This is a genomic window from Soonwooa sp. (assembly GCF_030151385.1).
Classification (GTDB): Bacteria; Bacteroidota; Bacteroidia; order Flavobacteriales; family Weeksellaceae; genus Soonwooa.
The window spans coordinates 1-56,012 of sequence record NZ_JASLDS010000034.1 but is presented as its reverse complement, the minus strand read 5'-3'; the positions used below and the strand labels follow the sequence as shown (position 1 = coordinate 56,012).

The window sequence follows — 56,012 nt, the reverse complement described above, 5'->3', positions numbered from 1 at the left end:
TAACGCACTACACGCACTGGTTTCAACCATTAACAGGGACAACTGCAGAAAAGCACGATTCATTCTTTACGCCAATTGAAGGTGACAGAGCTATCGAACGTTTCAACGGCGGAATGTTGATTCAGCAAGAACCAGACGCTTCTTCTTTCCCAAATGGTGGAATTAGAAATACGTTTGAAGCAAGAGGATATACAGCTTGGGATCCAACTTCGCCAGCATTTATCATGGGAACAACACTTTGTATCCCATCGATTTTTATCTCTTACACAGGCGAAACTTTAGATTATAAAACACCTTTACTACGTGCTTTAAACGCAGTTGACGAAGCTGCTACAGACGTTTGTAAAGCTTATTTCGATAAAAATGTCACAAAAGTAACACCAACTTTAGGCTGGGAGCAGGAATATTTCTTGGTAGATTCTGCCTTATATATTTCTCGTCCAGACTTGGTGTTAACGGGCAAAACATTGCTTGGACACTCACCAGCAAAAGGACAGCAATTAGATGATCATTATTTCGGATCAATTCCTACAAGAGTCATGAACTTTATGAAAGAATTGGAAATCGAATGTATGAAGTTGGGAATTCCAGTTACAACACGCCACAACGAGGTTGCGCCGAATCAGTTCGAATTGGCGCCGATGTTTGAAGAATGTAACGTTGCAGTTGACCACAACTCTTTGCTGATGGACATTATGGCGAGAATTGCACACAAACACCATTTCCATATTTTATTCCATGAAAAACCCTTCGCAGGTGTTAACGGAAGTGGAAAGCACAACAACTGGAGTTTGGCGACAGATACAGGTGAAAACCTTTTAAGCCCAGGGAAAAATCCAAAGAAAAACCTACAGTTCTTGACATTCTTTGTGAATTCATTGAAAGCTGTTCATGATTATGCAGATTTATTGAGAGCAAGTATTGCTTCAGCAAGTAACGATCACCGTTTGGGCGCTAACGAAGCGCCGCCAGCAATAATCTCTGCGTTTATCGGAAGTCAACTATTTAGCGTTTTGGAAGAACTTGAAAAAGTAACCGACGGGAAATTATCTCCAGAAGAAAAAACAGAATTAAAACTGAACGTTGTTGGTAAAATCCCTGAAATCCTTTTGGATAACACAGACCGAAACAGAACTTCGCCTTTTGCCTTTACAGGTAATAAGTTTGAAATTCGTGCGGTTGGGTCTTCTGCAAACTGTGCGGAAGTCATGACGGTGATGAATGCCATTGCTGCAAAGCAACTTCGCGTTTTCAAAAAAGAAGTTGACACACTAATCGAAGGTGGACTTAAGAAAGACGAAGCGATTTTCAATGTGTTGAGAGAATATATCAAGCAGTCGAAAACAATCTTGTTCGAAGGAGATGGTTATTCTGACGATTGGGCAAAAGAAGCTAAAAAGAGAGGTCTTAATAATCACAAAACAACACCAGAAGCGCTTAAACAAGAGTTAAATACTAAATTCTCTGACCTTTTTGAAGAGTTGGGAATTTACTCACACAGAGAATTCGAAGCAAGAAACGAAATCAAATTCGAGAAATATTCAACCGTTATCGACATCGAGGCGCGCGTTTTAGCGGATATCGCAAGAAACCACATTATTCCTGCGGCGCTTAACTACCAAAACAGATTGATCGAAAACGTAAAAGGTCTTAAAGAAATCTTTGGTGACAAGGAATTCAAAGTTCTTGGAAAAGAGCAAATCAGCTTGATTACTCAGATTTCTGAAAACGTTTCGAAAATGAAATTAGGCGTTGACGAACTTCTTAAAGAAAAAGAAGCTGCGAAAAACATCAAAGACAGCCACAAACAAGCGGAAGCTTATTGTCACAAGGTAAAACCTGTTTTTGACACCATTCGCGAAGGTTCCGACGCTTTGGAGATGATGGTTGACGACGAGCTTTGGCCGATGACCAAATACAGAGAACTATTGTTCACAAGATAAAACGAAAAGGCCTACGATTGTAGGTCTTTTTATTTGAAGCTTTTTGACCACGGCGATTGCTTTAGGAACAATTGATTTCATCGAAAAGCTTTTTATTATTTTTTTGGAGCTTTTTCCCGCTATCCACTGTATCTTTTGTCGTGTCGCTCGGACGACTCCGCTACGCTCCGTCGCCTAGCTCCACCACAAAAGGATGCCGTTCCTATCGGGGCTAGTGACTACTAACTGGTTATTGTTGATGTGTGGCTAGTATTTCGGACAAACAAACGTTTCGAGAAGTACATTAGAACTGCTTGGTTTTTGATAAGTATTCATTCAAAAAAAATTATACCTTATATATATGTATAACATCGAAATAAAGAAAACAGACTCTACAAATCCAGATTTCCAAAGTTTAGTAAAACTTTTGGATGCTGACTTAGCCATCCGAGATGGTGACGATCACGACTTCTATCATCAGTTTAACGGAATTGATTCCTTAAAGCATTGTTTGGTTTTATACAAAGACAACCAAGCAGTCGCTTGTGGTGCAATAAAATCTTACGATGATAAAACAGCCGAAGTAAAAAGAATGTTTGTGTTGGACTCTGAACGTGGCCAAGGTTTCGCTTCGCGACTTTTAAAAGAATTGGAAGTTTGGGCTTGGGATTTAGGTTACGACAAATTAATATTAGAAACAGGAATCAACCAACCAGAAGCTATTTCGCTGTATAAAAAGCTTGGTTATAGCATTATAGAAAACTATGGACAGTATAAAGATTTAGAAACGAGTATTTGTTTTGAGAAAACCTATATTGTTAAATAGATGATTTCTAACTAAAATATAGATGTTAATGATAATTGTTAAAATATCTTAAACAAAATAAAATCGCAAAGCCCCTAAAATGGTGCTTTGCGATTTGTTTTTACTTAACATTCTTATTAAAAATGTTAAAATGTGTTAAAACGAGCCTCTGATATTTCCATATGAAAAGCTCTTTTATCGGTATTCTTTAAATTTGCCTTGCATTTGAACAAAAAGAAACCTGTTTAACACGTTTAAATAAATATATATGAAGAAAAGAGTTCTGTTTTATTTAGTAGCGATCATTACGACATTCTCCCTACAATCATGTGTATCAAACTACGTTGTATCACAACCAAATACATACAAAACCGATGCCAAACTAACACCAGTTGTTGTTAAAGCTGAAACTTCTGATAACATCCAAGCTAAAAGAATGTTGGCATCTCTTAATAACGCTTCTAACTCGATCAAAGCATCGATGATTGCAGAAGCAATTAAGCACGAAAAAACAATCGACAACATATTAGACGAAGCAAGTACTTATCTAGGAACACCTTACAGATACGGTGGTACTACAAGAAGTGGAATCGATTGTTCAGCATTTGTACTTTCAGTTTTCGGAGCTGCTGCAGGTGTTAGCCTTCCAAGAGTTGCTGCAGCACAATCTCAAGAAGGTGATTCTGTTGACAGATCAGAACTTAAAAAAGGAGATTTGGTTTTCTTCTCTCATGGTAGAGGACGTATCTCTCACGTAGGTATTGTTGAAGAAGTAACTGCTGATGGTGAAATTAAGTTTATCCATTCGGCGACGTCGAGAGGAGTGATGGTCTCGTCACTTAATGATAAGTATTGGGGACCGAAGTTCCGTTTTGCAAAAAGAATCCTAAATGAAAACAGTTTAGCGCTTAACAAAGCTCAATTGAATTAAGATTAAAATAATTATACTAAAAATCCCTCCAAATTTATTTGGAGGGATTTTTTATTGAAGTAAGTTTTGTACTTTCTGTTTGGTTTCCTGTGATTCTAGTTGACTAATGACATTGAGTAGTTCTGGATACTGTTGCATATCTTGCCAATTTTTAGAAAGATCAACAATATTTTTGATGCCTTGCTCTAGGCTTTGGATAAAATGTTTTTTACGCTGTATTAGACCTCGTAAACCGTAGGCTCCCAAAACTTGTAAGTATCGCATCATAATTATCGGTTTAATGGACTTTTTGAGCGTTTCTTGCTCATTTTCGTCTGAGAACATAGAAATGTAGTAGCTAAGCATTTCTTGTTTTAGATCTTCAGAGAAATTGGCCTTGGCTTGATAAAGAAAAGAAACAACGTCGTACATCAAAGGACCAAACATCGCGCCTTGATAATCGATGAAGAAAATATCATCGTTATCATCCACCATAATATTCCTAGCTTGGAAATCTCGAATCATCAAAGCTTTGGGTTCTAAATTTGAAACTATTTTGGTTATATCCTGAAATTCTTTTAAAAGTTTTGATTTGTGATATGGAATCTCAAGAATGTCGATTAAGAAATTTTTGAAGTAGTATAAATCGTGTGTTATAGCTAACTCGTCATAAGCTTCATAATCGAATGTTTTTGTATAATCGATTTTATTGATGCTTTTTTGTTGTAAATCAAATAGTTGCTCTAGTGTTTTCTTTATAAGCGATTCAATTCTAGATGTATCAGTTTCTGTTGCGATAATTTCTGAAAGCGTGTTTTGGCCGAGATATTCTTGGATGTAAACTTGACGGTTTTCAGAAATTTTAAAAATCTTAGGTGTGTTAAGATTTAACTCCGAAAAAATCTTAGTGAAGTAAAAAAAAACTTCATTTTCTCGAATATTATCGTTGTCTGTTATCACATATTTTTTCTCATTGCAAGATGCGATGTAATTTTTGCGAGAAGAGCCACTTTGAGGCAAAGCCTTTATTTCGACGTTTTCGGATTGACAAAATGCGCTAAAGAATTCTTTGATGTTTGATTCCATAGCTACAAATTTAATATTTTAAGCTTTAAGAATGCCTAGATTAAGGAAAGATGCAAATAAATGTGTAGTTTTGTTTTATGCTAAAAGATTTGAAACCAGTTTTAAAAATTCTCCTTCGTTTTGTCGGGATATATTTGGTTTTAATTTTATTGTATCAGTTATACCTCAATAAGTTCGATAATTTTATTGTTGATCCTTTTTCGCGTTTGGTTGGAGAACAAGCCAATTGGCTTCAGAATTCTTGTGGATTTCAGTCAAATTTACAAGATGGTATTGGTGATGAAGGGATTCGATTTATTGTCCGAGGTAATTATTTGTCCAGAATGGTAGAGGGTTGCAATGCCGTATCTGTGATGATTCTTTTTGTAGCTTTTATTCTAGCATTTTACAAAGGTTTTAAAACAATTCTTTTTGTTCTTGGCGGCTTGGTGGTTTTGCATATTATGAATTTTGTGAGAATTGCTTGCCTCAATATGGTTCTAGCAGATTTCCCACAATATGGAAAAATGTTCCATGACTATATTTTTCCAGCAATTATCTACGGAACGGTGATTATCTTGTGGATTGTTTGGATTAAATTTTTTGCTTTAAAAGAAGATCATGAAACCAATTAATGTTCTTTTAATCATCCTAAGTGTTGCAGGATTAATTACTGTTCGCTTCTTAGAAGATAAGATTTTCTATGATCCTTTTTTGGCTTATTTTAAAGATGAAATAAAAGTTGGAGATTTTCCAAAGTTTGATGATACAAAGCTTATTTTGGGTTATTTGCTGAGGTTTATTCTTAATTTAGTTTTTTCAACAATAATTATTCAGAATTTATTTAGAAATAAAACATGGACAAAACAAGCCGTTGTTTTGATGCTTTTGGTTTTTGCAATTGTCTTTCCAATCTATCTTTGGTGCATTTACACAGATTTTAAGATAGGAAATTTGTTCGCTTTTTACATTCGAAGATTTGTGATTCAACCGATGACTTTACTGCTGATTGTACCGATATTTTATTACCGAAAACACTTGCAATCGAAGACAGCTTAGTTGTTAATGTCGTGTTTGTCCGGTTGTGTGATGCTGTTCGCAGTCCAAGTAACTCTTTTTTGAAATTCTTTTTCCCGTGCTGGACAATTTGCTAGTTGGCAGATTTCGCAAGATTTTGGTTTGCAATCGTCCATGTGAAAATTGAATTCTATTTGGCGCTTCACATTTTTTGCTAGAACCAAAATTACTTTTTCCATTTCTTGATGTGCTTCTCTTAACGAATAATAATAAGGAAATGTAATGTGAGCATCGATGTGAAGATTTGCACCAAACTGCTGGATTTTCATATTATGAACATCAATCCAATCGTCTTCTCTATGTTTTTCTAAAACTTCTGCGATGTTTTCGACCAAGTCAAGATCTTGCTCATCCATAATTCCGCTTAGAGATTTGCGTACGATTTTGTAGCCAACAAAAATAATGTAGGCACCAAAAGCTAAGGCAACGACAGCATCTAACCAATATATTTTGGTAAAATAAATGATGATTAAACTGACAACAACGCCACCTGTGGTAACAGTGTCCATCATCAAATGCTTGCCCGAACTTTGCAGAACAAGCGATTTTTCCTTTAAACCTTTTTGAAGAGAAATATAGCCCATTATGTAGTTGATAACTGCCGTCATAGCAACGATAAGCATTCCCCAATCCAATTTGGCTGGGACATTATTACTTAGAAGAGAATTGGCTGCTTGTACGATGATAACGATACCAGCGAAGATGATTAAAGTTCCTTCGACGCCTGAGGTTATAAACTCGACTTTTCCGTGCCCATAAGGATGATCCTCATCTTTAGGTTTTGCAGCTACATAAAGGGCGTAAAGTCCCATGAAAGCGGCAATGATGTTGACGATACTTTCCATCGCGTCAGAAAACACAGCATCAGAATTGGTAAGACGCCAAGCGACGAGTTTGCCGATAAAAAGGATAATTCCGACTATCGCGATATTGCGTTGAAATCTAAAATTTTTTTTGCTGATATTTTGACCAGTAGGACTCATAAGTTTGAAAAAGGAATTGACTATTGTTTGGTTAATCTAATAATAAAAAAATGCTCACTTTCGGGTGAGCATTTGGTTTATACTAATTTCTTATCTAGAAGATATTCAGCGATTTGTACTGCGTTGGTTGCAGCGCCTTTTCGGAGGTTATCTGCAACAATCCAACAGTTGAGTGTTTTTGGTTGTGAAATATCTCTTCGGATTCTTCCAACAAAAACATCGTCTTTTCCCTCAGCCATTAATGGCATTGGATATTGGTTATTTTTAACATCATCCAAAACAACAATTCCTGGTGTTTCGGAAAGGACTTTTTTAACTTCATCAAGATCAAATTCGTTTTCGAATTCGATATTAACACTTTCAGAATGTCCACCTTGTACTGGTACTCTAACAGCAGTCGCCGTCAAATTAAAGCTGTCGTCGCCCATAATTTTTTTAGGCTCTTTCATTAATTTGATTTCCTCTTTGGTGTAATCGTCATCTGCAAATACGTCGCAGTGTGGCAACGCATTTTTGAAAATTTGATAAGGATAAACTTTGTCTACGTCTTTACCTTCAATCTCGGCATTCAATTGATCAACAGCAGCTTTTCCAGTTCCTGTAACCGATTGATAGGTCGAAACTACAACGCGTTTGATGTCGTATTTTTTATTTAATGGATCAAGCACCATAACCAACTGAATAGTAGAGCAATTCGGGTTTGCAATAATTTTGTCTTCTTTTGTCAAAACACTTGCATTGATTTCTGGAACCACCAATTTCTTTGTTGGATCCATTCTCCAAGCAGAAGAATTGTCAATTACAAAAATGCCCGCTTCTGCAAATTTTGGTGCCCATTCTAGTGAAGTGCCACCACCAGCTGAGAAGATTGCGATTTCCGGTTTCTTGTCAATAGCAGTTTGCATGGATACTACTTCATACTCTGTTCCTTTGTATTTGACCTTGCTGCCAATAGATCTTTCTGAAGCTACTGGAATTAGCTCGGTTACAGGGAAGTTTCTTTCCTCAAGAACTTTCAACATCACTTGTCCTACCATTCCGGTAGCGCCAACTACTGCTATTTTCATTGAATTAAATAAAGGTTTTAAAGATTATTTATTAAATGATTACAAAATTAGAAGTGTAAAATTAATAACTCATAATTTGTAATTCAAAATTATTTTAAGCTCCGAATACTCTAGTCCAAGGGAAAGCGAATGCAAATAGAGCAATGGCTAAAATTCCCATGATAACTACTTTTAGGTTGATTGTTTCGGCAGTTTTAACTTTTTTGTTGATAATCGTCATTAAGATTACGCATATAATCATAGAGAATGGATGTTCAACAAATGTTTCTCTGTTCCCATCTTTCATTAATTCTCCTGCAGCAAGGACAGCTTTCAGTCCAGGTGATGTGAATAGAATAACTATTCCAACTAACAATTGAATGTGGAAGAAAATCATGGTAAACAAAGTTGTTTTCTTTAGGAAATTGTTGACTTTGCCACTGTAACCAAACATGGTCATTAATAAGGCTACTAAGAATAAGGCAACTAACAAAAGCTCTAAATAAGCGAATCCTTTGTGTGCATGTAATAAAATGTTGTAAAATCCCATAGTCTTCTATTTTATGTTAACAAAGATAACAAAAATCCCGACCATTGGTCGGGATTTGAGATGTATTAATATTAAATTTCTTAGAATCTATAAGAAACTGTAGCAGACCATGTTCTTCCGAATCCGAAATATACTTGGTTAGCTGTTGCAACACCTTTGTACATATAGCCAAGTTGCTCGTATGTAAGACCTTGCGTGTTTTTAGTTCCGTCTCTTAGATTAGATGGTTTGTCATCCGCGAAGATACTTGTTTTACCATCTGCGATGTAATAAGTATCAAATAGGTTGTAAACGTTTCCTGTTAAAGTTAACTTGTTTCCATTCAACAAATTGAAAGTATAAGAGATACCCGCATCAAACAAGTTGTAGCTAGGAAGCTTTAAAGCTCCTTTAGTGTCTTTGGAAGATGCTTTAGTTACATCAAATACACCATAATATTTATCATAGTAGTTCCAAGAACCAAAAATGTTAAACGCTTTAACAGGAGTTACAGTTAATCCTAATGAAGCTGTAGTTTGTGCAGCATCAGAAACTTTAATTTTATCTAAATATAACGTTTTTGTAGCATCACCTCCTTGTGGCGTGAATGGTTGGTTATTTTCATCAAATGTACTTCCTGTAGCATTTCCTTTGTAATGCCAGTCTCCCATTGAGAACATACCAGTCACTTCGATAAAGTTAACAGGCTTGTAGCTAAGCTCCAATTCTGCTCCCATGTGTATCTCTGTAACACCATCAATGTTAGCATATACTCTTGTATCTGCACCATTTTGATCTTTCATCGTTAAGTTGATTAGACGTGTGAAACGATCTTTCCATTGTGTATAATAAAAGTTAGCGTTTGCTCTAAATTTAGAGTTTCTGAAACCATAACCTAATTCAGCAGAAGAGATTTTTTCGTTATTTAGTCTCGGGTTGATAACCTGTTGGGAACTTGGATATACTGCGTAGTTGTTAGGTTGCTTAGAGTAGAAACCGATGTTAGCAAATACGTTGTGGTTTTCGTTGATGTTGTAGTTAACACCTGCTTTAGCATTGTAACCCCAAATGTTTTTAAAACCAGTTTTAGTATTTACAACTTGTCCTTGTTGTACTGTCACACCATCGATAATCCAGTTGTCAATTCTTTGCATTCCTTGGTTAGATGCTGATCCTTGTACAAATGCAGAAAGGTTGTCGTTAGAGTATTCTAATTGACCAAATGCACCTAGCCACATAACTTCACCATTGTAGTTTCTACTTGCAATTTGAGACTCATCTTTAATAGCTTTCTCAAATGGATTGGCAGAATTTTGAGGTTTGTAAGATTGAGTTACTGTATAGTAAGGTTGAATATTTAGGTTGTTGGTTTCTCTATATTGAGAATTACCCCAGAAATCTGAAATTACACCTGGGTGATAACCGTAGTAGTATCTACCATCAACACCAACTGAGAAGTTCCAGTTATTGTTGATTTTGTGTTGGAAGTTAGACAAGATACCATACCAGTCATGTGAGTTAACGTGTGTTCTTCTAACGATACCATTGTTTCTGTCAGCGATACCTGGCGTTTTGTTAACAGCACCAAAATCTGCTACTGCTCTACCTTGGTTCCATGCATAGATATCATCAAATCTTATTAAACCATCAGCGGTTTTTGGTAAGTTGTTGATACTTGTTTTGTTAATTGTTCCCAAAGTACCAGTTCCGCCACCACGTCCCCAAGATGCGTAGACAACAGTTGACAATTTAGATTGCTCGTCCATTTTCCAATCCCAGTTAAGAGACATTACTGGCTTACTGTAGTAGTTAACAGTTTGAGACATTTCTTTACCATTTAGATAACCCCAGTTTGAGTTGTATTTTCTATTTGGTTTGTCAGCTGTACCACCGTACTTTATTAAGTTGTCAATTGTACTTTGGTAGTTTTGGTTATGCCATTGTGGCGCTCCAGTAAAAGTAAATTGGAAATCGTGCTTAGCGTTTGGTTGGAAACCTAAAGCAAAATAATAGTTGTAAGCTTCGAAGTCAGAACCATCGATGTAAGTTGCACCTGCTGTTCTAGACATTAAGAATGATGAAGACCATCCTTTTGCTGATTTTCCAGTGTTGTAAGAGAACATTGTTTTTAAATAACCATCGTTACCTAAACCAACTGTTACGTTTCCTTCTCTTTTTTTATCAGCAGCTCTCGTTAATACGTTGATTGTACCACCAACTGAAGCGATTGCTAATTTTGAAGATCCAAGACCTCTCTGTACCTGCATCGCAGAAGTCACATCAGATAGTCCTGCCCAGTTTGACCAATATACTGTACCACCTTCCATGTCGTTAACTGGTACACCATTAATCATTACTGCGATGTTGTTAGTATCAAATCCACGGATGTTAATACGACCATCACCAAAACCTCCACCACCTTTTGAGGTATATACAGATGGTGTTGATTTTAAAATTTCTGGAAATTCTTGGTTTCCTAGACGCTCAACGATTTGACCCTCTTTAATTGTAGATACAGCTACAGGCGTTTTTCTGTCTTTTGCGATATCTGCTACACTGGTGATAACAACTTCTTCAATGTCATTAGACCTAAGTGTGTCGCTCGGCTTTTGCTGAGCAAAATAGATGCTCGCAGTTGATAGTGTTAAAACGATTGATAAAGATCGTCTTCCAAAATTGCTTTTCATTTGTCTCAATTACTAATTTATTTGACACTGCAAATTTCAGAAATAAAAATTAACTAGGCTTTAACAAAGAATTAACATTTGTCATTTTAATTAAAACTTAACACTCCGTTAATGTTGCGTTAAGTTTTAATTAAAATTGACTGATTATTAAGGCTTTAGTCTTTGATCGCTTTTAAGCTTAAATCAATGTTTTTTGCGGAATGCGTTAAAGCACCCGCCGAAATGTAAGTTACTCCAGTCGAGGCGATTTCCTTTAATTGATCTCTGGTAATACCTCCAGAAGCTTCACTTTCGCAAGCGCCTCCAATCATGTCCACAGCATCTTTCATGGTTTTTACATCCATATTGTCAAGCATAATTCTGTCAACTTTAGCATCGATAGCTTCGGCAACCTCTATTAGATTTCGAGTTTCTACCTCAATTTTCAGATCTAAATTATTTTCTTGAAGATATGATTTAGCCATATTAACAGCATTGGTAATACTTCCATTATAGTCGATGTGGTTGTCTTTTAACATAATCATGTCATACAAACCATATCTGTGGTTGGTACCGCCACCAATTGCCACCGCCCATTTTTCGCAAATTCTAAAATTAGGCGTCGTTTTGCGAGTATCCAAAAGTTTAGTCTTTGTTCCAACCAATCTTTGATCCCATTCGTGGGTTAAAGTTGCGATGCCGCTCATACGTTGCATGCAGTTGAGAACCAGTCGTTCAGCAGAAAGAATAGATTGCGCTTTTCCACTTACGATGAAAGCGATGTCTCCAACTTTCGCCTGTTTCCCATCTTTTATAAAAACTTCAGTTTTAAGATTTTTATCAATGTATTTAAAAATATCTAAAGCCATTTCGACACCTGCCAAAATACAATCTTCTTTTACCAAAAGTTTTGCTTTTTGCTCCAAATCTTTGGGAATTGTAGATAGTGTAGAATAATCACCGGTGTTAATATCTTCTTCTATGGCAGCCTTTATAAAAGTTTGAACTGCTTTGTCGGTTACGTATGCTGGTTTTTTCATTTTAAATAATTGAAATTGTATCGTTTAATTTATTTGTCCTAAAGTAAAACTTAAATAGATTTATGCGAAATCTTTATTATAGAATGCACCCTTGTTTTGTTTCATTTCTAAAGATTGATCGATGATAAGTCCCGAAACGCTTACTAGGTTTCTAAGCTCCGAAAGTTGTGGTGAAAGAATAGAATAGTTGTACAATTCGCCAACTGCTTCAGAAATATCTTGATGCTTTTTCTTTGCGATTTTTAGACGTTCATTGCTTCTAACAATACTTACAAGATCGCTCATCATTTCCTGAAGTTGCTTTCTAAGGTAAGTTACCAAAACCATTTCGTCCATTATTTTCATGCCTTCCTCATTCCATTCGGGGATGGCTTTTAGGTCATCAAAGTTGAAATTATTTTCCTCAAGCAAAGTCATCGATTTTAAAGCAGCGTTGTGTCCAAATACCAAACCTTCTAGTAAAGAATTGGATGCTAATCTATTAGCGCCGTGAAGTCCAGAGTTGGTGCATTCGCCAACCGCAAAAAGATTTTTGATAGACGATTGTCCATCTTTATCGATGTTAATTCCGCCCATTAAATAGTGCGCAGCAGGAACAACGGGAATCAATTGTTTGAAAGGGTCAATACCTTCGCTTAGACATTTGTTGTAGATGTTTGGGAAATGTTTCATGAACTTTTCCTTGTCCATCTCGCGACAATCAAGACCAACATATTCGTCACCAGAGGTTTTCATTTCGTTGTCGATAGCACGTGCTACGATGTCACGAGAAGCCAATTCTTCGCGCGGATCGTACTTCTGCATAAAAGGTTTTCCGTTCTTCGTGCGAAGTTTTGCACCATCGCCTCGTACCGCCTCCGAAATCAAAAATAACATTCCATCAAGTTTAGAATACAGCGCTGTTGGATGGAATTGATAATATTGCATATTGCTAACCATCCCGTGAGCTCTTGCAACAAAGGCAATTCCATCGCCTGTCGCAATAATTGGGTTGGTCGTATTTTTATAAACGTGCCCCGCACCACCAGTTGCCACCAAAGTTATTTTTGCTGTGATTTTCTTGATTTGCTTTTGCTTTTCGTCCAAGATGTAAGCACCATAACAGTGGATGTTGTTGGTGTCCAACTCTTTTCCCGGAACGTGATGTTGCGTCAACAAGTCAATCACATAATGATAAGGTAGGATTTCGATATTTGGAGAATTGCGAGCCGTTTCCAAAAGCGCACGTTCGATTTCGAAACCAGTGATGTCTTTGTGATGGACGATTCTATTTTCGGTGTGACCGCCTTCGCGACCAAGAGCGAATTTTCCATTTTCTTGGTCAAATTTTGCGCCCCATTCTACGATTTCGTTAAAACGTTTTGGCGCTTCTTCCACCACCATTTTTACAACATCGGGATTGTTTTCGCCGTCGCCAGCACGTATGGTGTCGTCAATATGCTTTTGGAAGTTATCGTTCTGAAAATCAGTAACTACCGCAAGTCCTCCTTGTGCATACTTGGTGTTGCTTTCGTCCTCGTCAGCTTTGGTGACAATCATTATTTTGGTGTCTGGCAACTTTTCCGAAATTTTGATGGCATAGGACAATCCAGAAATGCCCGACCCAATTACTAAAACATCCGTTTTTATCATAATGTTGTGATTGTTTTAAATAAATTTAATGAATTTTTCCTCTGGTTTTCTAACTTTTTTAAAATGCTGAAATTCATCATCGTCCGCTCTTTTTCCCAAAGTCAAAACCACAGCAACGCGTTCTTCTTCGGTATTCAGTTCCAAAAGTTCTGACAGAACTTCGTGGCGAAAACCTTCCATCGGACATGTATCAACGCCTTCTTCTGCTGCAGCGACAATCATAGTTCCTAGAAGTATATAGGCTTGTTTTTCAGACCAATGTCTCAATGTATCTGAATCATGACTTGAAACGTATAAATCAATATTTTTTCTAAAAGCTGCTAAAATTTCCAAATCAATTCCGCGCTCATTTGCGATATGCGAAAAATATGCATCGACATATTGCGCATCGATGTTAGTCTTTGCAACAATCGCTACAACATGCGAACAAGTGCTGACTTGTGATTTGTTGTAAAACGCAGGTAGAATCTTTTCCTTTTGCGCATCAGATTCCACAACAATCAATTTATAAGGTTGAAGCCCTTGCGAACTCACCGACAAGCGTCCAGCTTCCAAAATATTGTGAAGAGCTTTCGCGTCGATTTTTTCACCGCTAAATTTCTTTACAGAATAGCGCCAAGACAATGCTTCTAGATAATTCATTTAACAAAGATAATCAACCAACTTCAAAATTAATTCTAAAGTTTTGTTAATTAGGAGCAATTCCAGCTTTCACTAGTCGCTATCTTGTATTTTCCAAAACTTTTGCCCACGCAAAATACAAGATGAGCTCCAACATGCCGTTCAATCTGGGCTAGGAGATTGGGTTTCCAAAGAAAATTAGATTTTTAAAAGGTAATTTTGAAAGTCGTCAGATGTAAATTTCGAATTACTAAAATAGCCTTGCGGTAAAAATTTTGAGATTGAGAATTCAAAATAGTTCCAAATTTAGGTTGATTTTAGATATGTATTTTACATTCCAGAGGAATGAACTAATAATAGAAAATATTCCCATTTGGTGTCGAGCTCCGTAGGAGCGACCTGTATGATTAGCAGGGCGCTCCTACGGAGCTTAGATTATCTTGTTTCGAATTCTACTAACAGAATGCTCCGATGGAGCAAATATTGTATTTTGAAAGTATATTTTTAAAATTTAAAAAACGCGGATTATTAGCTTTTTAAATGTTTAGTGTTTGTTTCTTAAAGGAAGAAAATTTTGTGAGGTTTAACATTAAGTCTATGGGAAAAGTCAACGAGATTTTGGAAAAGTTTGTTGGGAAGTATAATAAAAGACGTTTTGCTTATTTTTAAACATAGCATTTCGAAATGCTGTAGGCGGTATAAAACAAGATTTTATAAGGAAAATTTAGAACAATCCGCCTTTGTTTTGATTTTCAAAAAAATCGTCGGTTTGTAGGTTGGCACCTTGTGAAGCTTTAACAGCGAGCTGGTCTACCAATTCGTTTTCAGGATGCCCAGCGTGACCTTTTATCCAATGGAACTTCGGCGAATGTGTTTTAAGAAAAGGAATTAAAGCTTGCCAAAGGTCAGGGTTTTTAACATTTTTCCAACCACGTTTTACCCAGCCAGCAATCCAGTTTTGATTAATTGCGTCAGATACATATTTACTATCGGTAAAGATGTGGATGTCATGACCTTCATCTTTTATTTTGGAAAGCGCCACAACAACGGCCATCAATTCCATGCGGTTATTGGTTGTTAATCGGAAGCCTGCCGAAAAATGTTTTTGATATTGTTTCTCAGGAACGCGCATCAGAATTCCGAATCCGCCTTTTCCGGGATTGCCACTACATGCTCCGTCAGTAAAAATTTCGATTTTCAAACTCTAAATTTTAGAAAGGCATTTCATCATCATCGTCATCGTTCATGGCAGAGCCAGATACTTGTCCACTAGATGGCGTTGCAGGCCCAAAAACAGAATTAGGGTCACCAGTTACTGTAATTTTTGCAAAATCTGGAGCTTCAAAAGCGCCACCGCCACCAAATCCACCGCTAGCTGGTGCTGGTGCACCGCCGCCGAAGCTGTTAAAATAAGCGGAATTTCCTAAAGTTTCCAAATCGGCAAACTTACCAATATGTTTATGGAATGCCAATCTAACATCGGCAGTTGCACCGTTACGGTGTTTTGCGATGATAATCTCGGCTTGGTTTTCGGTTTGTGTTTCTGCACCTTCTTCGTCATTATCCCAAACAGCGATTTTGTAATACTCGGGACGGAAAATAAAAGATACGATATCGGCATCCTGCTCAATCGCTCCTGATTCCCTAAGATCCGAAAGCATGGGACGTTTGCCAGGACGCGTTTCCACAGTTCTTGATAACTGCGAAAGTGCAATTACTGGGACGTTAAGTTCTTTTGCAATCGCTTTTAAAGATCGGGAAATCATTGCAATTTCTTGTTCACGGTTTCCGCCACCTTTTCCAGAACTTGCGGTCATCAACTGAAGATAATCGACCATGATAATCCTAACGCCATGTTGCATTACCAAACGTCGACATTTTGCACGGAAGTCAAAAATCGAAAGCGATGGCGTTTCATCAATAAAAAGAGGTGCATTTTCCAAAGCCGAAACATTGGTAAAAAGACTGCTCCATTCTTGATCGGACAAAGTTCCTTTTCTTAAGTTTTCTGATGAAATACCTGTTTCTGAAGCGATCATCCTTGTGATCAACTGTACAGACGCCATCTCCAGAGAGAAAAGCGCAAGTGGAATATTATTATCAACAGTGATATTTCTCGCCATGGAAAGGATAAAAGCGGTTTTACCCATCGCAGGACGTGCTGCAATAATGATAAGGTCGGAGTTTTGCCAACCTCCCGTTTCTTTGTCCAAGGCTGTAAATCCTGATGGTACACCAGAAAGACCTTCTTTATCTTTAAGCGATTTAATCTTATCAATCGCTTCTTTTACCAAAGAGTTTGCGGTGTCGAATCCTTTTTTAATTGTTCCGTTGGTAATTTCGAAAAAGGATTGTTCTGCTTTATCAAGAAGTTCGAATACATCTGTCGATTCTTTGTAAGAGCTATCGATAACGTTAGCCGAAACATTAATCAAAGAACGAAGAATGTATTTTTCCAAAATTACACGAACGTGATACTCGATGTGTGCAGACGAGCTGACACCCAAAGTCAAGTCAATGATGTAATGGTCGCCACCAGCAAGATTTAGTTTTTCAGTTCTTTTTAATTCCTGAATAACCGTCATCATGTCGATTGGCGAGTTGCTTTCGTATAGTTTTAGAATGGCAGAAAATATTGTCTGATGACGAGGATCGTAGAAAACTTCAGGTGTTAATAAGTCGATAGAGTGGTCAAGACCTTTTCTATCAATTAAGAAAGTACCGATAACAAGTTTCTCAAAATCAACAGCATTGGGTGGCATTTTGCCATCAGAAATAGATAGTTCTTTAGCAAAATTGCCTTGTGTAAGTGACGATAGGGTTTCTTTTTGAGCCATAATACAAAGATACGCCTTTTCGAAATCTTGGAAAATCAAGTTCTTCACAAAAAATAATAAAAGTGATAAAAGTCTTTTGTTAAAGGGATTTTCGATGTTGATAACTTGGATTTTCGAAGGTTTTTGTTAACAGCTTTTTGAAGGTTTTTCTAAAACTTCGAAGTTCAAAATTATAAGTAAAATATGTTTTAAAACTGAAATAATTTCTTGAAAAAATAGAAGTAATTAACAGGTCGCTCCTCCGGAGCTCGCGCGATTTTGCTCTAAACTTTACAAGCCGTTAGTTCCTCCGGAACTCATTTAACAACATGAAAATTATGAAAAATTAAAAAATTTTAATTCCCAAAATTGTAACAATCCTATTTTTAAAACAACTAAAGTACAAAGAGGATATGTTTCTCGATCAAAATTTATTAATATGATTAAGCGTTTTGCAATTTTAGAATTCAAAAACTTCATGCGGTCCAAAAGCTTTGCGGCAAATGCAGCGATGAAGATTTTGCAGGGATTTCTGATTGTGTATTTTCTAGTAGCTTTTGTAAGTGGGAGTGTTTTGGCATTTTATTATCCACATGACAAGTTGCACATTGATCCATTGCCTTTTGTGAGTAGATTTTTAATCTACGCATTGTTGGGAGATCTTTTCTTGCGCTATTTTATGCAACAGATGCCGACTCAAAATATAAAGGCGTTTTTAACAATGAATATTAAAAAAGATACACTTGTTAAATATTTGATTTCGAAAACCTTTCTGTCGTTTTTTACTTGGGGAAATGCATTTTTGTACATGCCTTTTGTGATTCTGTATTTGGCTAATGGATACAGTGTTGTAGGGACTTTGGGTTGGATTATCGCAATTGTTTTCTGCTATTTTATCAACAATCTCCTCAACATTTTAATGAATGGAAAAGATAGCGTTGCATATGTAATCGGTGGATTATTGCTTGGATTAATTGCGCTTAATTACTATAATATTATTGCAATTGGCGATTTTTCGGCTTTAATATTTACCTCTTTTTTTAATCATCCTTGGCTGTGTATTGTTCCGATTTTGATTTTTGTTCCGATACTTTATTTTGTGTTTAGACAAATTAAATCCATGTTCTATCTAGACAAAGTTTTGGAATTAAAACAAGTCGAAGGAAAAACAGAAAATATCCAATTCCTGAATAAATTTGGCGTTTTAGGAACCTTTCTTAATAACGATATCCGAATGCTAAAACGCAGTAAAGCAGCTAGATCTGTGGCGTTAGGCGGTTTTTTGTTTTTGTTTTATGGTTTATTAATATTTTCGACACCAAGTTATAAAACCCCGACAATGTTGATGTTTCTTGGGATTTTTGTGACGGGCGGATTCCAAATGTTGTTTGGTCAAAAAGTGCCATCTTTTGATAGTTCGTATTATCCATTAATGATGACGCTGAATGTTCCTTACAAAGATTATCTGAAAGCAAAATGGTGGTTGATGACGATTGCAACATTTGCCTCAATGGTTTTAGCCATATTTTATTTCTATTTTGGATGGAAGGTTTATGTTACTTTTTTCGCGGCGGGACTTTATAATATCGGCGTTAATTCGCAAGTGACGCTACTTTCGGGAGCTTTTAATAAAAATCCAATTGATCTAAATACGGTCAAGAAATCATTCGGACAACAGAATAATCTAAGTTTTAAAAACTTTTTGTTAATTATCCCAAAGATGCTTTTGCCGATGTTAATCTATGGTGTTGTCAACAAATTTGCTGGAACAGTTGCCGCTGTTGCTGCGATTGCAATACTTGGTGCTATAGGATTTTTACTCCGTGAAAAAATATTCGACTATATAGTAAGACTTTATAAAAAAGAAAAGTACGATACATTAATTGCTTTCAAAAAAACAACTTAAAAAAGAACAACATGATATCTATAAATAATTTATCAAAAACATACGGTGATAAAACGGTTTTGAAAATTGAAAACCTCGAATTTCCGAAAGGTCAAACGATTGGTTTGGTTGGTAACAATGGCGCAGGAAAAACAACTTTGTTTAGTCTGCTTTTGGACTTGATAGAAGCGACGACAGGTTCTGTGACAATTGATGGCGAACAAGTTAACACTTCCGAAAACTGGAAAAATAAAGTGTCGGCTTTTATTGACGAAAGTTTTTTGATTGGTTACTTAACACCCGAAGAATATTTTTATTTCTTGGGCGAATTGCGTGGACAAAACAAAGCGAGTATTGACGAATTTCTTAAGCAGTTTGATGAGTTTTTTAATGGTGAAATCTTAAACTCGAAAAAATACATTCGTGACCTTTCCAAAGGAAATATGAAGAAAGTTGGCGTGATTGGAGCTTTGATTGGTAAACCAGAAATTATTGTTTTGGATGAACCTTTCGCGAATCTCGATCCATCAACACAAATTAAACTCAAAAATTTGGTGAGAAATTGGTCTCAAAATTCTGAGTCGACTTTCTTAATTTCTAGTCACGATTTGGCACATACTACAGAAATTTCGGATAGGATCGTTGTGCTTAACAAAGGTACTTTGGTGCGTGATATCCAAACGTCGCCAGAAACATTGCAAGAGCTGGAAGCATTTTTTGCTGAAGAGTTGTAGTTTTTTAAGTTTAAAAAATTTTAAAATAATAAAGAGATTGCATTTTACTTTTTGTGAAATGCAATCTTTGTTTTGGCGAGATTTAGAAATAATATTACACAATCTGTAACAAAATCCATAATTTCGTTACCAATATATAAGATTAACCAAAGTCAAAAATGAAATTAAAATTTTTATCTACGGCGGCTTTAGCATTGACAGGAATGCTGATGAACGCACAAGAAATCAAATTCGAGGAGTATAATCTTCCGAACGGGATGCACGTTATTTTGCATCAAGACAACGCAGCACCTGTTGTAACGACGGGCGTTATGTACCATGTTGGTGCCAAAGACGAGGAAGTTGGAAGAAGTGGTTTTGCACACTTTTTTGAGCACCTTTTATTCGAAGGAACCAAAAACATCAAAAGAGGAGAGTGGTTCAAAATTGTTTCGTCAAATGGTGGAACTAACAATGCCAACACGACTAACGATAGAACGTATTACTACGAAACTTTCCCAAGTAACAACTTACAATTAGGTCTTTGGATGGAAGCTGACAGATTGCGCCAGCCAATCATTAACCAAATTGGTGTTGACACGCAGCGCGAAGTTGTAAAGGAAGAAAAAAGATTGCGTATGGACAACCAACCTTACGGAAACCTTTTGACAGCTTTACAAACCAACCTTTTCGCAAAGCACCCTTACCGTTGGACAACGATTGGGACAATGGAAGATCTTAACAAAGCAAAACTAGAAGAGTTTCAGGATTTCTTCAAAAAATATTATTCGCCGAATAATGCGACTTTGGTTGTAGCAGGTGATTTCAAAAAAGATGAAACTAAAAAATGGATCGAAGAATATTATGGTTCTATTCCAAAGGGTCCAGAAGTTAAAAGAACAACAATAAAGGAAGATCCAATTACACAAGCTAAAGAAGTAACTTGGACTGATCCTAACATCCAACTTCCAGCATATTTGTTTTCATACAGAGTGCCAGGAAGTCGTGATAAAGAATCTTATGCTTTGAGCATGCTTTCGACTTACTTATCAAATGGTAAATCGTCTGTGCTTTATAAAAAATTAGTAGACCAAGAGAAAAAAGCTTTGGAAGTACAAGCCATTAACTTGGGGCTAGAAGATTATGGTATTTTCGCATTTTTTGCAATTCCGATGGGAGCTACAAGCAAAGATGTTTTACAAAAAGATATTGATGCCGAAATCGTAAAATTACAAACCAACCTTATCTCTGACGAAGATTATCAAAAACTTCAGAACATTGTTGAGAATCAGTTTGTAAACGCAAACTCAAACATTCAGGATATTGCAGGTTCTTTGGCAACATACAATGTGTTGTATGGCGATACTAATTTGATTAACAAACAAATCGACATCTATCGTTCTGTAACTAAAGAGGATCTAAGAAATGCTGCGAAGAAGTATCTTAATCCTAACCAAAGAGTAATCATCAATTATCTACCTGAAAAAAAATAATCAAATGAAAAAGCAACTTACATATATAGCCGCAAGTTTTCTGATTTCAGGAATGACGATGGCTCAAAAAATAGATATCAACGCAATGCCGAAAGCTGGTCCAACACCTAGCATCAATATTGCGACGCCTCAGACTTTCAAACTTAGCAATGGTTTGACAGTTATGGTTGTAGAAAACCACAAACTTCCGCGAGTTAACGTAACACTTTCTATGGATCGTCCACCGATATACGAAGGCAAAATTGCTGGAGTTAACGACATTATGGCGGATCAATTAGGAAACGGAACGACTTCAATGTCAAAAGACGATTTCAATAAAAGAGTTGATTTTTTAGGTTCTAGAATTAGCTTTAACTCAAATGGTGCTTTTGCAAACACGTTATCTAAGTATTTTCCTGAGATTATTGGTTTGATGGCAGATGCAGCGATTAATCCTAAATTCTCTGCTGACGAAATTCAGAAATCTAAAGAAAGAAGCATTGAAGCTTTGAAACTTGACGAAAAAAGTGCACAGTCTATTGCTTCAAAAGTTTCTAATGCTGTTATCTACGGCAAAAATACTGCAAGAGGTGAGTTTGAAACCGAAGCTTCAATCAATGCAATTCAGTTGAACGATGTTCAAGATGTTTATTCTAAATATTTTGCACCTAACAATGCTTATTTGGTTGTTGCTGGTGATGTTAAATTTAATGATGTTAAAAAGCTTGTTGAAAGCAAATTTAATGCATGGAAAAAATCTTCAACTACGATTCCTGCAGTTGAGCCAGCAAAAAATGTTGCTAAAACAGAAATCGAAATGATCGATGTGCCATCTGCGGTACAATCTGTAATTTCGGTTGGGAATATCACGACGCTTCAGATGAAAGATCCTCAGTTTTTCGCGGCAACTATCGCTAACTACATTCTTGGTGGTGGAGGCGATGCGCGTCTATTTATGAATCTTCGTGAGAAAAACGCCTTTACTTATGGAGCTTATTCAAGCTTGTCAACCAGTAAATATTCACCAGAATTCAGTGCAGAATCTAGTGTAAGAAACGAAGTGACAGACAAAGCGGTTACTGAGTTTTTAAATGAGTTAAAAGGTATTACGACAATCAAGCCAGAAGAACTTGCTAACGCAAAAGCGAAACTAAAAGGTGACTTTATTCGCTCAATGGAAAAGCCAGAAACAATGGCGAAATTTGCGGTGAATTCAGAGGTATACAATCTTCCAAAAGATTTCTACACCAACTATCTTAAGTCGATTGACAAGGTAACTGTTGAAGATGTTCAGAATGCTGCTAAAGCCAACATTCTTCCTAACCAAAGCCGAATTTTTGTGGCTGGTAAAACTTCGGAAGTTTCAGATGGTTTAGAAAAGTTAGGATTTGCGGTTAACTATTATGACAAGGATGCTAATGCGATTACAAAGCCGAGCGCTCAAAAAATAAATGTTACTGCGGCGCAAGTTGCTGACAAATATATCACGGCAATCGGTGGCAAGGCGGCTTTGGACAAAGTGACTTCTATCGCAACGACGGCTGCTGCATCTGTACAAGGTATGGCACTTGATATGTCGATGATCAAAGCGAAAGGCGGCAAAGTTTTCTTGGATATGAAGGTGATGGGAAACAGTATGCAAAAAGTTGTTTTTGATGGTGTTAACGGCAAAATGACTGCACAAGGTCAAACGCAAGATTTGCCAGCTGAGATGAAAGCCGAGTTTTTAAAAGATAAAGAACTTTTCCCAGAAGTAGGTTTTGCTAAAAATGCAAGCCTTAAAGTTTCTGGTATCGAGAAGATCAATGGCGAAGATTCTTACGCGATTAAAGACGGATCGACAATCTATTATTACAGCGTAGCTTCAGGTCTTAAAACTGGTGAAACTAAAACTCAAAAAATGGGTGATCAAGAGGTTTCAATTCCAACAACTTACGGTGACTACAAAGTTGTGGATGGTGTTAAGTTCCCGTACAAAATCTCACAATCAATGATGGGACAAAGCCTTGATTTCATTGTAAGTAAATATGAACTAAACAAAGCTAAAGACACTGATTTCAAGTAAACCGAAATTTTTAGTTTAAATATAAAACTCCGAGTTCTGGCTCGGAGTTTTTTGTTTTTATGTGGGCTTCATTTGACTAAGTCGAAAAGCTATTTATTATTTTTTATTTGGGCGCCATTTCCCGCTATCCGCTTTTACTCCTCGCTCGCTTTCAGCTCGCTGTGGGGTAACCGCTTCTATCGGGGGCGCGACAATCTGCTGGTTTATCAAAAACATAAACAAGTCAGAATTAATCGGGGTAGAACAATCTGCTATTTTAGAAAAAAGAAATCAATCCCGATTGAAACATTCAGCGAATTTTCTTAAAACACTAAAAAGTCACAATCAATTGTGGTATTTCCGATTTTGCATTATTGCAAAAAAACCTAACAGGTTTCCGAAACCTGTTAGGTTTAAAATATTTCAGAATATCAAATATCAAAATCTATTTCAAGCTTCCCACCATATCCTCAGGTTTTACCCAAGCATCAAATTGTTCGGGAGTTACCAAACCAAGATTTACTGCTTCCTCTTTTAAAGTTGTTCCGTTTTTGTGAGCGGTTTTTGCAATTTTTGCAGCGTTTTCGTAGCCGATATGTGTATTTAAAGCTGTTACCAACATCAAGGATTTATCGACTAATTCTTTGATTCTTGGTAAGTTTGGTTCAATTCCCACCGCACAATGTTCGTTAAACGAAATGCAAGCATCAGCAATCAATTGGGCAGATTGCAAAAAGTTGTACGCCATCACAGGTTTGAAAACATTCAACTCATAATTTCCTTGAGTTCCCGCAAACGAAATCGTGGTATCATTTCCTAAAACTTGAGCGCAAACCATGGTCATCGCTTCATTTTGTGTTGGATTTACTTTTCCAGGCATAATGGAAGAACCGGGTTCGTTTTCTGGAATGTGAATTTCGCCAATTCCTGAGCGTGGTCCAGAAGCCAACATTCGGATGTCTTGTGCAATTTTAAATAACGAAACTGCCAACTGCTTCAACGCGCCGTGAGATTCCACAATGGCATCATGCGCTGCCAAAGCTTCGAATTTATTTTCTGCTGTGATAAAAGGATGTCCCGTTAATTTCGCAATATATTCTGCTACTTTTACATCGTAACCTTTTGGTGTGTTCAATCCTGTTCCGACTGCCGTTCCGCCCAAGGCAAGTTCCGAAAGATGCGGAAGTGTATTTTTTAGAGCTCGCAATCCAAATTCTAATTGTGCAGCGTAACCCGAAAACTCTTGACCCAAAGTAAGTGGTGTTGCGTCCATCAAATGCGTTCTACCAATCTTTACGATATCTTTAAAAGCTTCGGATTTTTCTTTCAACGTAATTTTTAGTTTCTCAACTGCAGGGATTACCACATCAACTACTTTTGCATAAGCAGCGATGTGCATTGCCGTTGGATAGGTGTCATTTGATGATTGCGATTTGTTGACATCATCATTCGGATGGATTTCAGATTTTTCGCCCAACTTTCCACCATTCAAAACATGAGCACGGTTCGAAATCACTTCGTTGATATTCATGTTCGATTGTGTTCCAGAGCCAGTTTGCCAAATCACCAAAGGAAATTGGTCGTTTAGTTTTCCAGCTAAAATTTCATCCGCAACTTTTCCAATCATGTCGCTTTTTTCTTTTGGCAAAACGCCCAAATCGGTATTGGCTAAAGCAGCAGCTTTTTTTAAGTAAGCAAAAGCTTCAATAATTTCGTGTGGCATCGACCCTTCGGGACCAATTTTAAAATTGTTGCGAGAACGCTCCGTTTGTGCTCCCCAATATTTATCAGCAGGCACTTTTACTTCGCCCATTGTGTCGTGTTCTATTCTGTAATCCATATGTATTCTTTTATACATAAAGTTAGTGGAATTTATCCAGAATAGTAAATTTCAAAAACATAAATTTCTCTTAAATAATAAGTTTTTCGGGTAGTTTGGAACTTAACGAAACTAATAATACCTTTAGAAACTTTTAATTCTTAATTGGTTTATTCATTTTTGATAATGAGGAATGTACATCTTAGCATAATTGTCAGAATTTATTTTTTATTTTTTCTCATTTGTGGTTATTTTTTACATGCCCAAGGGAAAATTAGCGAGGACAAACGTAAGGTCTTTTATGAAACCTATCGCAGCTATCAACTCAATCATAAAAATGCCGAAACGGTGGGTAGTAAAATGCTGTCATACTCTCAAGATAATTATGAAAAAGCTTTATCTTACCTTACTTTGGGGCAGGGAAAATATCAGGAGGGAGATTTTGTAAAGTCTGTTAAACTTCTTGAGAAAGCACGAAATTTTGCTGCGACGGCGGACACTTTAAATCTTCAAGGTGATGTTTATATGACGCTGATTCCTGCATATAGACGTGCTGGACTTATTTCTCAGTCAGATGACGGATTTGAAAAACTCAAGCTTATTAGTCAAAAACTTAAGAATTATGATCGCAAATTATATTTGTTGTACTGCGAAGCTAAAATGTATGATATTGACAAAGATTTTTGCAAAGCAGCGCAAAAAAGAAGAGAATTTATTAATCTTCTTCAGCCCGTAAGCCCAGACAAAGAAGTAGATAATAGATATAAGTTTTCGGTGTTTAGCCAATTGTGTTATGTTGAGATTAAGTGCGGAAATATTCCTGCTGCCAGAAAAACATTTGCTGAAGCCGAGGCTATTCTGAATCAAATAGATAAAAAAACGCCTGTTAAATTAGTTGAGTTTTATTATATGGATAAAGCGTTACTCAATGTTATTGATCAGGATAAAGCATCAGCACTTGAGAACTTCACAAAGGCTACCGACGAAGTTGTAGGTTCTGGAAATAATATTGTGATAAAAGATATTCTTACTGAAAGATTAAATGCGAATGTCGACACGCCAGAAAATCAAATGAAGTTCTCAAAAATGGAGCGAGAAATTTCTGATTCTGAAACAACTGTAGCAAAAGAGTTGACCTATATTGAGGCGATTAAGAATAAAAAAGAAATAGAAAATGAAGCCCGAAAAAAAAGAATTTATATTTGGATAGCTATTTCATCGATATTTTTATTAATTACAGGAGTGACTTTTTATTGGTATAGAAATAGAAGGTTGAAATCAAAGTACCTTAAAATTATTGAGGAACTAAAAACTAATGAAACTTCTAAGGTATCTGTTATTTCTGTAAATGGATCAGAAAAAGAATTGATAACATCAGATATTATCAAAAATGATAATACGGAGCGTGAGATTCTGAAAAAACTTGAAGCTTTCGAGAAAAAGAAGCTTTATAACACAAAAGGAATTTCTATGGCGCAAATGGCTGTAATGCTGAAAACTAACACTAAATATCTCAGTCACGTACTTAGGAAATATCGAAATTCAGATTTTTATAATTATATCAATGATTGCAGGATAGATTTTATTGTCCGAGAACTGCATGATAATCCTCAATTATTGCAATACAAAATTGCAGCACTTTCAGAGATGTGTGGCTATTCGTCTCATAGTCAATTTACGAGTATTTTTAAGATGAAAAAGGGTATGTCTCCTTCGCAGTTTATTAACTTTATACAAAAAGATCAAGTATAGATTGAAATATTATGGGAAATCCTGATATTTTGCGTTTTACAAAATAACCCTTCTGGTAATCAGGTTGTTAAGTGAATTTTAGATTGCTTTTGTTCTGTCCTTTCAATAGTGTAAACTTACTTTTGTTAGGAAGGATATTTTATTTTTGATGCAAATTTTTTCGTCAGCTATTTTTTAACTGATGAATTATTTGAACACAAATTTAGAAACAACTTATTGCTTATTGTGAAATGAAAAGAATATTATTTCTCGTCATAACACTTGCTAATGTTATGGCGTTTGCCCAAGTTGGCATTAATACACAGAATCCTTTGGATGTTTTCCATATTGATGGCGCAAAAGATAATCCTGCGACTGGAGCACCAAGTGTTGTCCAGCAAAGTAATGACGTAATTGTAACCAGTGCAGGTAATGTAGGCATTGGAACAATAACACCATCTACAAAATTAGAAATACAAACAGGGGGAACATCAAGCGCTCCGATAACCGGATTTAAATTGGTTGATGGTAATCAGGCTGCTGGAAAATATTTGATTAGTGATGCCTATGGAGTAGGGAGCTGGATGGTTCTTAATGAAGGAAACAGCTCGAAATTGGCAGCTAATGGTATTTTTGGGACTGCTGTTGTAACTTCAGACGAAACGGCTACTACTTTGAAATATTCTGGAGTTATGATGCATGTTGACCCAGGAAGATGGCTTTTGAGTTCTGGTATAAAAGTGAATTTTACTGCTGATGCTGCAACTCCGCTTCCATATGGGACCAGTTACTTTCTAAATTTTTATATTTCTTCAAGCCAATCGGCAGTTCAGCAGACTGGATTTACTATTGAAAATATTTCAGCGGCAAATAACATCACATTTGGAGGAAATATCATGAGAGGTAAAGGAATTGATAATGGAAATTTCATGCAAGGTTCCAAAATTATTAATGTGACCTCTCCGACGGGTGTAGATTTATATTTACTAATTCAGAATGTTGCAAGACCTGCAGCAGCAACTTCTGGCGCTGCTTGGTCTTTTAATCCTGCAAGTGGCGAGAATTTCTTCTACGCAGTTCCTATTAATCCATAAAATTAAATCAAAGTGAAAAAAAATATTATTATTGTATGCTTTTGCTTTATTTGTGGGACTTTCTTTTCGCAAGTAGGTGTAAACACAAGTAATCCACAAGGTGTTTTTCATATTGATGGCGCAAAAGATAATCCAAGTACTGGTATACCAAGTATTGCCCAACAAAGGAATGATGTTGTTGTAACTAAAGCCGGAAATCTTGGTGTTGGAACAACAACTCCATCCACAAAATTGGAAATTCAGACTGGAGGTACCGCATCAAACCCAGTAAGTGGTTTTAAGTTAGTAGATGGAAGCCAAGGTCAAGGAGGAATTTTATTAAGCGATGCAAATGGAGTTGGAAAGTGGAGCATTTTGGGTACAACGAAAGGAGCAGTAGTAGGAACTATTGATACAGGAAGTACTGTTGTATTATCTAGTGAAACGGGTGGTTACAAGTACAGTTATTACAAACTTACTCTTACAAAAGGAAGGTGGATTGTCAATGCAGGGCTTCTTTTTAATATGACTGCAAATGCGGCATTAGGAGATGGGATATGGGTGCATGGAAAATTGTCTGCGGTTAACAATGGTATTCAATATACTGGATATACATTGGAAGGTCCTTCTGGCAACGCAACAGGTTATGCATCGGTATTAGTAAAAAATGCCACACCAAATTCTCCAAACTTTTATTCAGGAACCGTCGTGCTGAATGTTACATCCCCATCAGTTACGATCTATCTAATGATTGAAAACGTTAATCTGGCAGGTAATGTTAGCTATACAGATTATCGACCAACTTTTGCAACCACAGGTAATTCTTGGGTTTTAGATCCTAGTAATCCTAATAATTATTTTTATGCCATTCCAGTAAACCAGAACTATTAATTGCACAAAATGAAAAAAAATATATTAATTGCATGCTTTTGCTTTATTTGCGAAACTTTATTTTCGCAAGTAGGCATAAATACCAAGAACCCGCAAGGTGTTTTTAATATTGATGGTGGGAAAGATGATCCTGTTAGTGGAGCTACTTATACAGCTGCACAACAGCTGAACGATGTTACTGTTTTGGCAAATGGAAATTTGGGAATAGGAACAATTACACCAGCCACCAAGCTAGAAATCAGAACTGGTGGTACAGGAAGCAGTCCAATTCCCGGTTTTAAATTAGCAGATGGAACTCAAGCTGCTAATAGAGTTTTGCAAACAGATGCCAATGGAAATGCAAAATGGGTTGACATTGTAAAAAGAAATGTAACAATAGGAACTTTTTCTCCAGGCACTGCCGTTTATTCTGATGATGGACCAGATGTTTATAAATACACTGGAAGCTATATTACACTAACAAAAGGAAAATGGATTGTAAATATTGGCTATACTTTAAAAATACAACGCCAATACCAAATAGGCTATAGTTATTTTTTACCTATATATCTTTCTTCAAGTACGAGCAATTCAACATTATCCCAGACTGGATTTAGTTTAATTGGTGCTACAACTTCTTCTAATATGGCATTTGGCGCAAGAATGATTATTAATAGAGAGATGACAAGTGCTAACCTTATCCAAGGTTCTGTAATTATAAATGTTACAGATCCAAATCCTGCCGGCGTAAGAATAAATGTCTTATTTAAAAATGTTCCTGTAGATAGAACCGAAACTGTGCCATCAACTTCGGGAAATAATAGTTATTTCTTTGATAATGGAAACTGGGAAAACTATCTTTATGCACTGCCAATTAACTAAAAATAAACTCGTTGTATACTTAGGGCTTGTTTGAAATTTCACCAGAATAAATTTTAACCCATTCAGGTCTTTCTAGCTAAATTTAAAAAAGCATAAACAGCAAGAAAAGCATGAATTTATGCGAAGTGCGTGGTGTTTTTATTTAAAATTTTCTTGAATCAGGATGAAGAAATTCATACTTCAAATCATTTTCTAAATGTGTAGAAATGATTTTTCTTCCAAAGATTTCTTCAATTTCGGTTTCAATGTTTTTTGTTTGAAAATCCAAAACTTGTTGCTTGGTAGGATGCAAAGGCGCGACCAAATTGTAGGTTTTAGATTGTGAATTTTTGTTAATCATTTTCTCAACAATTCTTGAAATGTCTTCAAAATGAATGTGATTCACGATTTGTTGCGGTTCCTTGATTTTATATTTGCTCAAATAGCGGTCGTCGCCCATCAATCCGCCTAATCGTAGAATGTTAATTTGAGGAAAATTCTTTTTCATTAAGTTTTCAATTCCGAAAATATTTGGATTCAGTAGATTTTCGTCCAAATTGTTTTCAGTAATTTCTTGTTTGATTTGAGGATAAATTCCAATGGAACTCATTAAGAAAATCTGTTTTTCAAAACCTTTAATGAATGAATTCAGATTTTCGAATCTCTTTTTTAAAACTTCAAAATCCGCCGATTTAGAAAAAGGAATTGTGATAAAGATAACATCAAAATTCTTCCAAATTTCATTTGGCTTAAGATATTCATCTGCATCAAAATCAATTTTAAATGTTTGAAAACCGTGTTCAGAAAGCATTTTCATTTTATCATCGGATGTTGTCGTTGCAAAAATTTCATTCGTTGGAACAAAATATTTTGCCATCCTAAAACCCAACCAACCACAACCGATAATTCCTATTTTTCTCATTCCAAATTAATTACTAATGATTTTAGAATGCCAGTCCTTTTTTGAAACATAAAACTTGAAAGTCTTTGTTTGCTCTTTCAATTCATTGGGTTTCCAAAGCTTTATTTGAACAAATTCTTTTGTATTGCTTATTTTATCGACAAGGACAAAAACCGATAATTTTGAATTATCCTTGGAAGAACTCCATTCTTTAATTTTTTTCTCGTCATTATCCGAAAGATGAAATTTTCTTTTACTTTTTTCCGAGTTCTGCAGCCATAAGATATTGCCAAATGGTAACTCGTTCTCCTCTGCTTCATGCTTTTCGATTTCGTCAAGTACAAATTTATATTTATAAAAAAGTAATTGACGCTTTTCGCAGCTTATCTTTCGCGATTGCTCAACCCATGCAGTTCCACAACCGAAAACTTGTTCGCCTTTTTCTTCAGGAAATAAAACGGCATCTTCAAAAGTTATCATAACTACATCTGCAGTATGACTTTGTGGCAAATAGGCACATTCATCATGAACTTGCCTTTTTTGAGAATAAACCAAAGAAGTAAAAAACAGAAAAATGAAGATTTTTTTCATTGTTAAATAACTTCTTATAAAATTAAGAAGAATAATTTTCAGAGCCAATTTATAATCATTATAAATATCAATAAGCTTTACTGATTTTACTCATTTTGTTCAAGTAGAGCATTTTGCAATGCTTAATTTTACGGGAATTAATTTTATTTCAGAAATCAATCATATTATGGAATTTTCTTATCAGGAGCCATTTCCTATTTTAAAAGACGATACACAATACAAAAAGCTTTCTTCTGACTTCGTTAAAGTGGAGAAATTGGGCGACAGAGAAATCTTAACAGTTGACCCAAAAGCTTTAGAACTCCTTGCTGAAAACGCTTTGAAAGATGTTTCTTTCATGCTTCGTTCAGCTCATTTACAAAAGCTAAAAAACATTATCGACGATCCAGAAGCTACGGATAACGACAGATTTGTTGCTTATAATTTGCTTCAAAACGCGGCTGTTGCGGTTCAAGGTGCGTTGCCATCTTGTCAAGATACGGGAACGGCGATTTGCGTTGCCAAAAAAGGTGAAAACGTTTACACAGGCGCAAATGACGCAGAATGGATTTCGAAAGGAATTTACAATACTTACCAAGAGCAGAATTTAAGATATTCTCAAATCGTTCCTTTGACGATGTTTGATGAGAAAAATTCGGGTTCTAACTTGCCTGCTCAAATTGATATTTATGCAGAAGAAGGTGATGCTTATAAATTTTTATTTTTAGCAAAAGGTGGCGGTTCTGCCAACAAAACTTTCTTATATCAAAAAACAAAATCTTTGTTGAATGAAGCTTCTTTGGACGCTTTCGTGAGAGAAAGAATTATGGATTTGGGAACGGCTGCTTGTCCTCCGTACCACTTGGCTTTGGTGATTGGTGGAACTTCTGCAGAAGCTAATTTGGCGGCGGTTAAAAAAGCAAGTGCGGGTTATTATGATAATCTTCCGACTGAAGGAAACATGGGTGGTCAGGCTTTCCGTGATTTGGAGTGGGAAAAGAGAGTTCAGAAAATCTGCCAAGAAAGTGCGATTGGAGCGCAATTCGGCGGAAAATATTTAACGCATGATGTTCGTGTGATTCGTTTGCCTCGTCACGCGGCTTCTTGTCCAGTTGGAATGGGCGTTTCTTGTTCTGCGGATAGAAATATCAAAGGAAAAATTACCAAAGACGGTATTTTCTTGGAGCAATTGGAAACCAATCCAGAGAAATTCTTACCTGCAACACCTCCACATTTGGAAGAGCCTGTAACAATTGATTTGAATAGACCAATGCCAGAAATTTTGGCTGAATTGTCTAAATATCCAATCAAAACTCGTTTGAAACTCAACGGAACTTTAATTGTTGCAAGAGATATTGCTCACGCAAAAATCAAAGAATTGTTGGATGCAGGAAAACCAATTCCAGAATATTTCAAAAATCACCCAATTTATTACGCTGGACCAGCAAAAACGCCGGAAGGAATGCCTTCAGGAAGTTTCGGGCCAACAACGGCAGGAAGAATGGACGTTTACGTGGACGAATTCCAAGCCAACGGTGGAAGTATGGTGATGCTTGCCAAAGGAAATAGAAGTAAAGACGTAACCAATGCTTGCGGAAAATATGGCGGTTTCTATTTGGGTTCTATCGGTGGTCCAGCAGCGATTTTGGCGAAAGACAACATCAAGTCTGTGGAAGTGGTAGATTTCCCAGAATTAGGAATGGAAGCGGTGCGTAAAATTGAAGTCGTTAATTTCCCTGCGTTCATCATTACGGATGATAAAGGCAATGATTTCTTCGCAAATTTGGCGCATTAGAATTTGAAAGAAACTTTCTTTAAGTTTTAAAAATACATATAAAATGAAAACGGTTGTAAATAAAGCTTTGCAGCCGTTTTTTTATAAACTAAATCTGTAACAACAGAATTTTTTCTCGCAAAGTCGCAATTTTATTCACATTAAAAAAAGATTATAAAATTAAAATCTAAACAATCTTCAATGAAATATATTAAAATCTCAAAACAACATATTTCTCCTTCGATTTGGGATGGCGGAAAAACCTACGAGTATTATATTTATCCACCAGAAGCAAATTACGCGAATAGAGATTTTTTATTTCGAATCAGTGGCGCTTCTATAGAAAAATCACCTTCCGTTTTCACTCGTTTTGAAAATTTTCAACGTTTTTTGGTAATGTTAGATAACGATTTGAACATCAAAAGAAACGATAAAGTTGAGCATTATTCACAACAAGATGTTTTTGTATTTGACTCCAACGATGAGATTATTTCGCAAAGTTTGGGTAATGATTTTAATGTTATGGTTTTCAAAACCATCGCATTTTCAGGAGTCGAAATCTTAACCGAATTTAACCATTCCATTGCGGATTTCATCCTTGTTTTTGCAAAAGTAGAAACCGAAATTCAATTAAATAATCAAAAAATAAGATTAGATAAAGACGATTTATTGGTTATAGAAAATTCAAATCAGCAAGAAATTAGCGTAAAAAGTCAGCACAAAGTCATTTGTACTTTTATTAGAATCTAAGCTTTATTATCGCATTAAACATTCAATTGTTTTTTGTGTTGAAAATTTTAAAATAAAAATCATAGATAAAACCTTTGCTATAAAAAGAAAAAGTTCTATTTTTGCATTAAATAATTAAGAAAATGATGTTATCAGCATTTTGGCCGTTTTACCAGTTTTTGTGGACTATTTATTTCTTCACAATGTTTTTAGCTGGATTCTGGTGTATTTTTATGTTCGCAACTTATATTGTACCACTTTGGTTAACAGAAGGTGTTGCTGAATATTTTGGAAAAATCAACAAAAACTTTGATCCAGAAAAAGTACGTTACCAAAAACTATACGAGCAAGAAGGTGTAGAGGTTATCTACCAAAGACCTGCTGGTGAGAAGCCTGCAACGCACGGTCATCACTAAGAGTTGGCAATTTCTGTTTTGGGAATTGCACTCAAAGCGAAACAACATATATTAAAAGCTTTTCGGATTTATTCGGAAAGCTTTTTTGCTTTATATCGTAATTTATTTTTTTTTGTAACTTGTTGACTATGAAAATAGTTTTGAAATTAGAATATGCCGCTCTTTTGCTTGTGTCCCTATTTGCGTTTGCATATACTGGCTGGTCATGGTGGTGGTATGTAGGATTGTTTTTTGCACCAGACATCTCGATGTTGGGTTATTTGGTAAATACCAAAGTTGGCGCATTTTTCTATAACTTATTTCATCATTGGGGAGTTGCGGTTATAGTTTATCTTTTGGGAATGTATTTGAATTTGCCAATCTTGGAAGTTGTTGGTTCTATTTTGTTAGGACATTCTGCTTTTGATAGAATTGTCGGCTATGGACTAAAATACGAAGATAGTTTCCAGAACACGCATTTGGGCAAAATAGGAAAGGATAAGAAATAGGTTTTGAAAACTTCTCGATACAAAATCATGCAGACTTTTACGCTAATAGACGATAATGCTAAGTAACATAAGTTATTTGGAACAATCTTATTCGAAAAATAGATCAGTTAGTAGTTTCTGTGAGGGCGAAGCGCATTGTTGGAGCTCTTTCTTGTGGTGGCTGAGCGGAGCCGAAGCCACCACAAGGAAAGCGACTGCGTGTAGACCGACCCGCTTGTTTTTGGGGTTGGGAAACCTTGTAGGTTTTTCAAAAACCTATCAGGTTTTAGGTTGAGAAAAACAAAGGGACACAGCCAAAAAAATTATTCGGTGAAATTTTGTATTTTTGCATTCTTAAAATTACACGATGTCAAAATCTCTTATTCCAAAACTGGAAGCGATAAAACAACGATATAACGAAGTTGCTGATTTGATTATCCAACCGGATGTTATCAACGACCAAAAAAGATATTCTACTCTCAACAAAGAATACAGCGATTTGGGAAAAATTGTTGTAGTCTATGACCAATACAAAGGTGCTTTGGATGCTATTGAAGAGTCTGATGAAATCATTGCTGATGGTTCGGACAAAGATTTAGTGGACTTGGCAAAAATGGAAAAGCAAGAGGCTATCGACAAAATTCCTGCTTTGGAAGAGGAGTTGAAAGTTCTGTTAATCCCGAAAGATCCTGCTGATGACAAAAACGTTATCGTGGAATTACGTGCCGGAACTGGTGGTGACGAAGCGGCGATTTTTGTGGAAGATATCTACAGAATGTACACTATGTACTTTAAGACCAAAGGTTGGAGACACGAAGTAACGGATTCGAACGAAGCTGCAAAAGGCTACAAAGAATTGATTATGAAGGTTGAAGGCGATGGTGTGTATGGTGTGATGAAATTCGAATCTGGTGTACACCGTGTGCAACGTGTTCCAGAAACTGAATCTCAGGGTCGTGTGCATACATCGGCGATTACTATTGCTGTTTTGCCAGAAGCCGAAGAAGTTGATTTTGAACTAAATCCTGCTGACATCGAAATGCAAACATCTCGTTCTGGAGGTGCTGGAGGACAGAACGTTAACAAGGTTGAAACGAAAGTTCAGTTAACGCACAAGCCATCAGGAATGGTGGTTGTTTGTCAACAAGCGCGTTCTCAGCTGGCTAACCGCGAATTGGCTATGGAAATGCTTCGTACCAAATTGTATGACATCGAGTTACAAAAAGTACAAGGTGATATTGCTGCGCAAAGAAAGTCGATGGTGTCAACTGGTGACCGTTCGGCAAAGATTAAGACCTACAATTATCCGCAAGGTCGTGTGACGGATCACAGAATTAACAAGTCAATCTACAACCTTGATTCATACATGAATGGTGATATTGGCGAAATGATTGATGCGGTTATTATGGCTGAAAATGCTGAGAAAATGAAAGGCGAAGAAGAAGGAATGTAAAATCGTTTCTTTTTAATGATATAAAGCTCTGAACAATTTGTTCGGAGCTTTTTTGTTTTTAAGTGGAATTTTATTTTTAATTTGAGGCTTGAAAAAACACATTATGAAGTATCTTAAAATCTCGTTTATTCTTGTTGCTCTATTTTCTGTGCAAGTGATTTTAGCTCAAGAAGAAGTCAAAAAACCAGCTGAGGTTTTTGATTTGTATTTCCGTGGATTGGTAAATATGGATGAAGGTGCCGTCGCGGAGCTTAATGATTATCTGAGACCAACCGTGAAAGGAAGTGATACCTACAACCAATTAAATAAGCAAATGGTTTTGGATAAGGTTCTCGAAGCTTCGGAATCCTTTATCGATCAAAATTTTTCAAAAAAAATTAAGGACAATGTGAAATCCTCGGCTAGAGAGTTTTTCATGACGATGTTTCAGAATTTTTGGGATTCGTCTTATAAGATTAAAGAAGTGAAAATTGTTGATAATCCTTTTATTAAAGGTGAAAAAATTGCTGAGGTTTATTATACTTTTAGTTTTAAAAAACCAAACCTTGATGTCCAAAAGACGCTTAACTCTTATCAAAATAAATCACCTGAGTCATTAACTTCGGAAGATGTTAATAAGGTTTTCAAAACATTAACCGAAGCTTACAGAACAAAAGCGATTGAGGTAACAGTTGATCAAAGGGTAGAGCTTAATCAAAGAAAGTTTGACTCCAAAATTTATTACATCGGCGATGGTATTTACAAAACCATGTATGGTGCTTTAAAAGATGTTTATTTTGCTGAGTAAGACTTGCTATTAATTGGTAGTTGGCGTTGTTGGAGGAGCAGTTTGTGTTGCCTCCTCTTTGGCCTTTTCTTTAGCTTTTTCGGTATTTTTTGCTTTTTCTTTTTCCTTGTCCTCGGCTTTCTTTTTCTCGTCCGCTTTTTTCTTTTCGAGTTCTTTAATTTGAGCTTCTAAAGCTTTCTTTTTGGCAGCAGCAGCTGTATCTTTAATGACAATTACTTTGGGCGCCATATTGGCTGGCGTTGCTCCGGCGGAAAAGGAATCGATGGCGATGGTGTCGTAATCTAATTTTTCGGAAACTTCGGATTGTAAGGCATTGGCATCTGCCTTTTTGGAACATGATGCTAAAACTATTGTGCCTAGGATAATTAGATACTTTGTCATCGTTTTATTGAATTTTAAAACTTGCTAAAACTGGATAGTGATCCGAAATATGTACACTTCTATCAACGCGATAATTTAAGGCTTTTATCGATTCTGAAGTGAAGATATGGTCGATTTTTATTGGAAATTTAAAATCATGAAAACTTGTTCCACTTCCACTTCCTGCTTCTAGAAAGGCATCTTTTAGATTTTTTGAAGCTAAATAATACTCGTAAGAATTAGGAACCGCGTTAAAGTCACCAGCAAAAACAACAGGATAGGGTGAGTTGTCAACAGCCGTCATCGTATTCTGCATTTGGGTTTGGTGTTCTTTAAAAACGGGCAACATTTTTTTGATTAAACCTTTTGCTTTGGCTTCGTTTTCATCCATGGATTTTGATGGTCTAACCATTTGTTTTTCAATCTGAAAAGGTTCCATATAGATATTTACAAAACGAATGTTTTTTCCGTTGAAGTTAATATCTGCATAAAAGCTATTGCCAATGTCAACCTGCGTTTTTATATCCTCAAACTTTTCAATTGGATATTTGGAAAAACATTGCGTTTGGGTAAAGCCTTCAATTTTATAGAGGTAATTTGGAAGATTTATTTTACTTGATATTTCTTGCAATAAAATAATATCAGGATTTTTTTCAGAAATGTATTTTTCGATATTTTCCATTCCGAATTCACCATGTTTGACATTAAAAGTCATCAATGTAAAATCCGCTTTGTCTTTTTTCTCAGAAGAATAATTAATCCATCGACGGGTTGGTGTAATAAACATTATTGAAATGAGTAAAAAAAATATTGACCTTTTCTTAAACAAAACAATCCAATAAATGCACAAGATGACATTCAGAATCATTAATATCGGAAAGCCTAAAGACAATAAATTAAGCAGGGAAATTTGACTTGGTTGTATAAAACTATTGCACAACATTGCCAATAGCAAGCCTGCAATTACCAAATGCAACAAAGTCAGTAGGATATTAACTAGCTTCATTGTCCTCCAATAACGTTATTGTGTTTTTTCCAATTTTTAATGTAAAGGAAGCCAACCAAAGCACCACCAATATGTGCAAAATGCGCAACGTTATCCCAGCTGAATTGTCCAACGCCAAGGAAAATTGAAACCCCAATAATAATTGGTACTAGATACTTTGCTTTGATAGGTGCAGGAATAAACATAAACATCAACTTTGCATTTGGGAATAATGTTGAAAACGCTGCCACAACACCAAAAATTGCGCCCGAAGCGCCTACCATTGGTGTTCTTAGAATATTAAAAAGCGACTGAGCTTTTTGCTGTACTTCTGGATTTGACGAGCTAAAAGGCATTGTACCTTCGTAGCCAATTGTTGCGTATTTGTAGATTTCGTTGATGTTGTAGTCATTTTCTTTTAGAAATTGTGTAATTCTGAAAACTTCTACAAAATTGATGATATTATAAAGTGCAAAACCACCAATTCCTGCTAGAAAGTATAAAATTGTAAATTTTTTCCCTCCTAAAACTTGTTCCAAAACTGGCCCAAAACTTAATAACGTTAACATGTTAAAAGCAATGTGCATAATGCTTCCGTGCATAAACATGTGGGTGATAATTTGCCAAGAACGGAAATTGGGAGAAAGTGGAAAGTAACCCGCTAGCCACTGACCAATTTGGTAACCGTAACTGTCTGCGAAGTAAACCAAGATATATACGGCAACATTGATAATGATAATGTTCTTGGTAATTGGGGTAATATTTTGAAACATATATTAAAATTTATTTTTAAAATCATCGAAAGGTATTTCCTCAAAACACTTCTTACCCGAAGCTGTGTATTGTGGAAAGCCTAAGTCGATAAAATCTTTTATAAGTTGTTCTACTTCAGTTTTATAGATGAAATCAAATTTTGATTTGCTGTGTACTTTTAACCATTGATCTTGGTAAAAACTCATGAACTCGTCTTCGGTTCTGTAATCCAAAATTTCGAATATTTTTTCTAAAAATCCAGCAACCGCAGATTCTTTTAGACCTTCAGGGACGGCGTTAATTCTTAACACATTTTCCTGTGCAATAACCATATCAAATCCTAGTAAAGGCAAATATTTTTTAATCGATTTATACTTGTTCTTTTCGATTTCGTTGAGGTGGTATTCAATCGAAAACAAAAGATGCTGCCCATTTTTGTTTGGCTTAAATTCTTTCTGTTGCGATTGTAAAATCACACGATGTATTCTTCCCAAATCCAACATCAAAGTTTTTCCATCTTTGTTAAACAGCCAATAGCCATTCGGAAGTCGGAAAAGATCTTCCTCCAAATCGTCGTCATCCTCAAAAAGATTAATTTTTGACGGTTCTGCAGTTGGCACATCGGCATTGTACATTTCTGACAGATTAAAACTTTCTATCGCAGACGGTTTTTCAGAAGTAAAAGGATTAAAACTTCGATCTACTTTCACAGCTTTCGAAAATGAAGATCCGCCGCTGCTGCTCGTTTCGATGTTAGCTTTGCTCGGTTGTGGTTGGAAGAAGGCGTCCATTGCAGGATCTCTATCAAAATCCAAACTTGGTGCAATGTTGTATATTCCCAAAGCTTTTTTAATTGTTGAACGAAGAAGTGCAAAAATTAAAGCTTCGTCCTCGAATTTTACTTCCGTTTTTTGAGGATGAATATTAACATCAATTTTTTCGGGGTCAAGTTCCAAATACAAGAAAAAACTCGGAATGTAGCCTGGCTGCAAAAGACCTTCAAAGGCTTCTTGCACAGCTTTGCTCAAATAAGGACTACGGAAATATCTTCCATTAACGAAGAAAAATTGTTCGCCACGGGTTTTCTTGGCGCCTTCTGGTTTAGCAACAAATCCGTTAAGCGTAACCCAACCCAAATCTTCTTTAATCGGAATTAAAAGTGGTTGGATTTTTCTGCCGAAAACTTCCACAATGCGTTGCATTTGACCGCCTTTTCTCAATCGGAAAATAGGCTCATCGTTGTGGAACATTTCGAACTCAACATTTTCGTGAGCCAATGCTACACGTTGGAATTCGTCGATGATGTGACGGAATTCTATATTGTCGTTTTTCAAAAACTTGCGTCGCGCAGGCACATTGAAAAACAAATTTTTAATTAAAAAGTTAGAACCTTCCAAAGTTTGCACAGGTTCCTGAAACTGCAATTCGCCACCTTCGATGTAGATGTTGGTGCCAACCGAAGCTTCGGCTTTTTTGGTTTTTAACTCCACTTGAGCAACCGCAGCAATCGAGGCTAAAGCCTCTCCGCGAAAACCTTTGGTTGCGATTTTAAAAATATCTTCTGTGCTTTTAATTTTGGATGTCGCATGACGCTCAAACGCCAATCTTGCGTCGGTATCGGACATGCCAACACCATTGTCAACAACTTGGATAAGGTTTTTCCCAGCATTGCGAACAATCAATTCTACTTTACTTGCGCCAGCATCTATTGCATTCTCCATCAGTTCTTTAACGATGGAAGCAGGACGTTGGACAACCTCTCCAGCAGCAATTTGGTTGGCAACGTGATCGGGTAAAAGTTGAATAATATCAGACATATTTTTAAATAACTCCCAAAAATACGGATAAGTATCGAGGCTCAAAAATTAAATGTTTGTGAAAATGTCTTAATAAACGCTAATTCTGTTGTATATTGTTGTCAAATTTTTCTTAAAATTTCATCCTTTAATTATTTGAAAATCTGAATGAAAAGAGATTTATATATTGATTTTGCAAAAGGTTTTGCGACGCTTTCTGTAATTTTTATCCACACTGTTTTTTGGTCAGGACAATTTTATGTACCAACGGAAGTCCGTGTGATGTCTTTGTTTTTTGATGTTGTCCTGTTTTACGCATTAAGTGGAATTACGTCGGGCAACAATTTGGAAAAGACCTTTTATCGATTGTTAAAGTTGCAAATTACGTACATGATTTTTGTGACTTTTCTTTTCTTCTTAGATTATTTCTTTAAAGTTTTTGGCTTGACATTTTTTTCGATGGACTGGCTCAAATCTTTCTATTCGACATTTGGAGGGAAGTATGTTCCACAAAATATTTCGATTGATCCACAGTGGCAAAATCTGGGAAATTGGTATCTCCATCAATATTCTAATGCGGACACTTTTCCTGTGGTGATGGGAAGTTTTTGGTACCTTAAAGTTTATTATATTTTGACGGTTTTTGGTGTTTTAGTTTTAAAATTTTTTCCAAAACATATCAACTGGTTTATTGGACTTTGTATTGCTTTAACACTGATATTCAATTTGTTTCCGCAGTATTATCCAAACGGACAAGTTGGCTATGTCGCATTTTATTTTGCCGTGTTTTTAATTGCACATCAGATGCGTGGCAAAAAAATCCCAACCAAGATGATTCCTGTTTTGTATGGACTTGTTGCAGTAGCTTTAGTTGGAATGTTCTGGTATTATGGTGGTGACATATTTTATAAATTAAATAAGAATAAATTTCCACCGAAATTGCCTTACATTATTTGGACGCTTTTTGCAGTTGTAACATTGTTTGTTGGTTATAATCGTTTGAAAATCAATAAACAAAACTTTTTAACTTATATCGGAAATAATGCAATTTTCTTTTATTTTTCACAAGGGATTAGTTCATCTTTAATTTACTTTATTGTTGTGCCTTTCAAAGATGATGTTAATTGGATTTTGCTTTTAATTCCAGTTTATATTGTCAATGTTGTCCTTGCTGTTATCATTGCAGAAGGACTTAAAAAAGTAGACGCTTTTGGTTGGAAATGTTTGGAGATTTTGCGAAAAAAAACCGCTTCCAATCCATCTTAATTTTTAAAAATGCTTAATGACCGCGTTTTTAAAATTGTATCTAGGTGTTGGAATATTATCACTAATTTTTAGATCAAACCATGGGTTTCCGTTTTCGGAAAGGATGTGTATCGATTGTGCTGGCGTATAACCTTCGACAAGCGCATAGCGTTTTTGGTCAGCGTTTTCAATTTTGTCAACGATCATCACAACGTGACCTGGACTTCCTGGTGTGATAATCAAATCGCCGATTTCAAATTCCTTTTTGTTGCGATCTTCTTTTAGATCTCGAGCCAAAGAAATTGTCCCTGCATAAGTAAAAATAATATCCAAATATTTTCTAAACTCTGGGTAATTATTTAATTGGTTCTGATTTGCAGATTGAGAAAACCTCACCGAGTTTCCATTAATAATTGGTCGAATACCTTTAGCATAAGATTCCCACGCATAATTATCGCCACTTGTAAATCGAAAATGGATGTCGCTGTATTTTTCATTTTTAAATAAATACTCGGCGCGAAGTCGTATTAAGGCATCAGCGCATTGTTGCAAATCGGTAGTCCCAATGTCATAAGTCAAAATGCCGACATGATGCTTTTGGTCAGATATTTCTGAGCCGTCGTATTTAAGAATTGGTTTTCCAAAATCTTGAAGTTTTAGATTTTGTAGAAAGTTTTCCCAAGAATTGACTGGCGTTTCGACTCTTTTAAAAGCAGAAAGCAGAAGAAGTCTGTCTTTTAAAATATTGGTTTTTGGATTAACAAATGTGATATTTTCAGTTTTAAGCTTGGGCGAATTGGCAGTTTGTTGTTCTGCAATTGGTTCTTGTTTTTTACATGCAATTATGACAAGACTTAGAATTATTAATTTAAAAACTTTCATCATTCCTGAATTTGTTTTAAAAATAAAGGAAATGCATTTAAAATTCTTATTTTTACGAAAAAATTTGAAATGTTTAGGTTAAAGCTACTTACAGATCCGCGTTGGGCAAATATTGCAGAAGGCAATTTGGAAGAAATATTAACTGACCACGCTTGGTGCGAACAAAAAGCAGCTACTAATGCGATTGGATTAATTACAATGTTGCCAGAATATCCGGAAATTGTTACCGAACTTTTGGCGATTGCGCAAGAAGAGTTGGACCACTTTAACCAAGTTCACGAAATTATCAAGGAACGTGGTGGTGTTTTGGGACGACCAAGAAAAGATGACTATGTTAATGATTTAATCAAATTTGTTGTGCAAGGAAGTCGCGAGGATTTAATTGTTGACAAAATGCTTTTTGCTGCGATGATTGAAGCAAGAAGCTGCGAACGTTTCAAAGTTTTAACAGAAAATATTAAAGATGAAAAGCTAAAGAAATTCTATCACGAGTTGATGGTTTCGGAAGCGAATCATTATACTACTTTTATTGGATTTGCGCGTCAATTGGGCGATCCCGAAAAAGTAAATCAACGTTGGGAAGAGTGGCTGGACTACGAATCCCAAATCATCTGTTCTTACGGAAATAAAGAAACCATCCACGGATAATATATGAAGAGAGGATTTAACGATTACTTAGGAATAGCTTTCCGAAATTTTTTACAAGGTCTTGTTATTATCGGTCCTCTTGCTGTCACGGCTTGGATTATTTGGTATATCGTTTTTAGCATCGATAACATTATTCCATCTGTTTCCGAAAGAATTCCAGGTTTGGTATTTGTGTTAGTTATTGCGGCAACCACACTTATCGGCTATTTCGGCAACAAATTTATTATTGGTCGAATTATCGTTGACAGTATCGATTATATCCTCGAACATACGCCAGGTATCAAGTTTATCTACACTTCTCTGAAAGATGTGATGGGCTCTTTTGTTGGTGACAAAAAGAAATTCAATGTTCCTGTTTGGGTTAAAACCAATGAGAATCCAGAGGTTTGGCGCATTGGATTTTTAACGCAAAATGACATGTCTGCTGTTAATATGGAAGGTATGATTGCTGTCTATCTTCCACATTCTTACGCCGTTTCTGGCTGGGTAATTGTCACAAAATACAGCAATGTAAAAGAAGTTGAAGGCATGAGCGCTGCCGAAGCAATGAAGTTTGCAGTAAGTGGTGGTGTGGCTGGATTCCATAGTGACGACAATGTTTTCAAAGCGCCAGAATGATATTTTGTTTTTAAACAAGAAAAATACCTTCGGTTAAAAATAGCTTTGACCAAGCGCTTGTTTATTAATGTTATCGAAACTTTCAGATTGTCTTTTTAAGGCAAACTTCACTAAATTTTAATGCTTTTTTCGAGATTTCTAAATGCTTCTAGATTTGATTTAGGATGCGGAATTTGTTTTATTTAAATGAAATAAAAGCAGCCCATTTATAAACAGAAGTAAAGTTTTTGATAAAGCATTAAAGCGTTTCCGAAAAACAAATTTTAAAATCATCAAATTATAATAATATGAAACTACCTTATGCAGAACCATTTAGAATTAAAATGGTTGAAAATATCCAACAGTCTACAAGAGAGCAAAGAGAACAGTGGCTAAAAGAGGCTGATTATAATTTATTTAATCTAAAATCTTCGCAAGTATTTATCGATCTATTAACAGATAGTGGAACTGGCGCAATGTCTGACCAGCAATGGGCGGCTTTGATGACTGGTGACGAAAGTTATGCAGGTTCTCGCTCGTTCCAAGAATTGCAATCAACTGTTGAAAGAATTACAGGATTCCCTTATCTACTACCAACGCACCAAGGTCGTGCTGCGGAAAATGTGCTATTTTCCGTATTGGTAAAAGAAGGCGATGTTGTACCAGGAAACTCGCATTTTGACACAACTAAAGGACATATCGAATTCCGTAAAGCACATGCGATTGATTGTACTATTGATGAGGCTTTTGACATTAATGATCTTTATCCTTTCAAAGGAAATATCGATCTTAACAAGCTTGAAGAAGTTTACAAATCTCATCCAAAAGAAAATATTCCATTTTGCTTAATCACCGTTACTTGTAACTCTTCTGGTGGACAACCTGTATCTTTAGAAAATATAAAAGCAGTTCGAGAATTGTCTGATAAATATGGAATTCCAGTTTACTTTGACTCGGCAAGATTTGCAGAAAACGCCTATTTTGTTCAACAAAGAGAAGAAGGTCAAAAGGAGAGAAGCATCAAAGATATTTGTAAAGAAATGTTTTCTTATGGTGATGGTATGACGATGTCTTCCAAGAAAGATGGTTTGGTAAATATCGGTGGATTTATCGCGCTTAACAATCAAGAGGTTTTTGAAAAAGCTTCTAACTTTACAATTATCTACGAAGGTTTTATCACTTACGGTGGAATGGCAGGTAGAGATATGGCAGCTTTGGCAGTTGGTTTGGATGAAGCTACGGAAAGTGCTTACCTAGAAAGCAGAATTGCACAAGTTGAATATCTTGGCAATAAATTAATTGAATATGGTGTGCCAGTACAAAAACCAATTGGTGGACACGCTGTGTTTGTAGATGCGCTTAGCTTTTTGCCAAATATTTCTCGTGAAGAATTTCCGGCACAAACTTTAGGTCTTGAACTTTATATTGAAGCAGGTATTCGTGGTGTCGAAATCGGAACTTTGTTGGCGGATCGTGATCCAGAAACACGTGAAAACCGTTATCCAAAATTAGAGCTTCTACGTTTGGCAATTCCGAGAAGAACTTACACCAATAACCACATGGATTATATCGCAGCGGCAGTTAGAAATGTCTATGAGCGCCGAAACGAAATCACCAAAGGTTATAAGATTGTAAAGGAACCAGCGATTTTGAGACACTTTACAGTGAAATTGGATAAGGCTTAAGACAGAAGTTTTTTTCTTTTTTAAAACAATAAATAAAAGCCAGCATTCGATATTTGTATGCTGGCTTTTTTGTGTTGGAAAGTTTGGCTTTATTGGTGTTTAAAAAACAAAAGTCGGAAGATAGAATCCTCCGACTTTGTCTACACATAAAGTGTTATTTTACATTTACTTCTTTTCTGGTTGAATTTGCGCTTTTGTATCCTTCATCATCGTTGCAGGTGAAAGCTCTTGCATTTGTTGCATTTTTCTAGGCGAGCCTTCCAAATTACTACCACCTGGTCTTGGAGGTCTTGATGTTGGCGCTGGCGAAACAGGAAGACCATCTCTTTGTTGGATTGCTTCATCATCTGTTGGACTTGCAGGTCTTTGTGTTGCTGGTGCTGCATCTAGTTTTTTACCTTCGCCATCTGTTAACTCCATTTTGATGTCACTTTTCAGATATTTGAGAAGTTTCTTCGCTTTTTCACCTTCCATAGTGTTTCCGTAGTTAAGAACAATTTGCTCAAGCTGAAGAATCATGATTTCTTTACCAGCAGATTTTCCAGCATTGTAAGCATTTAACAAATATAACTTGGGTACCAAAGCATCTTTCTTATTGTCATCGATCGTTTTTAATATTAACGCTGTCGATTCTTGGTATTTGCCTTTGTCATAAAGACCATAAGCTTCTTCGTATTTTTTCTGAACATCTTCGGACGACTTGTTGAAGTTTTTGTCACGAGGATTTTTTACAAACTCTGCATAAGATGTGTATGGATATTTCTCCAAAATCATATTCTTAGCACGCTCCGCCGCACTTGGGTCTTTCTCGTAGTTGATTACAAATGCTTGATAAAGTGCTTTTAGCTCTGTGTCTTCGTCAGGCTGTCCATCTACTAAGTCGTAAAGTGTTTTTGTTGCTAGCTTAGAATTTCCAAAGAAGTTCTCGAACATAATTCCCAAACCAAGACTTGCTGTATCTCTATCTTTTTTAAGCGCAGCAATATCTGTTGTACTTGTTGGTATTTTTTCTGTGTAGAAACTCGGCTCAAAACGGCGTGGATCTGGTGCTGCGGTTACGCCCAAAGCTTCATTTTTAAGATCTTCAATGGTTTGTGATTTTGCAGAATAACGCCAGTTGTCAGCTAAAGTTCTGTTGCCCCAAATTTGTTTAAAGTTACTTTCACCTCGTGGGATGTTGTTGGTGTTGGCAAAGTAGAAACTACTTTTGTTATCGCCACCCATATTAACATCACCAAATGTACCAGCGCCAGAATTAGCAAACATCGAGTTGGCATTGTAATCTCCAGTATCGAAACCTTTTGATCTTTCCGCTCTTTTTCTTTCGATTTCTTCTGCGGCTTCTTTAGCTTTTATTTTATCAATATATTTTGCAAAGTAAGCTTCTTGCTGGTCTTTCGACATTTTGGTCAAAGCAAGAATACTGTCATTTTTCTTTATTAAATAGTAGTTTTTTGAAAGCTTTTTGATGTTGGTTGTAAGATCTGTTAAGCGATCTCTTTCTGGCTTGTAAGTCATCACTGCCAAGGCACTATCGTAATAGGCACCAGCAGTTAAATAATCATCTTTTGCAAAATACTTTTTCCCAAGTTCTGAAAATGCCAAACCTCTAATTTGTGGATCAGAAACCTTCGCTGAAATTGATTTTCTAAACAACGAATCTGCATCTTTATCTTGTTTCGCATTTAATGCCAAGATTCCCATCGCGTAATACAATTCGTTTTTACGAGATGCGTAAGTTCCTTTTTTGGCAATCTTTTGTAGATAAGCTAAAGCTTCATCATAATTGTCGCTAGCATTGTCGAATGTTTTTGCGATTTGAATTTGCGTTTTTACTTCAAATTCATAATCGTAAGCATATTTGTAAGCCGTTGTGAAAGATTCTCTAGCTTCTTGTTTTTTGCCTTGTTCGGCTAAAATCTGTCCACGCAAGTAAGCAATTCTACTTTTGGTTTTTCTTACTTTATTGTATTGGAAAGCTTCATCAAGTTCAGTAAGTGCTTCATTTTTTTTGCCCCACTTTAATAACATTTCAGAGTAGAAAATGCTTAAAGTTCGCTTTTCTTCTTTATTAAGTTTTTCGTCTTTAAGTTCAACAAAAAGTTTATCTGCTTTTTGATAATCTTTTAGCTTAGCATAGATTTCGGCTTGATAAATTCTAGCAGTATTAATGCGTTTATGCTTCGGCATATTATTGAAAATATAGTTCAAAGCATCCAAAGCTTCGTGATTTTTGCCTTGGTACATTCTTGATTTTGCTAACAACATATAAGCATCAAACATATACGAATTCTTTTCAACACCATTTACTAGAACAGAGTTTTTAGAAATCGTTTTTAAAGCTTTAGCCTCCGAAATTTGTAGGATTGTTGCGCCTTTGCTGTTAGTTGCAGATGGTCTGTTTGGTGGACCGCCCATTCCTGCATTAGCATTAGGAGAGCCTGGACCACGATTTCCTGCCATGCCCGTATTTTGTCCATTGCTGATACCTTGCTGACCAGACAAATCGTTGGAAATATCTTCGGTTGTTAAAATCGGAATATAAGGTTCATAAAAGTTGTCTTTAAAACTTTTGGAACGGTTTTGCATCTCTGTGTTAAAAGCTTCTTTACTATTAAACATCGTGTTATAATAGGTAGAAAAGCGATTCATTGGGCCACTCTTCGTTTTCTTTTTACGAGGTGAGCAACCAGCAACAACAAAGATAGAAAGTATAATAAAGGCGAATTTTCTCATTTAAGTAGATAACTTGCTAAAAGGCAATTTATTATTTAAAACATTAATTTTTGTAAAAATAATCTTTTTCTTTTTAAAAACGAACTTATATCACGAATCCTTTAACTGGAAAGTAATTTGATAGATGTTTGTACACCAAATGTGTCGGAAGTCCCATAATGCTGTAATAGCTTCCTTTGATGCTTTCGATTTTGCTCATGCCCAACCATTCTTGTATGCCGTAGCTTCCTGCTTTGTCAAAAGGTTTGTAGTTATTAATGTAATAATCAGCTTCTTCCGTCGAGATTTCTGACATTGTAACATCAGCGCAATCGGTTTCTATTATTAAATTATCAATCGTTTTAATACAAATCGAAGTATAGACTTGATGTGTTTTTCCAGAAAGCTTTTTTAACATTTCTAATGCTTCTTCGGCATTTTTCGGTTTTAAAAGAATTTCGTTTTCTAATGCAACGATCGTGTCCGATGTCAAAAGGATTTCATCTTCTTTTAAATCATGATAAGCTTCTGCCTTAGTTTTTGCTACAAATGCTGCAATGTTTTTTGTTTCTAAATCTTTGGGATAAGATTCGTCACAATCAATTTTTACAACTTCGAAAGGAAAATTTAATGATGCTAAAAGTTCTTGACGACGAGGTGAAGCTGAGGCTAGTAATAATTTCATGTTAGGTTGATTTGATATCGTCATCTAGATTCCAGCGCTTTTGTATTTTCATAACTTGCTCAATAACGTCACGAACGGCACCTTTGCCTCCCTCAATTGGCGAAATGTAATCTGCGATTTCTTTAACTTCTGGGACGGCGTTGGCTGGTGCAGCTGCAATGGCAACCTGCTTCATAATGCCAATATCTGGAATATCATCACCCATCATCAAAACTTTGGAATCGTCAATCTGATATTTTAATTTAAAGTCTGTATAATCCGAAACTTTATGAGCAGACTTTGCGTAATAATCTTTAATTCCTAAATATTCTATTCTGTGGCGTACCATCGGATCATCTCCTCCAGTAATCACGGCAATTTTGTAACCTGCTTTTATTGCTTTTACAACCGCGTAACCGTCAAGAACATTCATAACGCGAGACATATTTTTATCTGGAAGAAGATAGACGCTTCCGTCGGTGAAAACTCCGTCCACATCGAAGACAAAAGCACGAATATTTTTTAGTTTTTCTAAGTAGCTCATAATAAAAAATCCCTTGTTGGTAAGGGATTATAAATGTAATAAATATTAACGAGTTTTAACAACAACTTATGGAAACAAAGTCAATTCTAACGGATTGTTGTCATTTTTGATACTTTCCTTTTGGCTTTTTTCCATGGCGCGAATAATTTCGTTAGGATCGCTGATGTCTTTTCCGTTCATGTTCAGTTTCATTTTGACGTTACCTTGTGACAAAGTTTGACGCATATCTTTTACAGGATCGTTCTTATATTCTTTCCAAAGTTGGATAAATTTGGCTTCCGTCACATCAATTGGTTTGTCATTGCTACCTCCGATAATAACCATCGTTCTGCCATTGGCGTCATTAGCGCTTTCTTTAATTTCTACATCATCAAATTTTTTAATGCCTAAAAATTTGTAAGCTTGTGTTCCCGTTGCATCTTGCATTTCCAAAATTAAACCTGGCAGTCCCGAAAATTTGTAAGGACCATCTTGAAAAGGCAATTCTTGTGTGAACCATGCTGTCCATTGTCTTCCTCCAAATTCAGTAGTTGCTTTTTGAGCGGTGAATTTGTCAATTTTTTTGGTTTCGGGATCGATTTTCCAAACAATAGCTTTTTCATTTTTAACAGCGTAATTGTTTCTATTAATTGGCATTTTGAGAACAACATTGTAATCGGGATAAGATTTGGTAACACTGTATTTTACCAAACCTGGGTTGGTTCCTCTAAAGTTGGTGTTAATAGTTCCCGAAGCACGCATTTGTTTGAAGTATTGGTCGCGAAGCGAATCTGCAACAAATTGCTTTTGACTGTAGAATTTGCTGCCATCTTTTCGAATATCAAGAAAGACGACTTCTTTTTTGATGCTATCTTTTTGTTTGATGTTTGGTACGAATTCGTACTCGTAGGCGATGCGCGTTCCTTGTCCAAAAATGGAAATACTAAAAAGTAATAAAAGTAGGTGTAATTGTTTCATGACTAAAAATTTAGTTATACGAATGTAAAAAATATTTCGCAATGTTTCAGCGAAATATTTACTTTATTGAAAAATTATTTGATTCTGTTTTGGTTTTTATTTAAAATTAAATTTAACAGTGAACATAAACTGACTTGGTCTGATGTACATTTGATTAGTTGAAATCAAACTTTGCGCAACATCAACATTAACTGTTTCGTAGACTTTCTTATTAGCAATGTTTAACCATTTGAATTCGAAATCGATTTTCTTTTTAACCCAAGTGTATTGATAAGATACGTCGTAGAACGAGTTACGGAAATTCGTTCCCATCGCTTTTGTTGTTAGATCATCCCAGAAAAATCCGAATGTATGGTTTTCGCTAGGGTAGATGTAGGTACTTAAGTTATGATTCCAACCAGAGGTATTAACTTTGGCACCAGTATCTTTGTTAGAATTTTTTGACCAATTGAAGCTAACATTATAATCAACACTTAACCAACTGAAATAGGCGTTGTTGAATTTAATTCCCATATTCTGTCTGCTGACATCTGTCTGTTGCAATGCATTGAAAAATGAGAAAGAGTTGGAGTCTGTGTTGCTTGCAGAAACCGAAATATTGGTTTTGAATTTCGGAAAATATTTGCCGATTTCAGCACTTTCTGTTTGAGATTTTGTTGTGTTTTCTAGCGCTTTAAGAACTAGCTCACTCGCAAAACCGTTGGTTGTATAAGATTCGATAAGGTTTCTCTTATTAGTACCATAATTGTAACGAACATTAAAAAACAAATTGTTAAGTGGATTTCGGTATTCTAATCGTGTTCCGATGCTTCTTGACAAATATTCTGGCATGTTGATTTCCTTTGCATCACGTAATCTCAAACTTGTTGGATTTGTCAGCATTTTGCCACCATACAAAAATCCGAAGCTTCCGAAGTCGTAATTTTGGTTAGCGAATGCCCAAAGTTTGAAGAAAGAAGCGAATTCGTAATTGGCAAATAAACTCGGTTCGAAAACGGCTTTGTTTTGATCCAAATATTTGTTTCTGATATTATCTCTATAGGTAATGCCATAGAAATTTAATGGCAATGTCATATTTAAATTGAAATTCTGAGATTTATAATTAACGCCCAATTGCGTGTATGGCTGGATTTGGTTCCAGTCAACATCATTAATCATATCGTTTCCTAGGAAGTGATTTTGTCCACCTAGTTCACCGTTGATAACAGAATTTAGATTATTGAAATTCATGTTTAAACCCATTTCTGGTGTTAACGTCCACTTTTTGTAACTAAATCCAACAGATACCGAATGATCAACTTCCAAAGTTTTTGAAGTCGCATACTGGTTGATTTTTTCATAGCTTCCTAATCCGAAATCTTCAAGATAATTACCTGGATTAATGCTAAGCGTTTGTTTGTCTTTTTGATATTTAACATAACTCATCACATTGAAAAGCTTTTCTTTCCAAGGCAAAATGGTGCTCAACGAGTTTTGGAAAATGCCACTTGGTGAGTTAAGGTCCTCTTGCGCCATTTTGTGGATAGGACTGGTACTTCCAATTTCTGGTACTATGTGGTTATCAACATTAGCGCGATCATCATTCCAGAAGTTATTCCAAGTTGTCGTGTTTTTGAAGAAACCTTTTTTAGCGTTTTTAGTGAAGATTAATTCTCCTTTTGCTGCATTGTCATAGAAGTTGTTTTTTGTACTCGAAGTGAAAGTTCCTCCTGTTGGCACAGCGGTAGAACCTACATCATAGACTTTAACTTGGTAATCTTCTCTTTTGATGCTGTTGTTCGTATAAGAAGCATTCGCTTTTAGTTCCCATTCTTTATTTTTAAAAGGACTCGTTAATAAATTGGCAGAAAAGAAGTGTACATTATTTAATAAGTATCTTTTCTCTCCAATATTAGGCGTGCTAGCAGTTTCTATATTCGTCCAGTTATTGGGTGAAGCTTGCGATCGGCGACCTTCCCAACGCGATCCAAAAGATAGTAAGTTGCCTTCGTTTTGTACGCTTTCGCCATTGTTGTTGGCTTTATAGTTAACAACCCATTGATTTTTTTGTCCAAAAAACATTGGTGTTAATTTGACGTTCCAAAGCAACGGACTGAAACCCGCGCCCACTTCGCCACGACCTGTCATCGTCACCGATTTTTTTAGTTTAATATTAAGAGCAGCGTTTTCTGACGGCACTTTATCTTGCAAAATTTTAACAGGTTGGTGATTCTCAAGAACTTCAACTTTGGCAACGGCATCTTTTGGAAGCGAGTTGTTAATCGTTCCGTAACCGCCTTCCATTAAGTCTTTTCCATTAACATAGAATTTGTTAATTGGTTCGCCTTGGTAAAGAACTGTTCCATCTTTGTTAACTTCGATACCTGGCATCTTTTTCAAAACATCTGCAAGACTTCGGTCAGCTTTATTTTCAAAAGCTTTGATGTCGTAAGAAATAGTGTCGCCTTTTTTGGTGATTAACTTCGTTTTAATTTTTACTTCCTCAATTTCGGTTGTTTCGCCAGCCAAAGAAAAGTTTTGTGTTTGGTCTGCATTTGCAATTGTTTTGGATTGCGTTTGCTGGTTAAAAGCCTTCACTTTTAGGATAACATTAGATTCTGCGCTGCTGAAAATAATTTTGTATTCGCCCTTAGCATTAGAAATGGCATAAGCCAAAATCGCATTTTTGCCAGGTTCCTCAATCGTCACACTTGCGCTCGGTAAGGCTTTTCCGTTAGAATCAGTAATGCTTCCGCTAATTGTTTTTTGGGCTAAAACAAGTAAAGAGCAGCAAAACACCAAAATAAAACTGAGTAGATTTTTCATATAGTTATTGTATCACTAAAGTATTAGTAGTAAAATTAAAAAATTGTTACAGACATTTGAGAAAAATTTTGCTAAAAAGTTAAATCATTAATGATTTTGCTTGTATTAATCGGCATGTCAAAAAATTAATAGATAAAATAATTTAGAATCATTATAATTAAAAACTATTTTTTTTGGCCACACTCCGTAAAAAATTAATAATTTTGTAACATATTAAGTTAAGCAAAATGGGAATCATTCTGAAACCGATTGATGTTGTTGACAGCATTACGAAAGAGGAGTTTGAAAATAAATATCTGAAAACCCGTACACCGGTGGTTATCAAGAATATGGCTAGAAATTGGCCAGCTTACCAAAAGTGGACGATGGACTATATGAAGCAAGCTGTTGGTGATGTGGAAGTGCCTTTGTATGATAGTTCTAAAGCAGATCCTGCGGCGCCAATTAATGCTTCTGCAGCAAAAATGAAGTTCGGTGATTATATCGATTTGATCCAAAGAGAACCAACAGATCTTAGGATTTTCTTATTTGATCCGATTAAACATGCACCAAAATTATTAGACGATTATATTTCTCCTAAAGAATTAATGGGCGGATTTTTGGATAAATATCCAAATATGTTCTTCGGTGGAAAAGGTTCTGTAACTTTTTTGCATTACGATATCGATATGGCGCATATCTTCCACACGCATTTTAATGGAAGAAAACACATCATGCTTTTCGATTACAAGTGGAAAGATAGATTGTATCAAATTCCTTACGCAACTTATGCTTTGGAAGATTATGATATCGAAAATCCAGATTTCAAAAACTTCCCAGCTTTGGATGGCGTAGAAGGTATTGAATGTTTCTTGGAACATGGTGATACGCTATTTATGCCAACTGGTTGGTGGCATTGGATGAAGTATTTGGATGGAAGTTTCTCTATTTCGTTAAGAGCTTGGGATAAATCTTGGGGAGTAAAAGCGCATTCTCTTTGGAATCTGACAGTGCAAAGAACTTTTGACAACTTTATGAAGAAAAACTTCAAGGTTAAGTATATGACTTGGAAGGAGAAAAAAGCGATTGAAAGAGCCAATTACGCTTTGAAGCGCGGACTTCCAAAAAAGTAATTTGACTGAAATTTAAAATAACAAAAAGCCCAACTCGAAAGAATTGGGCTTTTGTATTTTACTTTTATTAGGTTTTATTTTAAACCACACCTTGCGCTAACATCGCTTCGGCAACTTTAACGAAACCTGCAATGTTTGCTCCTTTTACATAGTTAACATAACCATCTTCTTCCTTACCATAATCGCGACAAGCTTTATGGATGCCGATCATAATTTCTTTAAGACGAGCATCAACTTCTTCGGATGTCCAGTTAAGACGAATCGAATTTTGTGTCATTTCTAATCCTGATGTTGCAACACCTCCAGCATTAGATGCTTTTCCTGGCGAGAACAACACTTTATTATCTAGGAAGTACGCAATTGCTTCCAATGTTGAAGGCATATTAGCTGCTTCTGTTACACAGATACAACCATTAGCAACCAAATTTTTAGCATCTTCTAGATCCAATTCATTTTGCGTAGCAGATGGAATTGCAATGTCACATTTTACTTCCCAAGGACGTTTCCCTGCGAAGAATTTTGCGTTTGGATATTTTTTAACATAATCTTCGGCTCTGTTATTTCCTGTCGCTCTTAGCTCCAATAGATAATCAATTTTTTCGCCAGAGATTCCTTCTTCATCATATACATAACCGTCTGGACCAGAAATCGTAACCGTTTTTCCTCCAAGTTGTTCAATCTTTTTGATAACACCCCAAGAGACATTTCCAAATCCTGAAACTGTAACGATTTTTCCTTTTAAACCTTGATTAATGGTTTTAAGCATTTGCTCTGTAAAATAGACAACACCAAAACCAGTTGCCTCAGGGCGAATCAAAGATCCACCATAAGCCAAACCTTTACCTGTCATTACACCTGTAAACTCGTTACGGATACGCTTGTACTGACCAAAAAGATAACCGATTTCTCTTGCACCAACACCAATATCACCTGCTGGGACATCGGTTTCTGGACCAATATGTTTGCATAATTCTGTCATGAAAGACTGACAAAAACGCATAACTTCCATATCGGATTTTCCTTGTGGATCGAAATCTGAACCACCTTTACCACCGCCCATTGGAAGTGTCGTCAAAGAGTTTTTGAATACTTGTTCGAAAGCCAAAAACTTAAGAACGCTAAGGTTAACAGTCGGATGGAATCTGATACCGCCTTTATATGGGCCAATTGCAGAGTTCATCTGGATACGGAATCCTCGGTTAACTTGGATTTCGCCTTTGTCATCTACCCACGGCACACGGAAGATAATTGCACGCTCTGGCTCCGCCATTCTTTCTAGCAACTTCATGCCGTCATACTCAGGCCTCGTCGCTATAAAGGGGATTACTGTGATTGCAACTTCTTTTACCGCTTGGATAAATTCTGGTTCATTTGGATTTTTCGCTTCGATATTTGCGATAAAGTCCTTAATCTTTTGATCGATTTCGTGTTGCTCCATAAAGCTTAAATGTTATGTGACAAATTTAATTTTATTTTCAAAAAAGCAAAACAATTATTGAGTTTTTTTAATGCTTTTTAGCTTAAACAAAGATTTTTCTTAATGTTTTCATAAAATGCTTTTCTTTTTGAAAATTTAGAACTAAAAAT

The 56,012-nt window shown here is 36.0% G+C and carries 48 protein-coding genes; 24 read left to right on the top strand and 24 right to left on the bottom strand.

Annotated features, from left to right (window positions below):
• The 3 genes from Q1V95_RS06065 to Q1V95_RS06055 form a co-directional block, all read left to right on the top strand.
• Positions 1 to 1,943 (top strand): glutamine synthetase III (locus tag Q1V95_RS06065; protein ID WP_300671664.1); only part of this gene is annotated, 1,943 nt, incomplete at its 5' end.
• Between the two features lie 340 nt (positions 1,944 to 2,283).
• A complete protein-coding gene (locus tag Q1V95_RS06060; RefSeq protein ID WP_300671661.1) occupies positions 2,284 to 2,748 on the top strand; it encodes a GNAT family N-acetyltransferase in 465 nt (154 codons plus the stop codon).
• A gap of 247 nt (positions 2,749 to 2,995) precedes the next feature.
• Entirely contained in the window at positions 2,996 to 3,658 is a 663-nt protein-coding gene (locus Q1V95_RS06055) for an NlpC/P60 family protein (RefSeq protein ID WP_300671658.1), read from the top strand.
• Positions 3,659 to 3,709: 51 nt separating this feature from the next.
• Here Q1V95_RS06055 and Q1V95_RS06050 read toward each other — a convergent pair whose 3' ends face one another.
• Positions 3,710 to 4,723 (bottom strand): phosphotransferase, encoded by a 1,014-nt coding sequence (locus Q1V95_RS06050; protein ID WP_300671655.1) that lies wholly within the window; start codon positions 4,721 to 4,723, stop codon positions 3,710 to 3,712.
• A gap of 89 nt (positions 4,724 to 4,812) precedes the next feature.
• Between Q1V95_RS06050 and xrtF the strand changes: the two genes are divergently transcribed.
• Together xrtF and Q1V95_RS06040 are read left to right on the top strand one after the other, a co-directional pair.
• On the top strand, positions 4,813 to 5,337 hold the full coding sequence (xrtF, locus tag Q1V95_RS06045; protein ID WP_300671652.1) for an exosortase family protein XrtF: 525 nt from the start codon (positions 4,813 to 4,815) through the stop codon (positions 5,335 to 5,337).
• Positions 5,324 to 5,761, top strand: a complete 438-nt coding sequence (locus Q1V95_RS06040) for an exosortase F system-associated protein (RefSeq protein WP_300671649.1) — start codon at positions 5,324 to 5,326, stop codon at positions 5,759 to 5,761. Before xrtF ends, Q1V95_RS06040 begins: the two co-directional genes overlap by 14 nt.
• On the opposite strand, the gene Q1V95_RS06035 is transcribed toward Q1V95_RS06040, so the two are convergent.
• From Q1V95_RS06035 to dnaB, 9 genes are all read right to left on the bottom strand, one after another.
• A complete protein-coding gene (locus tag Q1V95_RS06035; protein WP_300671646.1) occupies positions 5,758 to 6,762 on the bottom strand; it encodes a cation diffusion facilitator family transporter in 1,005 nt (334 codons plus the stop codon). The two genes, Q1V95_RS06040 and Q1V95_RS06035, sit on opposite strands and share 4 nt — an antisense overlap.
• A 77-nt stretch (positions 6,763 to 6,839) precedes the next feature.
• Positions 6,840 to 7,829, bottom strand: a complete 990-nt coding sequence (locus Q1V95_RS06030; RefSeq protein WP_300671644.1) for an aspartate-semialdehyde dehydrogenase — start codon at positions 7,827 to 7,829, stop codon at positions 6,840 to 6,842.
• Positions 7,830 to 7,923: 94 nt separating this feature from the next.
• Positions 7,924 to 8,358, bottom strand: coding sequence for a hypothetical protein (locus Q1V95_RS06025; protein WP_300671641.1), 435 nt, complete (start codon positions 8,356 to 8,358; stop codon positions 7,924 to 7,926).
• Positions 8,359 to 8,438: 80 nt separating this feature from the next.
• Entirely contained in the window at positions 8,439 to 11,024 is a 2,586-nt protein-coding gene (locus Q1V95_RS06020) for a TonB-dependent receptor (RefSeq protein ID WP_300671638.1), read from the bottom strand.
• Positions 11,025 to 11,179: 155 nt separating this feature from the next.
• Positions 11,180 to 12,043: a carboxylating nicotinate-nucleotide diphosphorylase gene (nadC, locus tag Q1V95_RS06015; RefSeq protein WP_300671635.1), complete on the bottom strand. Its 864-nt coding sequence runs from the start codon at positions 12,041 to 12,043 to the stop codon at positions 11,180 to 11,182.
• A gap of 60 nt (positions 12,044 to 12,103) precedes the next feature.
• A complete protein-coding gene (gene nadB / locus Q1V95_RS06010; RefSeq protein ID WP_300671629.1) occupies positions 12,104 to 13,675 on the bottom strand; it encodes an L-aspartate oxidase in 1,572 nt (523 codons plus the stop codon).
• Between the two features lie 15 nt (positions 13,676 to 13,690).
• Entirely contained in the window at positions 13,691 to 14,317 is a 627-nt protein-coding gene (locus tag Q1V95_RS06005) for a nitroreductase family protein (RefSeq protein ID WP_300671621.1), read from the bottom strand.
• Between the two features lie 703 nt (positions 14,318 to 15,020).
• The gene (gene rnhA, locus Q1V95_RS06000; RefSeq protein ID WP_300671619.1) at positions 15,021 to 15,497 is read right to left on the bottom strand and encodes a ribonuclease HI; all 477 of its coding nucleotides are present in this window, start codon (positions 15,495 to 15,497) and stop codon (positions 15,021 to 15,023) included.
• 10 nt (positions 15,498 to 15,507) lie between these two features.
• Entirely contained in the window at positions 15,508 to 17,133 is a 1,626-nt protein-coding gene (dnaB, locus tag Q1V95_RS05995) for a replicative DNA helicase (protein ID WP_300671670.1), read from the bottom strand.
• A 418-nt stretch (positions 17,134 to 17,551) separates the two neighbouring features.
• On the opposite strand from dnaB, the gene Q1V95_RS05990 reads away from it, so the two are divergent.
• The 4 genes from Q1V95_RS05990 to Q1V95_RS05975 all read left to right on the top strand — a co-directional run bounded on the left by Q1V95_RS05990 (position 17,552) and on the right by Q1V95_RS05975 (position 23,247).
• A complete protein-coding gene (locus tag Q1V95_RS05990) occupies positions 17,552 to 19,018 on the top strand; it encodes a DUF5687 family protein (RefSeq protein WP_300671616.1) in 1,467 nt (488 codons plus the stop codon).
• 11 nt (positions 19,019 to 19,029) lie between these two features.
• Entirely contained in the window at positions 19,030 to 19,731 is a 702-nt protein-coding gene (locus Q1V95_RS05985; protein ID WP_300671613.1) for an ABC transporter ATP-binding protein, read from the top strand.
• A 158-nt stretch (positions 19,732 to 19,889) separates the two neighbouring features.
• On the top strand, positions 19,890 to 21,203 hold the full coding sequence (locus Q1V95_RS05980) for a pitrilysin family protein (protein ID WP_300671610.1): 1,314 nt from the start codon (positions 19,890 to 19,892) through the stop codon (positions 21,201 to 21,203).
• Between the two features lie 4 nt (positions 21,204 to 21,207).
• Positions 21,208 to 23,247, top strand: a complete 2,040-nt coding sequence (locus Q1V95_RS05975) for a pitrilysin family protein (RefSeq protein ID WP_300671607.1) — start codon at positions 21,208 to 21,210, stop codon at positions 23,245 to 23,247.
• A gap of 424 nt (positions 23,248 to 23,671) precedes the next feature.
• Here the strand turns inward: Q1V95_RS05975 and fumC are convergent, their stop codons facing one another.
• Positions 23,672 to 25,066 (bottom strand): class II fumarate hydratase, encoded by a 1,395-nt coding sequence (gene fumC / locus Q1V95_RS05970; RefSeq protein WP_300671604.1) that lies wholly within the window; start codon positions 25,064 to 25,066, stop codon positions 23,672 to 23,674.
• A 339-nt stretch (positions 25,067 to 25,405) separates the two neighbouring features.
• Here fumC and Q1V95_RS05965 point away from each other — a divergent pair, with 339 nt between their 5' ends.
• From Q1V95_RS05965 to Q1V95_RS05950, 4 genes are all read left to right on the top strand, one after another.
• Entirely contained in the window at positions 25,406 to 26,797 is a 1,392-nt protein-coding gene (locus Q1V95_RS05965; protein WP_300671601.1) for a helix-turn-helix domain-containing protein, read from the top strand.
• Between the two features lie 230 nt (positions 26,798 to 27,027).
• Complete coding sequence (locus Q1V95_RS05960) at positions 27,028 to 27,870, top strand: hypothetical protein (protein WP_300671598.1); 843 nt, start codon at positions 27,028 to 27,030, stop codon at positions 27,868 to 27,870.
• A 12-nt stretch (positions 27,871 to 27,882) separates the two neighbouring features.
• Complete coding sequence (locus tag Q1V95_RS05955) at positions 27,883 to 28,740, top strand: hypothetical protein (protein WP_300671595.1); 858 nt, start codon at positions 27,883 to 27,885, stop codon at positions 28,738 to 28,740.
• 9 nt (positions 28,741 to 28,749) lie between these two features.
• Positions 28,750 to 29,601: a hypothetical protein gene (locus Q1V95_RS05950; RefSeq protein ID WP_300671592.1), complete on the top strand. Its 852-nt coding sequence runs from the start codon at positions 28,750 to 28,752 to the stop codon at positions 29,599 to 29,601.
• Positions 29,602 to 29,743: 142 nt separating this feature from the next.
• Here the strand turns inward: Q1V95_RS05950 and Q1V95_RS05945 are convergent, their stop codons facing one another.
• Both Q1V95_RS05945 and Q1V95_RS05940 read right to left on the bottom strand, forming a co-directional pair.
• On the bottom strand, positions 29,744 to 30,502 hold the full coding sequence (locus Q1V95_RS05945; RefSeq protein ID WP_300671589.1) for an epimerase: 759 nt from the start codon (positions 30,500 to 30,502) through the stop codon (positions 29,744 to 29,746).
• 6 nt (positions 30,503 to 30,508) lie between these two features.
• Positions 30,509 to 31,072 carry a hypothetical protein gene (locus tag Q1V95_RS05940; protein WP_300671586.1) on the bottom strand — a complete coding sequence of 188 codons (564 nt, stop codon included), beginning with the start codon at positions 31,070 to 31,072 and terminating at the stop codon, positions 30,509 to 30,511.
• Between the two features lie 166 nt (positions 31,073 to 31,238).
• Here Q1V95_RS05940 and Q1V95_RS05935 point away from each other — a divergent pair, with 166 nt between their 5' ends.
• The 6 genes from Q1V95_RS05935 to Q1V95_RS05910 all read left to right on the top strand — a co-directional run bounded on the left by Q1V95_RS05935 (position 31,239) and on the right by Q1V95_RS05910 (position 36,677).
• Positions 31,239 to 32,846: a fumarate hydratase gene (locus Q1V95_RS05935; protein WP_300671667.1), complete on the top strand. Its 1,608-nt coding sequence runs from the start codon at positions 31,239 to 31,241 to the stop codon at positions 32,844 to 32,846.
• A 180-nt stretch (positions 32,847 to 33,026) separates the two neighbouring features.
• Positions 33,027 to 33,575 (top strand): HutD family protein, encoded by a 549-nt coding sequence (locus tag Q1V95_RS05930; protein ID WP_300671583.1) that lies wholly within the window; start codon positions 33,027 to 33,029, stop codon positions 33,573 to 33,575.
• A 122-nt stretch (positions 33,576 to 33,697) separates the two neighbouring features.
• Positions 33,698 to 33,970 (top strand): hypothetical protein, encoded by a 273-nt coding sequence (locus Q1V95_RS05925; protein ID WP_300671578.1) that lies wholly within the window; start codon positions 33,698 to 33,700, stop codon positions 33,968 to 33,970.
• Positions 33,971 to 34,098: 128 nt separating this feature from the next.
• Complete coding sequence (locus Q1V95_RS05920; RefSeq protein WP_300671575.1) at positions 34,099 to 34,458, top strand: DUF4260 domain-containing protein; 360 nt, start codon at positions 34,099 to 34,101, stop codon at positions 34,456 to 34,458.
• 346 nt (positions 34,459 to 34,804) lie between these two features.
• Positions 34,805 to 35,890, top strand: coding sequence for a peptide chain release factor 1 (gene prfA, locus Q1V95_RS05915; protein ID WP_300671572.1), 1,086 nt, complete (start codon positions 34,805 to 34,807; stop codon positions 35,888 to 35,890).
• Between the two features lie 103 nt (positions 35,891 to 35,993).
• Positions 35,994 to 36,677, top strand: a complete 684-nt coding sequence (locus Q1V95_RS05910; protein WP_300671569.1) for a hypothetical protein — start codon at positions 35,994 to 35,996, stop codon at positions 36,675 to 36,677.
• A gap of 9 nt (positions 36,678 to 36,686) precedes the next feature.
• On the opposite strand, the gene Q1V95_RS05905 is transcribed toward Q1V95_RS05910, so the two are convergent.
• From Q1V95_RS05905 to mutL, 4 genes are read right to left on the bottom strand one after another with little or no spacing between them, the layout of a single operon-like run.
• Complete coding sequence (locus tag Q1V95_RS05905; protein WP_300671566.1) at positions 36,687 to 37,058, bottom strand: hypothetical protein; 372 nt, start codon at positions 37,056 to 37,058, stop codon at positions 36,687 to 36,689.
• 4 nt (positions 37,059 to 37,062) lie between these two features.
• Positions 37,063 to 38,043, bottom strand: a complete 981-nt coding sequence (locus Q1V95_RS05900; RefSeq protein ID WP_300671562.1) for an endonuclease/exonuclease/phosphatase family protein — start codon at positions 38,041 to 38,043, stop codon at positions 37,063 to 37,065.
• Complete coding sequence (locus tag Q1V95_RS05895) at positions 38,040 to 38,795, bottom strand: rhomboid family intramembrane serine protease (RefSeq protein ID WP_300671559.1); 756 nt, start codon at positions 38,793 to 38,795, stop codon at positions 38,040 to 38,042. The genes Q1V95_RS05900 and Q1V95_RS05895 overlap by 4 nt, the downstream gene beginning before the upstream one ends.
• Before the next feature lie 3 nt (positions 38,796 to 38,798).
• The gene (gene mutL / locus Q1V95_RS05890; RefSeq protein ID WP_300671556.1) at positions 38,799 to 40,592 is read right to left on the bottom strand and encodes a DNA mismatch repair endonuclease MutL; all 1,794 of its coding nucleotides are present in this window, start codon (positions 40,590 to 40,592) and stop codon (positions 38,799 to 38,801) included.
• Between the two features lie 147 nt (positions 40,593 to 40,739).
• On the opposite strand from mutL, the gene Q1V95_RS05885 reads away from it, so the two are divergent.
• Positions 40,740 to 41,837 (top strand): acyltransferase family protein, encoded by a 1,098-nt coding sequence (locus Q1V95_RS05885; RefSeq protein ID WP_300671553.1) that lies wholly within the window; start codon positions 40,740 to 40,742, stop codon positions 41,835 to 41,837.
• A 3-nt stretch (positions 41,838 to 41,840) separates the two neighbouring features.
• Here the strand turns inward: Q1V95_RS05885 and Q1V95_RS05880 are convergent, their stop codons facing one another.
• Positions 41,841 to 42,701: a DUF4846 domain-containing protein gene (locus Q1V95_RS05880; RefSeq protein ID WP_300671550.1), complete on the bottom strand. Its 861-nt coding sequence runs from the start codon at positions 42,699 to 42,701 to the stop codon at positions 41,841 to 41,843.
• Between the two features lie 66 nt (positions 42,702 to 42,767).
• Between Q1V95_RS05880 and Q1V95_RS05875 the strand changes: the two genes are divergently transcribed.
• From Q1V95_RS05875 to Q1V95_RS05865, 3 genes are all read left to right on the top strand, one after another.
• Positions 42,768 to 43,346 carry a tRNA-(ms[2]io[6]A)-hydroxylase gene (locus tag Q1V95_RS05875; protein WP_300671547.1) on the top strand — a complete coding sequence of 193 codons (579 nt, stop codon included), beginning with the start codon at positions 42,768 to 42,770 and terminating at the stop codon, positions 43,344 to 43,346.
• A gap of 3 nt (positions 43,347 to 43,349) precedes the next feature.
• Entirely contained in the window at positions 43,350 to 43,964 is a 615-nt protein-coding gene (locus tag Q1V95_RS05870) for a DUF502 domain-containing protein (protein WP_300671544.1), read from the top strand.
• A gap of 287 nt (positions 43,965 to 44,251) precedes the next feature.
• Complete coding sequence (locus Q1V95_RS05865) at positions 44,252 to 45,628, top strand: tryptophanase (RefSeq protein WP_300671541.1); 1,377 nt, start codon at positions 44,252 to 44,254, stop codon at positions 45,626 to 45,628.
• Positions 45,629 to 45,793: 165 nt separating this feature from the next.
• Here the strand turns inward: Q1V95_RS05865 and Q1V95_RS05860 are convergent, their stop codons facing one another.
• The 5 genes from Q1V95_RS05860 to Q1V95_RS05840 all read right to left on the bottom strand — a co-directional run bounded on the left by Q1V95_RS05860 (position 45,794) and on the right by Q1V95_RS05840 (position 53,313).
• Entirely contained in the window at positions 45,794 to 48,280 is a 2,487-nt protein-coding gene (locus Q1V95_RS05860; RefSeq protein WP_300671540.1) for a tetratricopeptide repeat protein, read from the bottom strand.
• 169 nt (positions 48,281 to 48,449) lie between these two features.
• Positions 48,450 to 49,028 carry a Maf family nucleotide pyrophosphatase gene (locus Q1V95_RS05855; protein WP_300671537.1) on the bottom strand — a complete coding sequence of 193 codons (579 nt, stop codon included), beginning with the start codon at positions 49,026 to 49,028 and terminating at the stop codon, positions 48,450 to 48,452.
• A gap of 1 nt (position 49,029) precedes the next feature.
• Entirely contained in the window at positions 49,030 to 49,551 is a 522-nt protein-coding gene (locus tag Q1V95_RS05850; protein ID WP_300671534.1) for an HAD family hydrolase, read from the bottom strand.
• A gap of 66 nt (positions 49,552 to 49,617) precedes the next feature.
• A complete protein-coding gene (locus Q1V95_RS05845) occupies positions 49,618 to 50,508 on the bottom strand; it encodes a GLPGLI family protein (RefSeq protein WP_300671531.1) in 891 nt (296 codons plus the stop codon).
• A 96-nt stretch (positions 50,509 to 50,604) separates the two neighbouring features.
• On the bottom strand, positions 50,605 to 53,313 hold the full coding sequence (locus Q1V95_RS05840; protein ID WP_300671528.1) for a TonB-dependent receptor: 2,709 nt from the start codon (positions 53,311 to 53,313) through the stop codon (positions 50,605 to 50,607).
• Positions 53,314 to 53,540: 227 nt separating this feature from the next.
• Between Q1V95_RS05840 and Q1V95_RS05835 the strand changes: the two genes are divergently transcribed.
• Entirely contained in the window at positions 53,541 to 54,425 is an 885-nt protein-coding gene (locus Q1V95_RS05835; RefSeq protein ID WP_300671525.1) for a cupin-like domain-containing protein, read from the top strand.
• Between the two features lie 79 nt (positions 54,426 to 54,504).
• Here Q1V95_RS05835 and gdhA read toward each other — a convergent pair whose 3' ends face one another.
• The gene (gene gdhA / locus Q1V95_RS05830; protein ID WP_300671522.1) at positions 54,505 to 55,863 is read right to left on the bottom strand and encodes an NADP-specific glutamate dehydrogenase; all 1,359 of its coding nucleotides are present in this window, start codon (positions 55,861 to 55,863) and stop codon (positions 54,505 to 54,507) included.
• Between the last annotated feature and the right edge of the window lie 149 nt (positions 55,864 to 56,012).

Bases quoted from the DNA above. Each gene is read 5' to 3' on its own strand.
- Q1V95_RS06060 (WP_300671661.1), top strand. From the start codon at position 2,284: ATGTATAACATCGAAATAAAGAAAACAGACTCTACAAATCCAGATTTC.
- Q1V95_RS06055 (WP_300671658.1), top strand. From the start codon at position 2,996: ATGAAGAAAAGAGTTCTGTTTTATTTAGTAGCGATCATTACGACATTC.
- Q1V95_RS06050 (WP_300671655.1), bottom strand. From the start codon at position 4,723: ATGGAATCAAACATCAAAGAATTCTTTAGCGCATTTTGTCAATCCGAA.
- Q1V95_RS06040 (WP_300671649.1), top strand. From the start codon at position 5,324: ATGAAACCAATTAATGTTCTTTTAATCATCCTAAGTGTTGCAGGATTA.
- Q1V95_RS06035 (WP_300671646.1), bottom strand. From the start codon at position 6,762: ATGAGTCCTACTGGTCAAAATATCAGCAAAAAAAATTTTAGATTTCAA.
- Q1V95_RS06030 (WP_300671644.1), bottom strand. From the start codon at position 7,829: ATGAAAATAGCAGTAGTTGGCGCTACCGGAATGGTAGGACAAGTGATG.
- Q1V95_RS06025 (WP_300671641.1), bottom strand. From the start codon at position 8,358: ATGGGATTTTACAACATTTTATTACATGCACACAAAGGATTCGCTTAT.
- Q1V95_RS06020 (WP_300671638.1), bottom strand. From the start codon at position 11,024: ATGAAAAGCAATTTTGGAAGACGATCTTTATCAATCGTTTTAACACTA.
- nadC (WP_300671635.1), bottom strand. From the start codon at position 12,043: ATGAAAAAACCAGCATACGTAACCGACAAAGCAGTTCAAACTTTTATA.
- nadB (WP_300671629.1), bottom strand. From the start codon at position 13,675: ATGATAAAAACGGATGTTTTAGTAATTGGGTCGGGCATTTCTGGATTG.
- Q1V95_RS06005 (WP_300671621.1), bottom strand. From the start codon at position 14,317: ATGAATTATCTAGAAGCATTGTCTTGGCGCTATTCTGTAAAGAAATTT.
- dnaB (WP_300671670.1), bottom strand. From the start codon at position 17,133: ATGGCTCAAAAAGAAACCCTATCGTCACTTACACAAGGCAATTTTGCT.
- Q1V95_RS05990 (WP_300671616.1), top strand. From the start codon at position 17,552: ATGATTAAGCGTTTTGCAATTTTAGAATTCAAAAACTTCATGCGGTCC.
- Q1V95_RS05985 (WP_300671613.1), top strand. From the start codon at position 19,030: ATGATATCTATAAATAATTTATCAAAAACATACGGTGATAAAACGGTT.
- Q1V95_RS05980 (WP_300671610.1), top strand. From the start codon at position 19,890: ATGAAATTAAAATTTTTATCTACGGCGGCTTTAGCATTGACAGGAATG.
- Q1V95_RS05975 (WP_300671607.1), top strand. From the start codon at position 21,208: ATGAAAAAGCAACTTACATATATAGCCGCAAGTTTTCTGATTTCAGGA.
- fumC (WP_300671604.1), bottom strand. From the start codon at position 25,066: ATGGATTACAGAATAGAACACGACACAATGGGCGAAGTAAAAGTGCCT.
- Q1V95_RS05965 (WP_300671601.1), top strand. From the start codon at position 25,406: ATGCTGTCATACTCTCAAGATAATTATGAAAAAGCTTTATCTTACCTT.
- Q1V95_RS05960 (WP_300671598.1), top strand. From the start codon at position 27,028: ATGAAAAGAATATTATTTCTCGTCATAACACTTGCTAATGTTATGGCG.
- Q1V95_RS05950 (WP_300671592.1), top strand. From the start codon at position 28,750: ATGAAAAAAAATATATTAATTGCATGCTTTTGCTTTATTTGCGAAACT.
- Q1V95_RS05945 (WP_300671589.1), bottom strand. From the start codon at position 30,502: ATGAGAAAAATAGGAATTATCGGTTGTGGTTGGTTGGGTTTTAGGATG.
- Q1V95_RS05940 (WP_300671586.1), bottom strand. From the start codon at position 31,072: ATGAAAAAAATCTTCATTTTTCTGTTTTTTACTTCTTTGGTTTATTCT.
- Q1V95_RS05935 (WP_300671667.1), top strand. From the start codon at position 31,239: ATGGAATTTTCTTATCAGGAGCCATTTCCTATTTTAAAAGACGATACA.
- Q1V95_RS05930 (WP_300671583.1), top strand. From the start codon at position 33,027: ATGAAATATATTAAAATCTCAAAACAACATATTTCTCCTTCGATTTGG.
- Q1V95_RS05925 (WP_300671578.1), top strand. From the start codon at position 33,698: ATGATGTTATCAGCATTTTGGCCGTTTTACCAGTTTTTGTGGACTATT.
- Q1V95_RS05920 (WP_300671575.1), top strand. From the start codon at position 34,099: ATGAAAATAGTTTTGAAATTAGAATATGCCGCTCTTTTGCTTGTGTCC.
- prfA (WP_300671572.1), top strand. From the start codon at position 34,805: ATGTCAAAATCTCTTATTCCAAAACTGGAAGCGATAAAACAACGATAT.
- Q1V95_RS05910 (WP_300671569.1), top strand. From the start codon at position 35,994: ATGAAGTATCTTAAAATCTCGTTTATTCTTGTTGCTCTATTTTCTGTG.
- Q1V95_RS05905 (WP_300671566.1), bottom strand. From the start codon at position 37,058: ATGACAAAGTATCTAATTATCCTAGGCACAATAGTTTTAGCATCATGT.
- Q1V95_RS05900 (WP_300671562.1), bottom strand. From the start codon at position 38,043: ATGAAGCTAGTTAATATCCTACTGACTTTGTTGCATTTGGTAATTGCA.
- Q1V95_RS05895 (WP_300671559.1), bottom strand. From the start codon at position 38,795: ATGTTTCAAAATATTACCCCAATTACCAAGAACATTATCATTATCAAT.
- mutL (WP_300671556.1), bottom strand. From the start codon at position 40,592: ATGTCTGATATTATTCAACTTTTACCCGATCACGTTGCCAACCAAATT.
- Q1V95_RS05885 (WP_300671553.1), top strand. From the start codon at position 40,740: ATGAAAAGAGATTTATATATTGATTTTGCAAAAGGTTTTGCGACGCTT.
- Q1V95_RS05880 (WP_300671550.1), bottom strand. From the start codon at position 42,701: ATGATGAAAGTTTTTAAATTAATAATTCTAAGTCTTGTCATAATTGCA.
- Q1V95_RS05875 (WP_300671547.1), top strand. From the start codon at position 42,768: ATGTTTAGGTTAAAGCTACTTACAGATCCGCGTTGGGCAAATATTGCA.
- Q1V95_RS05870 (WP_300671544.1), top strand. From the start codon at position 43,350: ATGAAGAGAGGATTTAACGATTACTTAGGAATAGCTTTCCGAAATTTT.
- Q1V95_RS05865 (WP_300671541.1), top strand. From the start codon at position 44,252: ATGAAACTACCTTATGCAGAACCATTTAGAATTAAAATGGTTGAAAAT.
- Q1V95_RS05860 (WP_300671540.1), bottom strand. From the start codon at position 48,280: ATGAATCGCTTTTCTACCTATTATAACACGATGTTTAATAGTAAAGAA.
- Q1V95_RS05855 (WP_300671537.1), bottom strand. From the start codon at position 49,028: ATGAAATTATTACTAGCCTCAGCTTCACCTCGTCGTCAAGAACTTTTA.
- Q1V95_RS05850 (WP_300671534.1), bottom strand. From the start codon at position 49,551: ATGAGCTACTTAGAAAAACTAAAAAATATTCGTGCTTTTGTCTTCGAT.
- Q1V95_RS05845 (WP_300671531.1), bottom strand. From the start codon at position 50,508: ATGAAACAATTACACCTACTTTTATTACTTTTTAGTATTTCCATTTTT.
- Q1V95_RS05840 (WP_300671528.1), bottom strand. From the start codon at position 53,313: ATGAAAAATCTACTCAGTTTTATTTTGGTGTTTTGCTGCTCTTTACTT.
- Q1V95_RS05835 (WP_300671525.1), top strand. From the start codon at position 53,541: ATGGGAATCATTCTGAAACCGATTGATGTTGTTGACAGCATTACGAAA.
- gdhA (WP_300671522.1), bottom strand. From the start codon at position 55,863: ATGGAGCAACACGAAATCGATCAAAAGATTAAGGACTTTATCGCAAAT.